The sequence below is a fragment of the Petrimonas sp. genome (genome assembly GCF_963921705.1).
Taxonomy (GTDB): domain Bacteria; phylum Bacteroidota; class Bacteroidia; order Bacteroidales; family Dysgonomonadaceae; genus Petrimonas; species Petrimonas sulfuriphila.
The window spans coordinates 2,883,360-2,941,030 of the sequence record NZ_OY997410.1; the positions used below are offsets into that span (position 1 = coordinate 2,883,360).

Below are 57,671 nucleotides of genomic sequence, written 5' to 3' on the forward strand. Positions count from 1 at the left end.
AAGAAACGGGAAAAACAGGGTGGAAACGTATGAGAAAAATACCGATAAAGGGATAGCAAAAGTCAGTTTTATAAAAAATCCCGGCAACATTATGGTTACATTGAATGTATACGCTCCCAGAAAATAACTCTACTTTTAAATACAAACACTTTACGGAAATAGGATGCGATATCGTGTTTCCGTTTAACAACCAAAGGTCAACAGATGCAACCAACCAAACCCTACCGCGATTTTTCAGAATTTCTCACGCAGAGATTTCCCTTTAAAGTTCAAAAGATTTCCATCAATGCCGGCTTTACGTGCCCCAACAGGGATGGAAGCAAGGGCCGCGGAGGATGTACCTACTGCAACAACCAAAGCTTCAGTCCGGGGTATGGCAAACCGACAAAAAGCATATCGGAACAGTTGGCTGACGGTATTAGTTTCTTTTCGCACAAGTATCCCGAAATGAAATACCTGGCATACTTTCAATCGTACACCAACACGTACGATAACGTAGAAAAACTCATCGAGATGTACGAAGAAGCGCTTGCCTATCCTGATGTTGTGGGCATCATCATAGGCACCCGGCCCGATTGCATGCCGGATGAGTTGCTGGATTATTTTGCAGAGCTCAACAAAAAAACGTTCGTTTTAATCGAATATGGAGTAGAAAGTACATTAAATAAAACGCTGGAGCGTGTAAACCGTCAACACACCTGGGAGGAATCTGTTGAAGCCATTACAAGAACAGCAGAAAGGGAAGTTCCAGTAGGTGTACATTTAATTCTGGGGTTACCGGGAGAAACAGATGAAGACATTCTAAGTCACGCCGTAGAAATCTCAAAATTACCGCTGACAACCGTAAAACTCCACCAGTTACAAATTATTAGAGGGACGGCTATGGCCAAAGAGTTCAGGTTGCTTCCAGAGTCGTTTCACCTTTTCGGACTTGAAGAGTATGTGGATTTATGCGTTGATTTCGCAGAACGGCTGAATCCCGATTTTTATATTGAACGATTTGCGTCCCAATCACCAAAATCACTGCTTATTGCACCTGATTGGGGATTGAAAAATTATGAGTTGACAGAAAAAGTAAAGAAACGATTTAAGGGAAAAAATACGTTTCAGGGAAAACTCCACTCCCATAAGAATCACTACAAGTAGTGATTTTTTTTTTAACAAAAACGCATTTACTTTGTACGTTGAATTTAAAATTTATACACAAATCAAATGCACTTTAGAAAATCGTTTTCACTACAAAAAAGCGGTATTTTATTCCTTTTTCTTTACCTTATCATTCCAATTTCTGCTATTGAAAAAGACTCCCTACGACATTACAACTTAGATACGTTGGTGGTTTCCACATTCAAGCATGAAAACAACAAACTCATGAGGCCAATGGCGGCAAGCGTGGTTACCTCACAACTTATGGAGCGGCAACAGATCAGCGAAATGAAAGGTTTTACCGGAATTATTCCCAACTTTATGATCATCGACCGCGACACACGCCTCACCTCCTCGGTTTTCATCAGAGGTGTTGGTGCGCTTATAAACACTCCCGGCGTAGCGATGTATGTTGATGGAATTCCACATTTTGAAAAATCATCGTTCGATATCAATTTGTTGGATATTGACAAAGTGGAGTTCCTGCGAGGACCACAAGGCACACTTTACGGCAGAAATGCCATGGGGGGCACCATTCTCGTACATACTCGTTCTCCTTTCCGCTATCAAGGCACCCGTCTTCAACTTCGCTACGGGAGTTACGACGAAACTTCCGTTACGCTTTCTCATCTCGGCAAAGCGAACGACAAATTCGCCCACAGCATTGCCGGAAACTACAATTATTACAGCGGTCACATCACAAATGTTCATACGGGGAAAAAGGCCAATTATCTAGGTTCAGCTTCTGTAAATACACGCTTTGAATGGCGGCCTTTACCACAAATGAATATCCGCCTAACTAATAATTTCGAGAATACTCACCAAGGTGCTTTTTCTTATGGAGATGTAAATAACAAAACACTTCTCGTTGATTCTGTAAGCACAGATCATCCCAGCTATTATAAACGAAAACTATACGATGGAGGCCTTCAGATAAACTATTACAACGATTACATCGCCATCAGATCGCAAACCTCCGTTCAGCACTTAAACGATACGTATGAAGTTGACCAGGACGGCTCACCCAAAAATCTGTATTTTGCCATTCAATCAGAAAAACAACGACTAATATCCGAAGAAATCATCTTGAAAGGACTTGACGACAATATTTACGGATGGAATTTTGGCGTGTTTGCTTTCAACCACAGTATCGATCGTGCTACCGATGTATTTATGAACTTGAGGACCCCAAAGTATAAACTCGAAAAAAGATACGATGATTATAGCCGGGGAATTGCCCTGTTTCATCAATCCACACTCAACATTACGTCTAAACTCCGTGTTGAAGCCGGTTTTCGGTATGATTATGAGAAAGCAAATTCTATTCACGAAGAACATAAAATAATCGAGAGTGAAGCACAATTAATTAACGATTTCGATTCGCCACTTACCTTTTCACAATGGACACCGAAAGCATCACTCCAATATTTACCCACTCATCAATCACAATTCTATCTTACCGTTGCAAAAGGCTATAAAACAGGCGGATTTAATACCGTTTTCGATACACCCCTGCAACGGACATTCGAACCCGAATACAGTTGGAACTATGAACTGGGAAGCAAGGGTTGGATCATACCCGAAAAACTTTTTGCAGAGGTAGCTCTGTTTTGCATCAACACCTACAATCAACAAATTAAGCAACACCTGGACCAACAAGGAATAAAAATATTTAACGCCGGTAGTTCTGTAAGCCAAGGATTTGAAGCTACACTTAACGCAACCCCTTTTAAAAACTTCGGGATAGATGTCGCATACGGCTTTACGCATGCAACGTTTACGAAATATCAATACAGTAATGATATCGATTATAGCGGTAAGTTTTTACCTTTTGTCCCGCGTAATACAGTTTCGGTAAACGCTGACTATACGATCCACACAACCAACGAATTTTCCGATGAAATAAGTTTTAACGCAAACTATACCGGTATTGGTGTAATGTTCTGGCACGAGAGCAATACCGTACAACAACCGTTCTATGGCTTACTTAATACAAGCGTAACCGCAAGAAACGGCAATGTAAGCTTTTCACTCTGGGGAAAAAACATCACCAACACTCAATATTTAGGTTACTTTTTTGAGGTAGGCGGACGAAAACGTGGAAAACAAGGCAAGCCTTTATCCGTTGGGATCAGCTTGACTTTAGACTTCTGAAGCAAAAATGAAAATAGATAAATCGTACAATCTCTTTACCTTTTTCACACTCTATATCGCCCAATCCATTCCGATGAGCTTTTTCTCTTCGGTTTTACCTATCTTAATGCGGCAAGGCGACTATTCTCTCGTGGCCATCGCGCTGCTGAAACTAATAAAGTTGCCGTGGATCATGAAATTTCTGTGGTCACCGATAATCGATAGAAAATGCGATAGCATAAACGATTACAAGCGATGGATTTTGGGTTCGGAAATAGTCTACGCCCTGCTCATTTTTGTTGTGGCTATGCTCAACCTGCAAACAAATTTCACGCTCATCATCGGGTTGATTCTTCTTGCATTTATTTCATCGGCTACTCAGGATATTGCCACAGATGCGTTGGCTGCCAGGTCTTTTGAACGCCGCGATAACAGCTTGCTCAACAGCATGCAGTCTATGGGTTCGTTTACAGGAAGCATGGTAGGCGGGGGATTCCTCCTACTGCTCTTTCAGCAAATCGGATGGGGTAAAATGCTACCGTGGGTTGCCATATTTGTATTACTGGCGCTTGTTCCACTGCAATTAAATATAAACCTAAGATTACGCGAACGGCAAAATAAAAGTAAGGCTCGCCCACAAGACATGTACCTGTTCTTTAAACAGAAAGGAATTGGCAAACACGTGTTATTCCTCTTTTTGTTTTATTCGGGAGTGATCGGCATTCTCTCCATTCTCCGGCCGTTGATGGTAGATCTGGGCTACGATATGAAAGAAATCGGGGCAATGATAGGTGTTTTCGGAACGGCTACCGGCATCTTCTGTTCGTTCCTTTCGGGGCTGTTTATCCGAAAGATCGGGCGAGAAAAATCACGACGAATCATATCGCTGCTTATCGTTGCCACGGCAAGCTATTTCCTGTGGGTGCACGCTTCGGGAAACGTCCACAGTCTCGTGGCAATAATGGCAGGAATTGCTCTCGTATGGGGCACTTACGGTATGGCTTCCACTATAGTTTATACCACATCGATGGACAATGTGCGAGAAGGCAGGGAAGGTACTGATTTTACTATGCAAATTGTTATTACGCATCTAAGTTCTATGATCGTTGCCATTATTTGTTCACGAATTGGAGATATTTTCGGATACGACGGATTATTCGCATTAGAGATTTCTCTGGCAGTAATTTCGTTCGTTTTCGTGTGGTTTTATCGTCCTCCTTTTTCAATGGATAAACTTGAAATGGAACAAATTCCAAATACTTCACATAACGAATAAAATGGATCATTTAATTTCAAAATACAATACTCCTGTACCCCGCTATACCAGTTATCCGCCTGCAAATTTCTTTCACGATAATTTTGCAGAGTCTCAATTTTGGGAAGCTATTACACACTCCAACACTCAAGAACCCAATCACCTCTCTTTCTACATCCATATCCCGTTTTGCAAACGAATGTGCTATTATTGCGGATGCAACTCTTTTCCTATGCAGCAAGAGCAAGAGGTAAGAGAATACAGGGACGCCATAAAAAGAGAAATAAATTTGGTCTGTGAAAAGATAAGCCCCGGGAGAAAAATATCGCAAATTCATTTTGGTGGAGGGTCGCCCACGGCAATACCATTATCTTACATTAAGGAAATCAACTCGTTGTTACTGCAAAAATTCGAATGCATTGACAACCCCGAGATAGCCATCGAATGTCATCCGGGATACATGGACGAGCACGATTTTGAATTGCTGGCAGATGCAGGATTCAACAGAATAAGCATTGGCATTCAGGACTTCAACAATGCAGTATTAAAAGCCTGTAACCGTAAAGCACCCCAAGTCCCTATCGATAGAATAGTTACCGCGCTGCGAAACAGAAATATTCACATCAATTTCGATTTTATTTACGGATTGCCCCTGCAAACAACGGAAAGCTTCGAAGAGACAATTCAACAAGCCATCGCACTTTCTCCCGACCGCCTTGTAACTTTTTCTTATGCTCACGTTCCGCATATATTTCCACGGCAGCAACTTCTCGAAAGAAATCCATTACCACAGGACGAACTGAAAAGTAACATCTACGAAAATGCACAAAAACTATTGCTTCACGCCGGCTATATTCAAGTAGGAATAGACCATTTTGTCAAACAAAACGACGAATTATCCATTGCCCGGCAAAACCATACACTGCATCGAAATTTTCAGGGATATTGTACCCGACGTACAACCGGACAGGTTTATGCTTTTGGCGTCACAGCCATTTCGCAACTTACCTCTGCTTATACACAAAATACCAAAAGCATAAACGAATACATAGAAACCATAAACAAAGGACATATTCCGGTAAAAAAAGGATATGCGCTTAGCCAAGAAGAACAAATCTTACGCGAAGTCATCACGGATCTTATGTGTAATAACAGGATAAACTGGCAAGAAATAGCCGACAGAGTTAAGCTATCTGTTGCAGAAGTAAAATCTGCAACGACGTACGACGAAAAAAAATTACAGGAATTTGCTGATGACGGCATCACTGAGTGGTCTGAACAGGAAATAAGAATGAAACAAAAAGGATCTCCGTTTGTAAGAAATGTAGCGGCATCGCTCGACAAGCTTTTGCTGCAATCGGATAAAACATTTTCAAAACCGATATAATGATTAGCCTAATGGAAAAAGACGTAGTAATAATAGGGGCCGGACTTACCGGATTAACTGTTGCTTTACTTCTGAAAAACAGAGGATTGTCGGTAGCAATTCTTGAAAAGAGTAATCGCGTAGGCGGACAAATACAAACATTTCATGAAAATGGCTTTGTGTTTGAGTCGGGGCCAAATACCGGGGCAAGCGCATCAGAAGAAGTGATTAATTTATTTAATGTACTGCAGCCCGATTGCGAAATAGAATTTGCCCGCAAAGAATCGGAGAGCAGATGGATATGGAAAAACGGCCGGTTTCACGCTCTGCCCACCGGTTTATGGAGCGGAATTAGCACTCCCTTGTTTACTTTTAGTGATAAGTTGCGGATACTGGGGGAACCTTTTCGAAAGAGAGGCAGCAACCCCGACGAGTCCATAGCAGCGTTGGGTGCCCGCCGTTTAGGAAAATCGTTTGTCAATTACGCTATCGACCCGTTCTTATCGGGAGTTTACGCCGGCGATGCCGAAACACTCATTACCCGTCACGCATTGCCAAAGCTCTATAGTCTGGAACAAACCTACGGTAGTTTTATCGGAGGAAGCATAAAAAAATCCTGCGAAAATAAAAGAGACTCCCGGTCTAAAACTCCAAAAGGTATTTTTTCGGTAAAAGGCGGCATGGAGAATTTACCCAAAGCCATGCAAAAACATATCGGAACAGAAAACCTGTTTCTTTCTGCAACCGGCACCTTCGTTTCACAAAATTCTAAAAACAGAGCATGGCAGATTGAATGCACACAAAACGGAAAAGAACTTAATTTTACCTGCCGCCACGTAATAACCACCGTAGGAGCTTATGCTTTGCCGCCACTCCTACCGTTTATTCCTTATAACGAAATTGAAAAGATAAGCAATCTGCGCTACGCCCCAATCGTTCAAGTGGCAGTAGGAGTAAAAGAACGTGAGGAATTAACATTCAGCGCTTTTGGCGGATTAGTATCATCTAAAGACAAAGAGGATTTCTTGGGAATTCTTTTTCCGTTCTCTTGTTTTGACAAAAGATGTCCGGAAAACGGCGCTCTTTTTTCTTTCTTTATGGGTGGAACAAAGCGAGTAGATTTAACGCAGTTATCTGACACGGAGATTGAAGAAAAAACGGTAAAAGCTTTTCATCGCATGCTGAAATTCCCGGAAAACAAAATGCCCGATTTGATTAAAATATTTCGTCATCCGAATGCTATTCCCCAATATGAAATCTCTTCGGAAGAACGATTGAAAACGATATCGGAATTGGAAAGAAAATTTCCCGGCTTGCATATAGCCGGTAACCTGAGGGACGGAGTAGGAATGGCGCATCGCATTATTCAAGGAACAAAATTGGCCAATGAGATAAATCAGAAAAGTCACATCTTATAATTCCACGTACGTTGCGAATATTTCTCACGTTGCAATGTTTCTATAGCTTCCACCTCAGCCGGAGAGAATGAGGTTAGCCCGGCAATGTTAAAATATTTCATCGATTCATCTACAAACCGCTTTACAAATTCCCGGAAAGAAAAGGGGTTCCTTTTTTCTTCTTTCAAAAAAGAACTTATGTTTTTCACCGGACTGGGTACGGAAGCCGTTGCCTTGGTTATAAGGTTTCTTTTTTCCGGACTTAGCGAACGTTTCAAATGTTCTAGATTGCTTTCGTAAAGCAATGTCCCGTGATGCAATTCACGGCCTTTTGACACATGCGACGCGGTACCCGAAACCTTGTACCCACCGGGTAACCATAAGTCTTTTCTCTTTCCGGTTTCAACGGGAATATTCAGCTGCTGAAGCACATGTATCACGGGCAAAAGAAAATCGGCGCTGAGCGGCATTTCTTTCTTATCGGATATAAAAGCGTAGTTCAGGTTTCCTGAATCGTGATAAACAGCTCCTCCACCCGATAAACGCCGGATAATGCGAATATCTTTCTCAATACAAAAGTCCATGTCCACTTCGTTCACCACCGCCTGATTATAGCCAACAATAACACTTGCATTATTTACATACAGGAAGAGATAATCTTCCCGGACGGAAAAAAGGTATTCCTCCGCAGCCAGGTTAAAAGCCGGTACGGTTGAGGGAGAAAAAATAAGTTTCGTATTCAAATTGAACTTATCCAACATTAAAGGCGATACGAAGGTCATCTATCTCCTTGTCCCCGATAGGTTTCAACGGTCCGATAGCAGAAGCCATCACGAGAGAATTGGCCGAAAATTCGGCAACTTCCAGGTAATCGAAAGTGTTGAGCAATTTATCTCCTGTAACAAAGACACTGTCGTTCTCCACCAAAATCACCCGGTTTTCACGAAACATTTTTGCTACACCGTCAATCTCGTTATAAATCAGTCCGAACGGAATCGAAGGCACGTCCTGCAGGAAGATCCAACTTTCGGGAATCGTACGTACATCAAACTTGCTTCCGCTCACAGCGTGTGCCATCAGGTTGATGGGTTGAGTGCAGATAATGGAATTGATGTGCGGATTAAGCTGATAAATCCGTTGGTGAAGCGCTACCGAACGGCTGGGTATTTTTCCTGCTTCTGCCATTCCGTTTTTGATTTGTACAATATCGCTCGGCAAAATATCCCAACGGGCAACATCACGGGGCGTTATTAAAAAGTCATCGTTACGCCACCGTACACTCACCGTTCCATACGTAGAAATCATCAAGCCCTGATCGCATGACCGGCGAATGATATTAACCATTTCGGTACGTAAAGCACGTTCATCAGACGGATATTCTACATCCATAAAATGTGAAATATTCCTCGGGATATGGTTCACATAGCTTGCCACCTGTTCGTCAGAAAGATATTTTACTTTTCCGAGTTTACCTGCATTCACGATGGTACGGCAGCAAAACTCCAAGGTTTCAAACCGCTGATAAGCGTCCATCATATCGGTCCCGCCCAGCACAACACCGTGATTTTCCATAATTACGGCCCGGAAACGTTTGTCTTGAAACACACCGGCAATTTTTTTTCCAAGGTCTTCACTCCCAGGTGTGCCATAAGGCGCAAAACCGATATCGCCACAGACATTATGCGCCTGCGGAACAATCTTGGTATCGGGGACAGTGCCGGCGATGCTGAAAGCGACCAGCGCCGGTGGATGAGCATGAATGATTGCCGTTATATCCGGACGAGATTCGTAAATCGCCCTGTGGAAAGGATATTCTGAAGATGGTTTGTGAAGGCCTACGACGGCTCCATCTTTTTTTACACACATAATGTCCTTGGTGGTCAGATTTCCTTTATCCACGCCCGACGGTGTGATCCAGATATCTCCGTTATCATCCCGGATGGAAATATTTCCACCGGAAGTGGTGGTCATTCCGCTTCGGTAAATTCGTCCGATAATTATGTTGATCTGCTCTACCGGATGCATTAAATGAATGTCTAGTTGTTTCATATGATGCCAGTTTCGGGTTATGGGGTACGGATTGAGGGATGGTTAGACAAGAGGTATGCTTCTGCTTCTACGCTCCACAAACCGTTATGCCGGTCACAGATTTCAGCTAATTTCTTAAAGAGACCGTCGGTTTCTCCCAAACTTGCAAAATCGGAAATGGGGGTAAGCGGCATTTCTATATGTGTATAAATCAATTTTTTACCTCCAGGAATATGGGGCAGGTTGTTAGTCGCTTCAGCAACAGCATTCAAGCCTCCGATATGAGTAACCAATCCGGCAGGATCCAACCCTTTGCTCATGATGTCCAATGCTTCTACCATATCGTCGTTATTTCCACCGCTGGTGCCGACAATATGCGTATAGGCGTAATGAACATTATAGAAATTCAACATGGCACTGAAGTTCGGGTTGTCAGGGCCGGCAAAAAAGTTCAGGCATCCGTCAAATCCAAGAATAGCATCCCCTTGTTCTACAACAGACTTTACGGGAGCAAACACAAAGACATCATCGAAACCTGCTCCGCCACTGATTGCTTTCAGCTCTTCCACGGGATTCTCCATCTTTCCTGTATTGATGTACTTCAGATCGATTCCGCGTGAAGCGGCGAACTCAACGGTATAGATGGATGCTGCACGGTCGAGCCGTGTCTGGTCGATATCGGTAACCACCAGTAAGGATGGCTTTACTTCTTCGCGACGGAGCACGAAATTGATCGCGGCCAGCCCCATTGGACCTACTCCGGCAAGAATAGCCATCTTTCCGCCGTCAATTATTTCCATCTTATGCCGGTAACTGCCCGGAGTGGTATGATAATTGGCGTGCATGGCTCCAATAACACACGAAAGCGGTTCGGCCAATGAAGCAGGATAATACCCTTCACCGTGATAAGCCAGGAGGCAATCTCGCTCCATCACTTCATTCGGAATCACCACATAGGTTGCGTCACCTCCAATATACGAGTAACTATAACCAGGAGCGCTCAGAATACCAACAGGCCCGTTTTCGTAATACAGGGCCGGCTGAATGGAGAATTTATCACCTGCTTTGAACTTATGCGCCCACTTGCTGCCAACTTCCAGTAATTCTCCGGCAAACTCATGACCGATGATGATGGGGTTTTCGGCTACATTATCGGGGATCCGTTTGTGTTCCGCGCCTTGCGAGGATGCCTTGTAAGACGACATACACAATGAATCAGAAACTACTTTTGCAAGTATCTCGTCGTCCTTAATGGCCGGCAATTCAAACTCTTCCAGCCTGAGATCTTTTTTGCCGTACAAACGGACTGCTCTTGTTTTCATTTTTTGCTATGATTTTATTAATTCAACATTACTTGTCCACCGGTAACAGGCAATGCCTGTCCAGTTTCGCCGCATTGCTCCATCAGATACAGTACCCCCTTGGTAACATCCCCGGGTGTGCAACCTTTTCGCATCGGCACCTGTGCCAGATAGAACGCTTTCACATCGTCAATAGTTTTGGCACCGGGTACTTTTCCTGCATTCAGGTATTGTACAAACAACCCATTTTCGGGATCACTCCAGAGCGGGCCTTCGTAGTAATTGCCAGGGCAGACCGAATTGACTTTTATCCTGAAGGGAGCCAGTTCCAGTGCAAAGGACTGCGTAAGTCCAACTCCTCCGAACTTCCCACCAGCATATGCAAAGTTAGCCTTGCTTCCGCGAAGTCCCGATTTCGAATTTATTTGAATGATATCGGCAAAATAATCGCTTGATGCATATTTCGTTTGCAGCTTCATTACTTGGCTCACTACTTTTGTACAATAGAAATAGGCATTGTAGTTGATCTTTGTGACAAAGTCGAAGTTTTCGGGTGTCATATCTTCTAGCCCACCGGCTCTCAACACACCGGCGTTGCTAATAAAGCAGTCAATTCCACCAAAATGACAGACAGTCTCCTGCACCAGGTTGTCGAGGCTTGAAATTTCGGAAACATTTGTTTTCACAAAAATTGCCCGGTTACTTTTCGCCAGGCCATTAAACTTCCCAACCGTATTCCGTCCTGCCTCTTCGTTCAAATCTGCCACTACAATATTGGCTCCTTCCCGCAGCAAACATTCGGCAATTCCCTCGCCAAAACCTTGTGCTGCACCGGTTACAACAATGGTTTTATTTTCTACCCGCCCCGAAGCATTTCCGGCAGCAACACTGCGGCGGTAATTTTCCACTTCCCAGTTATCAATAAATTCAATTTGAGCCTGTGTCATTGGGTGTGCACCGCCAAACGATTGAGAGAGAAAGGCAACTTTCATAGCATCCTCAAATACGTCGAGAATGGTATCGCATTGTCTGGCATTATCTCCCACGGATACAAGCCCGATGCCTTTTATCAACAAAACTTTTGGCAGATAACCAAACTTATTTACAAAGCCGGGAATCAATTCTTCAGCATTTTCGAGAACTCGTCCAGGTGTTTCATCGTTCAAAAACAAATAGTTAGACTTGCAGTAAACGATCGCATCGGGAGTAAAAGGTTTTGCAATGGCTACCTGGTTTTTCGGACTTTCGCAAAAGTATTCTATCAATCCGTTCCTGCGAACTTTCAGGGTTTTAAGGTTATCCTTAGAAACCAACATCCGGATTGCAGGCAACACTTCACTCACGCAGCGGCACACCTTCCTCTCGTCTTCCGGCAATGGAATGCTCACGGCCTTTTCAAGTGTTGCAAAAATTGAACCATATATAGATTTTATCTCTTCAATACTATCTGCAGCCACAAAAATCCCGTGGTTCTGCAACCAGATTACCTGTGGCTCTTCGCTGAATTTCTGGCGATATTCCTTTATTTTCTCGTCTACTTTTTTAAACAGAACATAGCCCGGATCGGTATATTCCACGTACAACACTTTTTCACCGAAAAGATTTTCCAACACTGTGGTGACATTTACTGCGCACATTAATCCATTTACGATCGTTGGATGTAAGTGAACCACAAATGCATAGTTGATCACGTTGTGCATGGAGGTTTCTACCGACGGGCGTTTACCTTTTGTGACAGTAGCCGCAGCAAGATCATTTTTGACTTGCTCTTCGCGTTCGGCAGCATTTTCGCTGTATTGCTTTCCAGACATGGGATTAAGTAGCGAGCGATCCAGTATGGCAAAGCCATCTTCAGTAATTGTTTCGAGTGATGAACCACTGGCTTTCACCCAGATCTTCTCTTCGTTCTTGTACGATGTATTTCCCCCTCCGGCGATCACAAAACGGCTGTCTTTGCCGTAGAATCGCGAAATGGATATTAAATCCTGAATTTCTTTCATCTTTATTGTTTTCCGACTGTGTTTCTGATTAACTCATCTCCCCATTTCACAAACTCACCTCTTTTTGAGCGGTCGGCGTTCCCCTGTTCATCCAAATAACCGCTCAGTCCCTGGGCAACCAAATGTTGATGAGCTGCAATAATACACGCACCCTCATAGTTGACCCGCAGTAATTTTTCCGATAACGGGGTCTGGTTGCGGGCAAAAAGTTCAATAGGTTCCATTGACGGAGAGTTGTGTTCACTGCCCAGGGTTACGATAAAACCCTGGTTGTGAAGATATGTTGCATACTTCTCCAACAGGTTCATATCGTTTCGGGTGGTAATAAATTCCACGGAATGAAACCCACGCTCGGTCAGTTGTTTTGCCACGTGTTCCAGGTCACGTTCAAAATCGGTATAATTTCCCTGGGCATCATCCGCTAAAAAGGGATAAGTAGGTATTCCTCCGGCTGCCAGAATGATTTTGCATACCGTCTGCATCGGAAGAAACGCCTCGACAGTCTCGGGAACAAAAGCCGAACCACCTGCTTTCAACAGATTAGCACGGATCTCGTTCTCTACACCTGCAAGATTTTCAGTATCCGACTTCAGTTCTTTTCCATCGAAAATTTCTTCTAGCAGGTTTTTTATGCTTGTTGGGTTATCGCCTGAATTTTCATAAACTTTCAAGCGTAAAGCCTTCGCCAAATGACGTTCCCTAACAGAACCCTTACTCAGATTATCCTTAATCCAATCCATATCGAGTACAAATCCGACATTTTTAGCAGTAAGGATTCCGTTCAGTTTTTCACACATGGCTTCCACCTGCTTATTAGCCTCTGTACGTACATTCGTCAATTGCGAAGCATAAGGCTCACTCAGCTTAAAGGGCTGTAACAATCCTTTCCCGCTGATGTAAGTTCGTCCTGGATTTCCGGGATCGTTCACCCGCAAACCTGCTTTTTGATCCTCTTCGTTCAGGCTGATAAACTCGATGCCGAAAAGCGGATAAAGTCCACGTTTGGAACAACCTTCCATCCACTCTTCGTAACCTTCGGCAGTATAAAAATCGTTGATCCCAACGACTTTAACCTTTTCAGCAACGGCCCTGCCCAGCGCATCGTCAATATCGCGGAATGCACTGAAAGAGAACGGGGTATGCAGATGGGCATTTACTTTTGGTAAATCCATGATCAAATTCCTTTTTTTGCTCTCCTGATCATTTCGGCATCAGTGAAATTCTCACCGGGCATATACCCTTTGAGGGGCTGTATGCGTTCGTGGATCATATCGATGAACCAGCCTGGCTGCGGGAAAAACGCGCCTTCAAGTTCGTGAGCCGGCGTGATCCAGTTGCGTGACCCAAGCACCGCAACGGGCGCGTCCAGGTAATCGAAGCAGAGCGAACCGATGGTTGCCGCCAGGTCGTTCAGGAACGAGCCGCGGGCAGTCGCATCGCCGGCAACAATGATCTTGCCGGTTTTCTTCACCGAGGCGACCACTTTTTCGTAATTGAACGGCACCAGTGAACGGGCATCGATCACTTCGGCGCTCATCCCATGGACCGACTCCAATTCTTTTGCCGCCTGGAGCGCGGGATAAAGCGTGTGTCCGATGGTCAGGAAGGTGATGTCCTTTCCCTCTTTCTTCACGTCGGGTTCACCGATGGGTATTTCGTAATATCCGGCAGGAACGCCTCCTTCATGGAATTGCTCGCCGATATCGTAGATGCGCTGGCTTTCAAAGAAGATCACCGGATCGGTTCCCTGAAGCGCCGCGTTCATCAGCCCCTTGGCATCGTAAGGCGTCACCGGGAAACAAACCTTGATGCCCGGGATATGTGCCACAAGCGATGTCCAGTCCTGCGAGTGCTGCGCGCCGTATTTGGAGCCCACCGAAACACGAAGCACGACCGGCATCTTCAGCACGTTGCCGCTCATTGCCTGCCATTTGGGAAGCTGGTTGAACACTTCATCGCCACAACGTCCCAGAAAATCGCAGTACATGATTTCGGGGACAACCCTTCCTCCGCACATGGCGTAACCGATGGCCGTACCTACGATAGAGGCTTCCGATATGGGTGAGTTGAACAGGCGGTGATATGGCAAGGCTTCCGTCATCCCTCCGTAAACGGCAAAGGCGCCTCCCCAGTCGCGGTTCTCCTCACCGTAGGCAACGAGCGAGGCATCCTTGTAAAACCTGTCCATGATGGCTTCGAAAATGGCGTCGCGCAACTGGAACTGCTTCATCTTGCTGAACGGCTTGCCTTCGGCATCGAACGCAAAACGTTCCTTGCCGGCTATCTTCTTCACGCGGGAGTTCTCCTCCATCGGCATCAGCACGTCGGGCCTTGCATCGGAGAAACTGTCCACGGAACCGTTCGAGAACATCATATCCCCGATCGCGTCGGGATTTTTCATGCGGGGCGAGATCTCATCGTTGATCGATTTGAGGAACATCTCGTGGATGAGCGTCCTTATGTCATTCCAGATGGCGTCAAGCTCGTCCTGGACGGCCACGCCCGCCTCCAGCAACTGTTTGCCGAACGACGCAATACAGTCCTGTCTTTCCCAGGCTTCCACTTCCTCCTTCGTGCGGTAGGAAGACGCGTCGGAGGGAGAGTGCCCGCTGTATCTGTAGGTCAGGACATCCAGCAAGACCGGCCCGTTTTTCTCATCAATTATTTTTCGCTTGCGTTTGTAAGCGTCAATTACCGCCAGCGGATTGTAACCGTCCACGCGTTCGGCGTGCATCTGTTCCTCGTTCACACCTGCACCGATACGGGCTGCGATGCCGTAACCCATGGTCTCGCCACAGGTCTGGCCGCCCATCCCGTACTGGTTGTTCATGATGTTGATGATCACCGGAAGCCCGCCCTTCATATCTCCGTCCCAAAGCTCCTTGAACTGGTCCATGGCGGCAAAAGTGATCCCTTCCCAAACAGGTCCGCAAGCCATCGATGCGTCACCTATGTTGGCAACCACCATGCCGGGTTTGCGGTTGACTTTTTTGTATAACGCGGCACCAACGGCTATGTCTCCCGATCCACCCACGATGGCATTGTTGGGATACACGCCGAAAGGCGTGAAGAAGGCGTGCATGGAACCGCCCAGTCCTCTGTTGAATCCGGTTTCCCGGGCAAAGATTTCAGCCAATGTTCCGTAAACCAGAAAACGGCGGGCAAGCTCCCTGGTTGTTCCGTTGAAATCCTTTTGAACGATTTCCAGTACCGAACCGTCAAAGAATCCCCGCATTATCTTCAACAGTTCCTCATCGGCAAGCTTATGGATGGCAGACATCCCCTTGGCCAGGATTTCACCGTGCGAACGGTGGCTCCCGAAAATAAAATCATCCACGGTAAGCGTCCAGGCCATCCCCACGGCTGCCGACTCCTGTCCGATGGACAAGTGGGCCGGCCCGGGGTGGTTGTAAGCCACACCGTTGTATTCACCTTTGGTTTTGATAAGGTTAAGCATGGTTTCAAACTCGCGGATGAGCGCCATGTCGTGATAAATGGCTTTTAGTTCCTCGTCGGTAAAATTTTCGCGTTCTTCTTTTACCGTTTTTTGATACTGATTGACAGGAATGGGCTGAAATTCCACAAAGCCCGGTTTCCGGGCTTCAGCCGGATCAATAAATTGAATTTTTGGCATACTGTTTTATTTTTTCGATCGATTTTACAATCGTCATTTTTCTTATAAATTGTTATTGGGTTTTGAGCAAGCAAGTCCGGGCAATCAAAATTCAAAAATCACTTCCTTGAATATTTCACTTACTGTAGGATGCGGAAAAACGACCTCTTTCATTTCTTCGAGCGTCATCTCCTGCTCTATTGCCAGACAGGCGCCGTAAATCATTTCACTGCTCGGGTTTCCCAGCATGTGAACACCGAGGACTTCGCCGTATTTTTCACCTGCAAGCACCTTGCATAATCCGACACCGCCCTCGTTTTCTGCGACAAAACGCCCGGCATAGGCCATGGAGAGTCTGGCTACCTTGTAGGCAATCCCTTTTGCCCTGGCACTTTCTTCGGTTTCACCCACACCTGCAATTTCAGGGTTGATGTACACGACTCCCGGAATGGCATTATAACGCATAATGTCGTCTTTTCCTGTAAGGTTGTTGACCACTACTTCGCCTTCCCGGCTGGCAGTATGCGCCAAAAGTGAAAAGCCGGTCACGTCGCCTGCCGCAAAGACATGAGGTACATTGGTACGCATCTTTTCATCGACCTTGATGCCTCCCCTGTCCAGTTCCACATTCAGATTTTCGAGTCCAAAGCCCTTGGTTACCGCGCGGCGCCCGACGCTCAACAGGATTTTATCGCCTTCAACGGTGCGTGTTTCTCCCGCCTTCTCAAAAACCACTTTATTTCCGTCCACCCGGACCACCTTGGCGTTAAGGTGAAATTCGATGCCTTTCCTGGTGAAAATATCGCGCGAAAGGGCGGAGATCTCGTAATCGTTGTTTCCCAGAATCTCGGGAAGCATCTCGATCACGGTCACCCTGGATCCTAAACTGTTGTAAAAACTGGCGAACTCCATCCCGATAACTCCTCCCCCGATGACGACTAGACTTTTGGGTTGCTCCTTGAGTTCAAGAACCTCACGGTTGGTCAGGACAACATCGCCGGCTTCCCCTAATCCGGGAATGGGCGGAACCGATGCTTCGGACCCGGTACATATCAACAGGTTGTTTCCCAGGTAATGCTCACCGTTGCAAACCACCTCGATTCCCTTGGCGCTTCTGCCCGAGATCCAGGCTTCGCCTTCAACAACCGCAACATCGCTGGCCTTCATCTTGGTTTTCACGCCGGCGACCAATTTGCGCACCACTTTATTTTTGCGGGATACAATCTTGTCGTATTCAAAACGGACATTCTCCGCAAAAACACCGTATTTGTCCCCGTGAAGGGCATTCTCATAGGTCTTCGCACTGTAAAGCATGGTCTTGGTGGGAATACAGCCTTCGTTAAGGCAAACGCCTCCCAGGCTTTTCTTCTCGAACAGCACCACCTTCAGCCCCTTGTGCCCTGCGCGTTCCGCGGCCACATAACCGGCCGGTCCACCGCCGATGATCAGTAAGTCGTACATTATTTTGTTTTTTTAGATTAATAATCGATTTCAAGATTTTCTATTTCCAGGGCAATCTGCTTCAGGAAGCGTGTGGCTTCCCCGCCGTCAAGCGCCCGGTGGTCGTACGTGAGGCTCAGGCCGATATAGGGAACAAAGGCATAAACCCCGTCGCCCAGGTCTTTCGGACGCGGAACAATCGTGTTTACCCCCAATATGGCGGATTGAGGCAGGTTAATGACGGGTGTGAAGACTTCAACCCCGTAATTCCCCAGGTTGGACACGGTGAACGAACCGGCCTCGGCGGAAAGGATATCCGGATTCACGCTGCCCGCCTTGCAGGCGTTCGCCACCTCTTTCAGCTGGTTTGAGAGCCCCACGATCGACAGGTCATCGGCATTCTTCACCACCGGCACCATCAGGCCACGTTCAGTGTCCACCGCCAGCCCGAGATGCACCTTGTTGAAAAGGCGCATGCTGTCGCCCAGAAATTGCGAATTGACGTTGGGGAACTTCTTCAGGGCCTTGATCACGGCATGGCAAACCATGTCGTTCAGCGTGATGTTTGCCGATAGCTTCCGGGCTTCCACATCCGCTTTGACCTGTTTCCGGAGCTCAAGGATCCGGCGCGCGTCGGCACCCAGGTGGTGGGTAAGCTGCGCCGAGTTTTGCAGTGAAGTGTGCATGGCTCTTGCAATGAGCTTGCGCATGTTGGAGAGTTTCTTGTCCTCATAGTCGTTGGCGTAGATAGTATTCGGCGAGGGGATTAAATCGGCGGACCGGGCTGTCCCCGCCAAGCCGGTGCCCGATTGTGGCTGCAGGTTTTCCTGCGAGGCAATCTTTTTTGCCAGGGGAGTCATTTTCGGACGATTTTCCAGGGTTGACAGGACGTCTTTTTCCAGGATGCGTCCCTGGGGCCCTGACCCGCTTATCGCTGCGGTATCGACCGCTTCCTTTGAGGCGAGGTTTTTGGCCCGGGGAGAAATGAAACGGGTTCCGGGTCCTGCGTTCCGGGATTCGAGCTTCTGCGGGGCGTTATTTTCAGGCCCGGCGCTTACGGTTTCCTGCCTTGCAGTTATCGACTCCTCGCTACCGCTATCGGACCCGGGCTCCGGACTGCCTTGCAGCAAAGCGGAATAATCCTCGCCGGGCTCACCGATAATCATCATGTTTCCCAGGACAGGCACCTCATCACCCTCCCGGTAAAAACACTCGAGAACCACTCCGTCCGAAGGGGATTCCTCCTCGAAGGAGGCTTTATCCGTTTCATAGGAAAAAAGGACTTCGCCTTTCTTTACATTATCCCCTTTTTTCTTGTTTATTGAGCCGATAATACAACTCTCGACCGACTGCCCCTGCTTGGGCATAATAACCACTATTGCCATATTTTTTTTGATTTTAGAAAGCTCTTCAATAATTGATTTCTAACACAGTATTAAGTATCCCACACTATGCTGACACAAAGTTACCCATATTAACTAAAGTATCCAAAAAAAAAATTAAATAAAATAATGCTAATAATGGTCAACTTTTGATGTTGCAAAAATAGAGGGTTTTCTTTCTTAATCAATGTAATTATTGATTTTTGTACTGTATTTTTTGTCATAAAATATCAAATAATACAGCAACAAAATCATTTTTATTATTTTTACTTACCGTTCTTATTCTTATTTTTGTGAACTGTAACTTTTTATATTATTTAGCCTCATCATGAATGAAAGCAAACTAACCTCTTTTTTAGCTATCGATCTAGGTGCAACAAGCGGACGAGCCATTTTGGGTACAATCAAAAACAACCGGTTAGAGTTGAAAGAAGTCAATCGTTTTGCAAATCCGATTATCGACATCAACGGCAGATTATACTGGGACTTATTTCATCTGTATGGTGAGATAGTGAAATCTTTAAAAGACATTCAACACCAAGGTATTGAAATAGCATCTGTTGGAATTGACACCTGGGGCGTGGATTTCGTGTCTTTCGGCAAAGACGGGGAACCCCTTCGTATGCCCTACAGCTATCGCGATTCACGCACTTTCACTGCTCCAGAAAATTTTTTCAATAAGGTTTTATCGAAAAAGGATACCTACCTGAAAACCGGAATTCAGATCATGAATTTCAATTCACTTTTTCAGCTATTTACTCAACACGAAGATAACAACCCCATCTATCCCGTAACGGACAAGTTTTTGTTTATGCCCGATGCTTTGTCTTACTTATTGACAAACAAGATGGTTACGGAATATACGATAGCGTCGACATCTCAACTGTTGAATCCTTTCACACGTTCTTTTGACGAAGAGCTGTTACAGGCGTTAAATCTATCTAAAGATAATTTTGCGCCGATTGTCTTTCCGGGAACACTAATCGGCACATTGTCAGAATCCGCGCAAAAACAAACCCACCTGGGAGCTGTTCCGGTTATTGCCGTAGCAGGACACGATACGGCGTCGGCAGTCATGGCTACTCCGGCTGAAAATGAAAACTTCGCCTATCTGAGTTCCGGCACCTGGTCGCTGATGGGAATCGAATCGAAAGAACCTGTTGTGAGTGAGGAAACTTTTTCACTGAATTTCACCAACGAAGGTGGAGCTGACGGCTCTATCCGTTTATTGAAAAACATCTGCGGCATGTGGCTTATTGAACAATGCAGAAAAGAATGGACAAAAGAAAAAGATGTCTCTTACGACGAAATAGTGCTTGAGGCTACTCAGGCTGACCCTTTTAAATGCTTCATTAATCCTGACGCATCCTGTTTTGCGAGCCCTGAATCAATGATTGATGAAATACAAAACTATTGCAAAAAAACCCAACAGTTTGTTCCACAGAGCATAGGAGAAATTGCCCGGTGTATTTACGAAAGCCTGGCTTTCCGGTATAAACAGGTACTCGGGAACCTGAAAAGCCTGGCCGATTTTCCCATTGACACCTTACATATTATCGGAGGAGGGTCACAAAACAATATGCTGAACAGATTCACTGCAAACGCTATCGGAATAGCTGTGGTTGCCGGACCGTCGGAAGCTACGGCCATTGGGAACATATTGCTTCAAGCAAAAGCTGTCGGACTAGTGGCGGACAAAAACGATATGCGAAAAATGGTTAGAAACTCCGTTGACCTTACGAGATTCGAGCCTCAGGACACCAGCCTGTGGGACAAACATTATACCGAATATTTAAATTTTTTCAAAGAGATATAAAACATAAATAATCATTTAATGAACAATAAAACAATCATGAAAGAAGAACAAATTAAAAAGGAGTTTGCAGCTGCAAAAGAACAATACGCTGCACTTGGGGTTGATGTGGAAAAAGCCATAGAAAAACTAAACAGTGTATCTATATCCATTCACTGCTGGCAAGCAGACGATGTGTTGGGCTTTGAAAATCCCGACGGAGAACTGACCGGAGGAATCCAAACAACAGGGAACTATCCGGGCAAAGCCAGAACGATTGATGAATTAAAAAAAGACATCGGGAAAGTGTTGAATCTGATTCCTGGAAAACATCGCTTAAGTTTACACGCTATCTACGGTGATTTCGGAGGTAAATTGGTAGATAGGGACCAGATTGAGCCCAAACATTTTCAAACATGGATGAATTGGGCAAAGGAAACTGGTGCTAAACTGGATTTTAATTCTACCTTTTTCTCTCATTCAAAAAGCGGCAATTATTCACTTTCAAGTTTCGACCCGGAAATTCGCAACTTCTGGAAAGAACACTTACGCCGTTGCCGCCGTATTGGAGAAGAAATGGGCCGTCAACAAGGGGATGCATGTGTTCACAATATCTGGATCCACGATGGGGAAAAAGACAAGAGCGTATCCCGCATACAACACAGGCAACTGCTGAAAGAATCTCTAGACGAGGTATTGGCAGAAAAAATCAGCACTGAATACCTGAAAGATAGTGTTGAGTGCAAACTTTTTGGTATTGGCAGCGAAAGCTATGTGGTAGGTTCTCATGAGTTTTACATGGGATATGCCGTTAAAAACAACATGTTGTTAACGCTAGATGCAGGACATTTCCATCCGACCGAAGGAATTGCAGATAAAATTTCTTCCGTGTTGCTTTTTGTTCCTGAAATTACCCTGCACGTGAGCCGCCCAGAACGTTGGGACAGCGACCATGTAGTAATCCTGAACGACGCATTGCTGGAGTTAACACAAGAAATAGTACGTTCCGGACAGATGGAAAAAATACATATCGGGTTGGATTATTTCGATGCATCCATCAATCGTATTGGCGCATATGTTGTTGGAATCCGGTCTACCCAAAAAGCTTTATTACAAGCGCTTTTAGAGCCGACTGAAAAACTGCGTGAGTACGAGAATCAAGACAATAATTTTCAGCGTTTGGCTTATCTGGAAGAGCTGAAGGCCATGCCTTGGAATGCCGTTTACAACTATTATTGCCTGCAACAAGGTGTTCCCGTTGGAAACGAATACATTAAAGAAATTGAAAGTTACGAATCGGAAGTAACCTCTAAAAGATAAGCAGAATGAACACCATTATTGGTCTGATTATTATAGCGATAGGAAGTATGGGGCAGTCAAGCTCCTACGTTCCTATCAACAAAGTTAAAAATTGGTCGTGGGAAAATTTCTGGTTGGTGCAAGGAGTTTTCGCCTGGCTTATTTTTCCAGTTTTAGGAGCATTTCTAGCAAACTCCCTTCCGGAGTTGGTACAGGTTTATTCTGCAAATTCCGGTGCAGCGCTACAATCGATTGGATACGGCGCTTTGTGGGGGATTGGTGGATTAACTTTCGGGCTTAGCATGCGGTACCTGGGAATTGCACTTGGCCAATCTGTTGCTTTGGGAACATGTGCTGGATTTGGAACGCTAATCCCTGCTGTTCTTGCCGGGGATAATCTCTTTTCACCAAAAGGGTTGGTTCTGTTACTGGCCGTTGTTGTAACCCTAGTGGGGATTGCATTGGTTGGATACGCCGGCAGTTTACGCTCTAAAAACATGTCGGAAGAAGAACGCAGGAAAGCCATAAAAGACTTTGCCCTAAAAAAAGGGTTGCTGATAGCGTTGTTTGCCGGAGTAATGAGTGCTTGTTTCAGTTTAGGCCTGAGTGCCGGAATTCCGATAAAGGAAGCCGCTATTGCAGCGGGGGCAAAAGAAATTTTCGCTCAAAACCCCGTAACACTTTTGGTGACTATTGGCGGTTTTTTCACTAATCTGGTCTATTGCCTGTACATGAATTCGAAAAACAAGACCAGCGGGGAAATTCGGAAAACATCCAAATCGGTACTTGTTAACAACCTTCTCTTCTGTGCCTTGGCCGGTTTACTCTGGTATTCTCAGTTCTTCGGATTAGGGATGGGGCAAAGTTTTTTTGAACCGGGCAGTGTGATGATGGCATTCTCCTGGAGCATCCTGATGTCCTTAAACGTTGTTTTCAGTAATGTGTGGGGTATTATTCTGAAAGAATGGAAAGGAGCCGGTAAAAAAGCCGTCACATTTCTTGTCATCGGCATGGCCGTCTTAATATTTTCTTTAATAATTCCAAATCTATTCTAATTCATTCTCTCATTTTTTCAGAAGCACAATGCAATCAATTGAGTTTGCATTGTGCTTCATTTTTTTTTGTAAATTTGTAAAAAAAAGAAAAGCTACATACCACAAAAACAGAAAAAATGAGATACAACGACTTGGGTATAGACTTTAAATACTTGTTAGTCAGCGAAAAAGACAAGGGGTTTGGATTAACAGTAAACACTGTTGGGTTCCAACCTATTGCACCCAACACGTTATACCCTTCCACAGACCATCCCAAAAGTTATTATTTTAATCCAAAAAAAGGGCGAATTTTATCTGAATATCAATTTGTTTACATCTGCAAAGGAAAAGGAGTTTTTTCATCTGCCACAACAAAAAAAACACCCATCAAGAAAGGGCAGGTAATGGTCCTTTTTCCAGGACAGTGGCACTCATATCAACCTTTAAAAGAAATCGGTTGGAATGAATATTATATTGGTTTTGAAGGCAATATAATCGACTCAATAATTGAAAAAAGTTTTCTTCCTGAACAAAATCAGGTTTTAGATGTCGGGGTAAGCGATGAACTGGTCAATCTGTTTTCAACAGCCATTAAAGTTGCCAAAGAAGATAAAAAATCGGCTCAACAGTTTCTCGCCGGAATAGTTTTTCACATTTTAGGCATGATTTTGTCACTTTCTCAAAACAAAAGTTACGATGCAAATGAATCGACACAAATAATTGAACGTGCCAAGATCATCATGAGAGAAAACATCCATAAAGACATCGATGTAAAGGAAATTGCATCAAATCTGGGAACAAGCTATTCATGGTTCAGAAAATTTTTCAAAGAATATACGGGCTATCCGCCCGCACAATATTTTCAGGAATTGAAACTCCGAAAAGCAAAAGAACTGTTGACGGAAACAAGTTTACCTATCAAGGAAATTGCCTATGAGCTCAATTTCAGCTCCATCGAATATTTTTTATCCTTTTTCAAACAACGGGTCAGGATAACTCCTTCTGAATACCGCAAATTAAACGGCAACGATAAATAATAATTAATCAATCACCTCAAATCCTGTATAAGGCACCAATGCAGCCGGTATAATTATTCCTTCTGGGGTTTGGTTGTTTTCCAGAAGTGCGGCAACGATACGTGGCAAAGCCAGTGCGCTCCCGTTGAGGGTATGGCACAATTGCGTTTTTCGATCCTCATTGCGGTATCGGCATTTCAGCCGATTTGCCTGGTAACTCTCGAAATTAGACACGGAACTCACTTCCAACCACCTCTGTTGTGCCGCGGAATAGACTTCAAAGTCGAACGTAAGCGCCGATGTGAATCCCATATCACCACCACAAAGACGTAAAATGCGCCAGGGGAGTTCTAACTTTTCCACTAAAGTTTGCACATAACAGACCATCTCATCCAACCGCTGATACGAATTTTCAGGCTTGTCAATACACACAATTTCTACTTTATCAAACTGATGCAAACGGTTCAATCCACGCACATCTTTTCCGTAGGATCCTGCCTCTCGGCGAAAACAAGCAGAATAAGCCGTATTCTTTACCGGCAGATCCTTTTCATCCAAAATCACGTCTCGGTAAAGATTGGTAACCGGCACCTCAGCCGTTGGTATCAGGTACAAATCGTCTAATCCTACATGATACATTTGTCCTTCCTTATCGGGTAACTGCCCAGTCGCAAAGCCAGATGCCGCATTTACGACATAAGGCGGCTGAATTTCAACAAATCCGGCATCACGGGCATTGTCAAGAAAGAAATTAATGAGTGCGCGCTGCAGGCGACTACCTTTGGCTTTGTAAACAGGAAACCCGGCACCGGTAATCTTCACCCCCCATTCAAAGTCTATCAGGTCATATTTTTTTGCCAGCTCCCAATGAGGAAGAGCGTCAGTAGAGAGTTGCGGAATGTTTCCTCCCGAACGCTCTACAAGATTATCTTCGGCAGATTTACCTTCAGGCACCGAATCGTGCGGTAAATTAGGAATAATAACCAACAAATTTTGAATAGCTGCTTCAGCTTCTCTCAGCCCGGCTTCATTAAGTTTGGAAAGCTCCTTCAGTTCGGAAACTTGTTGCTTGGCAATTTCCGCTTCAGCCTTCTTGCCTTCTTTCATCAGCCCTCCGATCGACTTCGACAGGAGGTTGATCTCCGACAACTGACTATCCAGAAGAGTTTGAGAACTACGACGTGTTTCGTCTAACGCCACAATTTGATTAATTATATCTTCAGCGGCGAATCTTTTTTTGGCAAGTTTGCGAATGACTTCTTCGCGATCTTCGTTTATTACTTTGAGTGTAAGCATAAAAAAACAGTTTCAACTATTTTGACTGAGAATATGCAAAGGTAGCAAAAATTCTCGCGCCGAAACAGTTGTAACACAAAATATATTTACCGGTAAAGCGGCAATCAGAACAATTGGAAATGAACAAAATCCCTCATTTGACGGTCTCTCCTTTTCTTTCTCTGGTAGTTTCGCATCACAATATATGAAACTGCCGAAAAGGCTGCCACCACCAAGATATCCTTAAATACACTATTTTTCATTATCGTAGTTTTTTAGTTATAACCGTTTTATCTGCTTTTGTGTTTAAACAAAATCAATTTTCCCGCTATGAAGTTACATAAAAATACCTTTTCGTCAAAAAATAAGGGTGAAAATTATCCTGAAAATAGTTTTATTCAAGCTATTTCATCGTTTTTAACTCAATTTGCAAAACACGTTCAGTCGCTGGTGTAATTTTAAACCGGTTATCCGCCCGATGCCCCACAACCCAAACCACCTCCTCACCCGAAAGCAAAAGCCATGTTTCTTCCTTTTCTTTCAGGTTAAATTTCTGATCAGTGAAAAAATCACTCAACTTCTTTTTGCCTTTCATTCCAAAGGGAATAAACCTGTCGCCGGCTTGCCATTTCCGCAACTTGAGGGGGAACTGCAGCTTAGCGACATCGGCATATAACATACGACTCTTTTTATCGATTAGTTTCGGTACACCTGTTAATTTAATAGCTAAATTTACCGGAGTGGATATTTCTTGCGATACCGCATCGATAAAATAGATTGGGTCATCGGACTCCGTTTTTTTTATTTTATCGATTAGGAAACACGTACGATCTTTTATCAACCGATGTGTAGGTGAAAAAAACTGCTTCCCCGGCGAAGCATCCAATCCAGCCTTCACATCATCGATCACGGCAGGATGAAACCCTAAAGGTGACAGGATCTCAAACAAAACCGATAAGGGGGAAGCGGATAGTTTTAGCGCCTCAATATCTATTCTGTTATTTTTCAAAACAACTTCAATATCCGCATGAACTGCTTTTTTATATATTTTCTCTGCTTCGGCCAAGTTTTCAGCAGTACGGAAAATGGTTTCGTTGACTGACGGATTGATTTTCTGCAACATCGGCAAAACATTTAACCGTATGTGATTCCGGGTATAAATATCTTCGAGATTGGTACTGTCAGTCCTGAAAGGGATTTGACGTTCCACCAGGTAATTTTCGATTTCGACCCGGGAGACACAAAGCATCGGACGGATAACTTTTCCGTTTTGGGGCGAAATTCCGCTCAATCCACTTATTCCCGTACCGCGGATTAAATTCATCAGTACCGTTTCCACCGAATCATCCTTGTGATGAGCTACGGCAATTGCATCGGCATTAAATTGTTTCCTCACTATTTCAAACCAGGCGTAACGCAATTCACGTGCTGCCATCTCGATGGAAATTTTTTTATCGGCGGCATATTGCCGGGTATCGAAGTCGATGGTTGTAAATTCAATATCACTCTCCTTACACCATTTCTTTACAAAGCGGGCATCCTCCTCCGATTCTTCTCCCCGAAGATGGAAATTACAATGTGCGGCAATACACCGGTAACCCAATAAAGTCATTATATCCAGTAAAGCCATGGAGTCAGCGCCCCCACTAAGCCCCGTAATCAACACATTATCGTTCTCCAACAAACGTTTTTGGGCAATATAGGATTTTATTTTCTGAAGCATCGGCTCAAGATATACGAACAGGTATTTTTTGTAAATGCAAAAATACGATATGTTTTTCAAAAATTGCGGGAAATGATTTCTTTCTTCAAAATCAAGGTAAATAGCCAAGAAAAATGTATTTTTGCATAAAATTAAAGACAATAAAGATCGTATGTTAGATAAAATTCACTCCCTTCTTTCTGAAATAGATCAATTTTCAGCATCGGATGCCGATGAACTGGAAGCATTACGCATCAAATACTTAAGCAAAAAGGGCATCATTTCTGTGCTGATGGACGATTTCAGAAACGTTGCCCCCGAACAAAAACGCGAAGTGGGTATGAAGCTGAACGAGCTGAAACAGAAAGCCCAGGAAAAAATTCTTTCGTTGAAAGAGATGTTTAACGGCAACAAAGAAAAAAACGTGGATATCGACCTGACCCGGACGGCTTATCCGGTTGCTCTCGGAGCACGTCATCCGATATCGATTGTGAAAGAAGAAATTTGTGATATTTTTAAACGTCTGGGATTTTCCATCGCCGAAGGGCCGGAAGTGGAAGACGACTGGCATGTTTTTTCTTCACTTAACTTCGCAGAAGACCATCCTGCACGAGATATGCAGGACACATTCTTTATCGAAAGCAACCCGGATATTGTTTTACGCACACACACTTCATCTGTCCAGACTCGCGTAATGGAGAAAACGCAACCGCCCATCCGCATTATTTGTCCGGGGAGAGTTTATAGGAACGAAGCTATCTCGTACAGGGCACATTGTTTTTTCCATCAGGTGGAAGCATTATACGTAGACAAAGATGTATCGTTTGCCGATTTGAAACAGGCGTTGCTTTTCTTTGCCAAAGAAATGTTTGGTAACGAAACAAAAATCCGGCTTCGTCCTTCTTATTTCCCGTTTACAGAACCCAGTGCAGAAATGGATATCTCCTGTAACCTATGTGGAGGTGAAGGTTGCCCATTCTGCAAATATACCGGTTGGGTGGAAATCCTGGGATGCGGCATGGTTGACCCCAATGTATTGGATAATTGCGGAATAGATAGTAGGGTCTACACCGGATACGCTCTTGGAATGGGTATTGAGCGTATTACAAACCTGAAATACCAGGTAAAAGACCTGCGGATGTTTTCGGAAAACGATTTGAGTTTCCTTAAGCAATTTCAGGCAGCACATTAGACTTTAAAATTCAATACGGCCGCTATTCGTAGTGTCGGGAAACTATTCAACTAAACAATTGAATATCATAAAACAATAAATGATATGATAAAAATAAAACGTCTTGTATTGTCCGCTTTAATTGTTTTACTCCCTGCAGTTAGCATGCAGGCTCAGCAAACCGTGAGAATGAATGCCATCAAAGCCAACGACTACGGGGTAATCTATTCATTGCCGAAAACATCTCTGGTGGTAACGCTGAAAGTAAAAAAAACGGTTTACAATCGCGGTGAGTTTTATCAGTTCGCACAACGATACTTGAGTATTGATCCTATCACCGAAAGCAGAACCGAATTTACACTTGAAGATGTAATGGTAACGAACCGAGGAGTCGCCGACAAGGATAATTCGTTTATGGTAATCTTCAGGCCTAACTCAATCGCGCCTTACGTTCATCTCACACAAGACGGACTGATTTCTACCATAAACACAGACCCTGAATCAGAAAAAACACCTTCTTTCGACGTTCCTGAGCCATCTCCCGCTCCGCTAAACTCGAGAAGGTTTTTGTCGGAAGAAACGCTGATGGCGGGTTCAACAGCCAAGCAGGCAGAATTGGTCTCGAAACAGATTTTTGAGCTACGGCGAAGCCGAAACGATATCCTGATCGGCGAAGCCGATAATATGCCGCCCGACGGTGAAGCCTACAAAGTAGTTATGGAGCAAATAAACAATCAGGAAAAAGCATTGACTGAAATGTTTTCGGGAAGTACACAAACTGAATATTTCACCAAAGAAATTGTGGTTATCCCCACAGAAAAAGATATTGATAAAAGGATTATTGGCAGGTTTTCCGAAAAACTTGGTCCTGTGGATGCTGATAATCTTGCCGGGGCTCCCATTTACCTGACACTGAGAAGTAAAACACAGAAAGTAGAGACCATTCTTTCCGACAAAGATAAAGAACGCCTCGCAAAAAAACTCTCCGAAGGAGTAGTGTATAATGTTCCAGGAAAAGCGCAACTCACACTGGAGTTCAGGAACAAAACGTTGAAAAATATGGAAACAGATATCGTTCAGTTTGGCACAAAGGATGTACTTGCCAAAAAAATGTTCGACAATATGAAACAACCCATTAAGGTAGTTTTCTATCCCGATCTGGGTGCCATAAAACAGATTATTCAGTAATCAGACACCCTATTCATCCTGCCGGCGTCAAGGACATTGCCGGAAAAAGGTATTTTGTTCAGACCTGACGCATGGATATAAAGGTGGAAAACCAGAGACTGCAGGGTAAGAATTTTTATTGGCAGTCCCAACAAATAATTTAGATATGAGAAAAAATATTTTTCTTCCCGTTGCTATTTTGTTTTTCTTACTTTTGTGCACATTGTTTTCCTGCAAAAAGACCGCACAAATTTCCACAAAAATAGTTTTTGACAGTATCGTGATTAAAGACCAGATACCCCTACTCGAAACGAACGACACAACATTGCCTTTTGCCGATGTTAAAATAAGCTTTACTTATCCGGTAAAGTTTGGCAACAAGGAAGACCTTGCCCGTTTGCAACAAATCTTTATCGGTACATTTTTCAACAGCCTCCACCTCGACACCCTTTCTCCGCAAGAAGCTGTTAAGGCATATGTTTCCGGTTACAAAGAGGAATATAAGTCGCTGTCAAACACCTATTATTCCGAAAAGAGCCGACTTCCAAAAGGTGAGATACCTATGTGGTACTGGTATTATATGTACAACACCAATAAAGTGATGTTTCAAAACGATTCACTGCTGAGTTACGCTATAGAATATAGTGATTATACCGGTGGTGCACACGGCTCGTACAGAATTACTTATACGAACATCGATCTGGGTGAATTGGTTACTGTTTCGGAAGAGGACATCTTTGTGTCCAATTATAAAAAGCCACTCGCAGAAATCATAATTAACAGATTGATGGATCAATACAATGTCAGCGTTCCTGATTCCTTAATCAGCTTAGGTTTTTTTAATCTGGACGAAGTTTTTCCGAACAACAACTTTTGGCTGGACCATGAAGGGATTCACTACTCATTTAATCAATACGAGATTGCACCCTACTCAATGGGCGTAATTAATGTTGACATTCCCTACGGGGATTTGTCGGCTATCCTCAAACCGGAAAACGTTACACAAAAATTCTTTTTAAACTCAGGTCATCGCTGACCCGAGTTTTTTGAAAGATTCAGTTAATTGGCGACAAACTCCATATAAAGAACAAGATCTACATCTTTTGCAATCGCCTTGGAATCAGGATCGTAAGCTACGTTATAATCCAACCGGTTGATACTGTTTTTAGCCGTAAAGCCGATAATATCCTTACCGTCTCTGCCCACAATTTTTCCACCGTATTTAACCTCAAACGTAACGGGTTTTGTTACATCTTTGACGGTAAGCAAACCGTTTAATTTGTATTTCTTGTCGCCGGTTTTCTCGATGTCTGTACTTTTAAAACTCATTTTTGGATACTTTTCCACATCGAAAAAATCCGCACTACGCAAATGCTTATCACGCGGCTCAATCCGGGTATCAATACTTTCCGCATCAACCGTAAACTCAATATTGGCATTCTCCAGGCTGTTTAAATTCCCTTCTATAAATCCTTCGAAAGAATTAAAACTGCCGTTGACAAAAGATATTCCGTTATGTTTCACTTTAAAATTGACGGAAGAATGTGCTTTATCCACCAAATATCTCGTTTGGGCCATTAAGCCGAACATAAAAAACAATACTAAAAATGTTAAACCTGTTTTTTTCATCGTTTTATTCCTTTTTTAATTTAATTCCACCTTTTAACCCACCTACCACAGGTTTTGTTCAGAAATTGATGTAATTTTGCGTAAACAAATCCATACAAAGTTTGTTTATCCATGGAGGGGGAATTGGGCTCTCTTCTTTATTAAGAACCGATCACAGCGATCGATAATCAATATTTATCATGCAGGAATTAGATCAAGATCAGATATTAACCGACTTAACAACACAAGATTACAAATACGGATTCGTCACGGACGTTGAAACATATACAATTGAAAAAGGGCTGAATGAAGACGTTGTCCGGTTAATTTCTTCGAAAAAAAATGAGCCGGAATGGTTACTGGAATTCCGGTTAAAAGCATATCGTCATTGGCTGACAATGAAACTGCCCGACTGGGCGCAGTTAAATATCCCGGAAATAGATTTTCAGGAAATTATTTACTACGCAGATCCGACTCAAAAAAAGACTCCAAAATCGTTGGAGGAAGTAGATCCGGAGTTGTTGAAAACATTTGAACGATTAGGTATTCCGCTCAACGAACAAAAACAGCTGACCGGCGTGGCCGTAGATGCCGTTATGGATAGTGTCTCCATAAAAACGACTTTCAAGGAGGTCCTTGCTGAAAAAGGAATTATATTCAGCTCCTTCAGTGAAGCCGTGAAAAACCACCCCGACCTGGTGAAAAAATACCTGGCTACCGTGGTTCCTTACAAGGACAACTTCTATGCAGCATTAAACTCTGCCGTTTTCAGCGACGGCTCTTTCGTGTATGTCCCGAAAGGAGTTCGTTGCCCGATGGAATTATCTACCTATTTCCGTATAAATGCGCAAAACACAGGCCAGTTTGAACGTACGCTTATTGTTGCTGACGACAATTCATACGTAAGTTATCTGGAAGGATGCACGGCCCCCATGCGTGACGAAAATCAGCTGCATGCGGCAGTGGTGGAGATCATTGCCCTTGAGAATGCCGAAGTAAAATATTCGACGGTACAAAACTGGTATCCGGGTGATAAAAACGGTAAGGGCGGAGTTTATAACTTCGTTACGAAACGCGGTATCTGCAAAGGCAATAATTCAAAGATTTCCTGGACACAGGTTGAAACTGGTTCAGCAATTACCTGGAAATATCCCTCGTGTATCATGGCAGGAGACAACTCCGTAGGGGAGTTTTATTCAGTTGCCGTTACCAACAACTTCCAACAGGCCGACACAGGAACAAAAATGATCCACCTGGGCAAAAATACCCGCAGCCGCATCGTCTCCAAAGGAATTTCAGCGGGAAGCAGTCAAAACAGCTACCGGGGATTGGTGAAGGTTTCTAAAAAAGCGATCAACGCAAGAAACCACTCACAATGCGACAGTTTGTTACTTACCGATCATTGCGGAGCCCACACTTTTCCTTATACCGACATCCAAAACCCCTCAGCGATTTTGGAACACGAAGCCACTACTTCAAAAATCAGTGAAGATCAGATTTTTTACTGCAATCAGCGCGGTTTAGGAGAAGAAGAAGCCATAGGATTAATCGTGAACGGATATGTGAAAGAAGTAGTAAATAAACTTCCTATGGAGTTTGCCGTGGAAGCGCAAAAGCTGCTGCAGATCAGTTTGGAAGGCAGTGTAGGTTAATCTCCGGGTATGTATGGGTTGTGGATTGAAGACAAGTTAATTAGCTGTATAACTATTTAAAGCCGACACTGAAATGCAAAATGCTATTACAAAATTAACAACCGTTCTCATAGCACTTATCACGGTTCTATGTTTCACAAGCTGTGGAACTTCCTATTACGGGGCAGCGGAGAACAATTACTACGACAATTATTACGACTACAATCCGGCATGGGCGCCCGATTATTACTTTGGAACGCGCTATTACTATTTTCCCGACATTGAAACGTACTACGATCTGGGCACACGCAATTTCGTATATCTCAATAACGGACGTTGGCTTTTCGTACCAACGCTTCCGCCCATTTACGCTGCATTCAACCTGAATAATGCATTTATTGTAATCGTCAACCGCAGTGTGTACACCCCCTGGATGCATCATCACTATTACAATTCGCACTATCCACGCTATTATTACATTGATTATTACGACTTCAGCAATATCCCGTACGTAAGGGGATACAACGAAAACGGGCGCAGGGCAGTATATTGGCGAGAAGCAGAACGAAACCGCGCACGCGAGTGGGGCGACAGAAGTATCCGCGAAGGGCGTAAATTCAAATACTCAACCGACGACCGGCGTGTGCAGCAAGAAGTTACCCGCCGGGTAGCACAACGTACTGCCGTTTCGCCTGAAGAACTCAGACAAATTGGCAACGCTGACGAAGGAAGAATGGTCACATCCCGGTCGGGTACCACGCAAACGCCTTCCCGACAGGCGGCACCCGATACTCAGCGCACGAGTACCAGACGTTCCGAAGAAACGAATTACTACGGCGGAGAAATCGGACAACCGGTGAAAGTTCAGCCACAAATGCGCGGGAACACAAGTGGGCGTAGTTCTTCAACAAGGAGTGAAGGAACGTCAACACGAAACAGAGAGAAAACAACTTCAGGAAGGAGTTCTGATTCCCGCCGATAACTATTTCACGGTCGCAATAAAACAAGATCGTTAAAATAAACACATAAAATATATTTATTTTACCTCTGTTATTAGCTGTTTAAACAAAAAAATCTGAAAAATTCTTACCGGAAAGCCAGTAAAAAACCTAAAAATACACATGAGCATCCTTACCATTTCCGTTCTTGTACTGCTGAGCATCGTACTGATTGTAATCCTTACATCCGTCACAAAGCTCAACGCATTTGCATCGTTGTTCATGGTGTCTTTACTGCTTGCGGTTATCGCACTACCAGGTAAAGACATCGTGGAAATTCTTAAACAGGGCTTCGGCAACACCGTATCATCCATCGGATTTCTTATCATTTTTGGAGCAATCATTGCTGTGGTATTGGAAAAAACCGGTGGTGCAGCCAGCATCGCCAATTATATTTTATCGAAGACAGGACACCGGAACGCTGCCTCGGCAATGGGAATCACGGGGTTCATTGTAGGATTGCCCATTTTTTGTGATTCTGGATATATCATTATGAGCGGACTGGCAAAGTCATTCAGTTCCAAAGCCAAAGTCGCGCTGCCTTTTATTGCATTTGTACTGGCGACTTCGCTCTATTCAGTTCATTGCCTCACTCCCACCCATCCCGGTGCTTTGGCCGCCTCCGGGATTCTGGGTGCCAACCTGGGTATGCTGATCGTCTTGGGAGCACTGTTTGCTATTCCTGCAGCTTTGGCCGCCTTTTTGTGGATTAAATGGCAAACCCGAAACGACATTTACACAGAAACCGAAAATTCTCATCATGAAATCCGGAGCAATGAACAACTTCCTCCGGTTCACCTTTCCTTGTTACCTATCGTTACACCGCTTTTGCTTATAGCAACCGGCTCGTTGCTAACCGTACTGGATATTTCCAATGTCAACTTTATACTAAAAGGATTGGCTTTTCTCGGACAACCTATCGTTTCACTGATGATTGGGGTATTGCTATCGTTGTTTCTACTAAAAAACAGGGCAATAAAAAATATCAATATAGTCCTAGAATCTGCCATTGAAAAAGCTGGACCGATACTGATCGTTACCGGTGCAGGAGGAATGTTCGGGCTGGTGATCAAGGAAACCGGGGTGGGCGCTTATGCGGGCGAGTTTTTGCTGCAAACGGGATTGGGACTTGCCGTTCCGTTTCTCATAGCATCAATTTTAAAAACGGCGCAAGGTTCTTCTACCGTGGCAATTATCACGGCTGCATCTTTCGTTGTACCAATGCTACCCGCTTTGGGACTTGACTCTGAACCAGGAAAACTTTTGGCAATGATCTCGATGGGTGCAGGTTCGATGATGGTATCACATGCCAATGATTCTTACTTCTGGGTGGTTTCCCGGTTCTCGGGAATCGGCTCAAATACAGCGCTGAAGGTATACTCATCAGCCACCGTTGTGATGGGAATTGTAACGTTTCTTTGCGTGTGGCTGACTTCGCTCTTCATGTTGTAACCGGAAAAGATGAAAAAAATTGCCGAACTGATATTTTTTGCCGGAGTGAACGGTGTCTTGCCTGAGAAGCTGATGCAATCACAGGTGAAACTCTCCGGAGATCTATTGCAAGTCGCAGAAAAGAGATTCCCGTTATCCCGTTTCAGGCACATTTATGTTTTAGCTGCCGGTAAAGCAGCCGCCTCAATGTCTAGGGGGGTGGAAAAAGTTTTAGGCGACAAAATAACAAACGGTCACGTTGTCACCAAGTATGGACACGGAATGAACCTGAACTACCTGACACTTACCGAAGCTGGTCATCCTATACCCGATGCGGAGGGGGTAAAAGGTACTCAAAAAATAGTTAATATCGCCCGAAAAGCAACCGAAGATGACCTGGTTATCTGCCTGATATCCGGAGGAGCATCGGCTTTAATGGCCGATTTCCCGGAAGGTGTAACTCTCGATGATTTAAAACGCACCAATGAATTGCTGACCAAATGCGGCGCGAATATTACCGAAATTAATACGGTACGTAAGCATTTATCAAAAATTAAAGGAGGTCAACTCGCCCGGATACTCTTTCCGGCAACAACGGTGTGCCTGATATTATCGGATGTGGTCGGTGATAGGCTGGACGTGATTGCGTCTGGGCCAACTGTGGGTGATTCAAGTAGTTTTGCGGATGCACTGACTATTATTGATAAGTATTCGCTACAAAACCGGCTTCCCTCGTCTGTGTTGCATTATTTACTCGAAGGTGCAGACGGTTCAATTGCAGATACTCCCAAACCGGACAATCCGGTTTTTCAAAATGTGCACAACTACATTATCGGTAGTAATGGTATCGCTCTCGAAAGCTCCGCAAAAAAGGCGATGGAACTGGGCTTTGAAACGCATACAGTAACCGACAGTATACAGGAGGATGTCACCGAAACCGCCAATTTTATTCTGAAAACAATCGATAATCAGAAGCCCACCGGTAACAAACCCGTTTGCCTGCTATTCGGCGGAGAGCCCACAGTAAAAGTTTCGGGGAAGGGACTAGGTGGGCGTAACCAACACCTGGCCTTGTATTTAGCAACAAAAATCTGTTGTAAAAAAAACATCACTATTCTTTGTGCGGGCACCGACGGTACAGACGGGCCTACAGACGCAGCAGGGGCAGTTGTGGATTACGAAACCGCGACCAAGGCTGTAGAGAAGGGTATCGACCCGAACCATTACCTCACCAATTGCGACTCCTATCGTTTTTTTCAACAAGTTGGAGGGCATATCATCACCGGAAATACAGGTACAAACGTGATGGATATAATTGTGGCAATTGTTCAATAATTTTGTTTAAATTTGTACGACAAGCCCATAAAATTGAATCGACAGGGAATCAACTGATTCCAAAATTCATCAATGGTTAAGTTCCCCAATGATGAGAATCTCCCTTTATGATTACCCCGGGATTCAATATATTCAAATATATACAAGCACATTGGATACTCCGGACAAAATGTGTTACCTGACTTCTCTGACTACACAAAAATAAGCTTTTAGGCTTAACCCTGTGTCCCGGCTAAGTTAGTAATTCCACTGATAAACTTTAGTTTGAAGAGATACACTAAACTATTATTTATTAAAACCTTTTGAGGAAAGAAATTCCCAAATACGTTCCAGGTATGTATAGCTCCCTGTTCCTGGAGATGCTTTAAGCTGGAAACAGTGGTCACGAGTAGCTAAGGTATGAAGTTCGCTTTGAATTCCCATCTGTTGCATCTTTTCCCAAGTCTTTACTGAGTTCATAGCAGCCCATCCGTCAGCATCTCCGTGTACAAATAGCATAGGAGCCGTTTTTAAATCGAAAGAGAATTCTGGAACGAGAACGGCACTATCTTCATTGCCTTTATCTATATTGGGTTGCTCCGAGCCATCGGTTAGCGCATATGCAGGATAAATACCAATTCCCCATTGTACATTACAAGGAAATTTATCAATTTCGTCAATAGGCAAATAAGACTGATGCAAAGACGAAGTAACCCCCATCAAAGTTAAATGCCCACCTGCAGAACTACCCATAATACCTATTCGTTCTGGATCAAGCCCGCGTTTAGACGCTTCGCTTCGTACGATTTTGATGGCACGCTGCAAGTCTTGCCAAGCTGTGGTATGTTTAGATAACCCTGTAGTAGGTCTAGGTGTACGATACTTTAAGGTTACTACTGTCATTCCCATTTCATTTAGATAGCGACGGGCAGGAGCCACTTCAAAACCATCTGGGTCGTTGCCTTCATAACTTCCGCCCGAGTAGATAATTTGTATCGCTTTTATCTTTAGGTTTTTTGGTGTATGCCATTCTAAATAAGGTGTGCATTGATTCGGTTGAATATCTGGTGTTTTTCCCTCTGGCCAAATATTCATCTTAAAATAATCGGTACGACTATCATCGGAAGCATATCGCTTCATCAATTCTTCTTCCCCAGCTAGCTTACCCATATATCCCATTTGGCGCATAAATTCAACTCCTCTTTCTAGTCCAAAAGCGCCATGTCCCTTATCCGCATATAGATGTAATTCGGCAGGAATATTCATTCGTCTGAGTTGGCGGTAAACCAATGTCGAGGTCTGTGAAGCATAAATATCAGTTCCTCCGTGATGAAGACTCATCGGACAGGTACGTTCATCAAATTTAAAAACATTACTCAAATTCACATCCGTTCCATATCCTTGTCGGCTAGCAGGTATACCTGTTTCTGCATCGGTAGTACCATAGGCTGGAGCATTAATAATCGCCCAATTAATGTTGCAAGGTAGTTCGTCAATTGGGTCCACTTTTTCATAAGCCGATGTTTGTGAACTAGTCGCTAGCAATAAAGCTAAATGTGAACCTGCTGACATGGATATAACTCCTATTTTTTCTGGATCAAATCCACGTTTTTTAGCTTCACTCCGTACTTTACGTACGGCACGTTGTCCATCTTCCCATGCAGTTTGATAAATAGGAAGCCCCACAGGCCTAGGCGTCCTATACACAAAGTTTATACATTGAAACCCTAATTGAGTAAATGTTTTATTCCATAGTTTAATGAGTTCTACATCACAACAGGACTCGTAAGAACCGCCAGAAATAAGAATCATACATCCTCCATTACGTACTTCCTTAGGGGGGGCATCAAACCATTCCAGGTAAGCTACCCGATTCTTGTCTGCATTAAAATCTTTTTTCCCAGCCTCGTCTACCATGGCTGCAATCTGATGATCTTGCCTATGTGGCATTTTATCCTTTGGCCAAATAGGAACTCTTTCACTAGCAAATAAACTTATACTAATAAACAAAGTTAATAAGCATGCCATTTTTCTCATAGCTGAATATTATTTAAGATAAAGTAACGTATACAAAAGTACGTAAATTCGTTGAAGCTACAAGGCTTTAAGTTTCAAAAAGGAGTAAGCTAAAATAAAGAAATTCAAAAAAAACTTTTTACTTTTGTCATACCACTACGGTTTTATGCTAGCAGAGATTTATTTTTTCTTATGGCAGTCTCATTGAATAAGCATCGTCATCGATAGTTTTGATACATAATTATCCTTCTGGTAACTTAACTCCAAGTAGTGCAGATTTGAACATAACCAAAAAATCAGTGATGCATGTAAACTTATGGATATTAATTCACTAACCCATTTAATAATAAATAACAGAAAGTAGAATAGTTTTGCAGCTAATGTGAAGTATAGCACTTCATCACACCTCCATTAAAAAAATCAGGAAAGATTAAAGTATGTATTTCATAGTAGTTAATATAGCGAAAACTGGAAACTAAATGTTTCAACTGTATTTCAATCAAAAATTAAGGGAGTTACAATATTAACTGTAACTCCCTCATTTTTAAGTCGGGGTGGCGGGATTCGAACTCGCGACCCCCTGCTCCCAAAGCAGGTACACTAACCGGACTGTGCTACACCCCGAGTCGTTCTTTTCAAAACGTGGGTGCAAAAGTACGATTTTATCCCGATAATATCAAAACTTTTCAGCTTTTTTTAATCGATAAGCGGTTTCAACGTTAGAAATGTGTAAATTTGCAATTCAAACATGGCAAACGAGCAAAATATATGTATAGAAACAGGACTTGTGGCGAATTACGAATCGCCGACATAAATAAGGAGGTCACCCTTTCGGGCTGGGTGCACAAAATTCGTAAAATGGGAGGTATGACTTTTATTGACTTACGCGACCGATACGGAGTCACTCAATTATCGTTTAACCAGGAGATAGACCGCGAGCTTTGCGAACAGGCAAATAAACTGGCACGTGAATATGTAATTCAGGTGACGGGAAAAGTAGCAGAAAGATCAAGCAAGAATCAAAACATACCTACCGGAGATATTGAAATAGTAGCAACGGCTGTGACTGTTTTAAACGCAGCACAAACGCCTCCTTTCACCATCGAAACAGAAACTGATGGGGGTGATGATTTACGCATGAAATACCGCTACCTCGATTTACGACGCAGCATAGTTAGAAAAAACCTTGAACTCCGTCACAAAATGGCGTTCGAGGCACGAAAGTATCTCGATGAAAGAGACTTTCTGGAAGTAGAAACTCCCGTGCTTATCGGTTCTACTCCGGAAGGTGCACGCGATTTCATTGTACCATCGCGTATGAACCAGGGAGAGTTTTACGCGCTGCCACAATCGCCGCAGCTCTTTAAGCAGCTACTGATGGTTTCGGGATTCGATCGTTATTTCCAGATCGTGAAATGCTTTCGGGATGAGGACCTGCGCGCCGACCGCCAACCGGAATTTACACAAATCGATTGTGAAATGTCGTTCGTTGAGCAGGAAGACGTGCTGAATATGTTTGAGGGACTGACGAAACATCTTTTTAAAACGCAGAAAGGAATTGAGCTTCCCGATTTTCCGCGGATGAGCTACGCCGATGCCATGCGGCAATACGGATCGGACAAGCCCGATATCCGTTTCGACATGAAGTTTGTGGAAATAAAGGATTTGACAACCGGCCGGGGTTTTGGTGTCTTCGACTCATCGGAATACGTCGGTGCCATTTGTGCTCAGGGATGCGCTGCATACACCCGCAAACAACTCGACGAGTTGACGGATTTTGTGAAGCGACCGCAGATCGGAGCCAAAGGGTTAATCTATGTTCGTTACAACGAAGATGCAACCTTAAAATCATCGGTAGATAAATTCTTCTTCGAAAGCGATTTGAAATTGTGGGCGGAACGTTGCAACGCCAAACCCGGAGACCTGCTTCTTGTGTTAAGTGGAGAAACCGAGAAAACACAGAAGCAGCTCTCTGAACTTCGTCTCGAAATGGGTGCCCGCCTAGGATTACGAGACAAAAACAATTACAAATGCCTTTGGGTAGTAGATTTTCCTTTGCTGGAAAAAGACGAAGAGTTGAACCGGTTTTTCGCCAAGCATCATCCCTTTACCTCCCCCAAACCGGAAGATATCGCACTGCTTGATTCAGATCCGGGAGCTGTTCGCGCCAACGCTTACGATTTAGTAATCAATGGCGTGGAAGTTGGTGGCGGATCTATCCGTATCCATGACAGCGCGCTGCAAAAGAAAATGTTTTCGGTTCTTGGTTTTACCGAAGAACGCGCCCAGGAACAATTCGGATTTCTGATGAACGCCTTCAAGTACGGGGCGCCGCCACACGGAGGGATAGCCTTCGGCCTGGACAGGCTGGTTTCACTCTTTGCCGGGCTCGATAGTATTCGCGACTGCATCGCTTTCCCGAAAAACAATTCCGGACGCGACGTTATGATCGATGCCCCCTCGCGCATTGAAAAAGAGCAGCTGGATGAACTGGGCTTGATTATCGTAGAAAAAGAAAAATAAGTTTTGGCGAACAATAATATTAAAAAAGCTGCCAAAAAAATTTTGGCAGCTTTTTTAATATCAGATCGAAAACCCTTCACTGTATGTTTTCGTGAGGTATTTTGTCGCTTCGGGGTCATCTACAAATGTTTGAGTTTGCGGATCCCATTTAACCGGACGTTTCAGTTCAATGGCAATATTGCCTAGATTGCACGTAGTACACGTGCTGTGCCCAATCTCTACCGGGACAATGGGATCAATATTTGACTTTACGGCATCGATAAAGTTCTGATTATGTGGAACTCTCGTTTCATATCTTCCTCCCTGAGTTTCTGCCTTAGGAGGCATCAGACTTTCATCGGAAGCATGATAGAATTGTCTCGAAACTTCAATCCAGCCTTTATCTCCCCAGAACTTAATTCCCAATGTTTTTTCCTCGTCAAACGGCTCGTTGGTCACAACTACTCCATTATCGTATTTGAACGTGAGAAATTCCGTGCCCGCGTAACCGGCGGGAATGATTTCAACTGGACCGCTCTTATCCATCCCGATACCCCATTGAGCGATATCGAAGTTGTGCGCTCCCCAGTCGGTAGTGTATCCTCCGCCTAATCCCTTGTTGTAACGCCATTCAGCCCAATAACTTTCATTCTGCTCCGGATCAAGCGAGATGGGTGGATTCAACCGGGAATTGTAATGAAAATACTCCAACGGGCCTAGCCACATTTTCCAATTCAAATCGGCAGGTACAGGTTCTTCCGGCAGATCATACGGATGTGGTCCAGGGCCTACATAAGCATTCACTTTCTCAACTTTCCCGATCTTCCCTTCCTGAACCATTTTCACAGCATGTTGAAAATTCGGATCCGAACGTTGCTGGCTGCCTACACCAAGAATTACATTATTTTCGCGTACGGCCTTGACCAGTTCCTGACCCTCTTTTATCGTAAATGTTAACGGTTTTTCCAGATAAATGTGTTTCTTTGCTTTACAAGCATCAATGGCAATAAAAGCGTGCCAATGATCGGGTGTGGCAATCACAACGGCATCAATATCATCGCGAGCCAGAAGATCTTTGTAATTTTCATAAACATCCACTGAAACAGTTTTTTGCTGCGATCCATAATGATCGTTCAACCGTTTTAGAAAACGTTCCCGCTTAATACCGTATACATCACTTCCTGCTACAACCTCCACTCCTGAAATAGTCAGAAATGCACCCAACAGGCCTATACCCTGCTGACCTAAACCGATGAACCCTAAACGAGTGATACCATCGTCAATCTTCTCATTTCCCGATTTTTTGTTTGAGTTGCAGGAAGCCAAAAACTGGGGAAGCACCGTTACACCAACCACTCCAACGGCTGCTGATTTAATAAATTTTCTCCTTGTTAATTGATTACTCATGACTTTAGATAAATAAATATAAGTTAATTTAACACCCGACACCAGTCTTTCGACTTGTCTGGATTTTATTCAAAATGGTATGTAAACATGGATCAGCAGGAAAAATGATGAGGGTATTCCTTAAAGAACACCCTCACGCCATAAATTGCTTCTTTTAAAGGATATAACCTTCAGTATAGGTTTTATTAAACAACCTGTTTTTATCCGCTTCCGGATCATCTACAAATTTTTCTGTGGCAGGATCCCATTTTATCGGGCGCTTCATGTCGTAAGCGATGTTTCCGAGCGTACATACTGTACAACTGCGATGTCCGATTTCAACCGGCACAACCGGATCGGTTTTCGTTTTTACAGCATTGATGAAATTTTCCAAATGCGGGACTTTCGTTTCATATGCACCTCCTGTTTCTTCAACTTTAGGAGGTAACAAACTGTCATCCGAAGCTAAGTAGTGCCCCCTCGATACTTCAATCCAACCTTTATCACCCCAAAACTTCACACCTTTTGTTTGTTTTTCGTCGAAGGGTTCTTCAGTCATTACAGCGCCATCAGCATATTTGTACGTGAGAAATTTTGTATCTTGATATCCTGCGGGAATAATTTCCACCGGACCACTATTGTCCATGCCTAATCCCCATTGTGCAATATCAAACATATGGGCACCCCAGTCGGTAGTGAATCCACCCCCTAGCTCTTTGTACCAGCGCCATGCTCCCCAGAACTGTTCTTTTTGCTCGGGATCAAGCGAGATAGGCGGGTTAAGTTGCGAGTTGTAGTGCACAAATTCAGAGGGGCCCAACCACAATGGCCAGTTCAAGTCGGCCGGAACGGACTCTTCGGGAAGATCATACGGTGTTGGGGGAGCGCCTACGTAAGCATTTACTTTTTCTATTTTTCCAATTTTTCCTTCTTGTACCATTTTTACAGCGTGCTGGAAATTAGGATCTGAACGCTGTTGGCTGCCAACAGCAAGAATTACTCCGTTGTTTCTTACTGCTTTTACCAATTCCTGGCCTTCCTTTATAGTAAATGTTAACGGTTTTTCGAGATAGACGTTTTTCTTGGCATTACATGCTGCTATGGCAATAAACGCGTGCCAGTGATCGGGCGTAGCAATCACAACCGCATCGATATCCTCTCGTGCGATCAAGTCCTTATAGTTCTCATACACCTCTACGGCTACAGATTTCTGCTGTGTGACATTGTGATCGTTTACGCGCTTCAGAAATCGTTCCCGCTTGATACCGTACACGTCGCATCCGGCCACAACTTCTACTTCCGGCATCCCCATAAATCCGTTCAGCAAATACATGGCTTGCTGCCCTAAACCAATAAATCCCAGACGGATAATTCCATCGGCAACTTCACCGGCTTTCTTGTTCTGACAAGACGTTACGAACTGTGGGAATACGGCTACACCAACAGCACCGATAGCCGCCGTTTTCAAAAATTTTCTTCTTGTTAATTGATTACTCATGACTTTTAGATAAATTTTTAAGTATAATTTTTTAAGTATAACTTTTTTCTTTAAACTTTACAAATATAACGGATAAATTCAAATATAAGTCCATTTATTGTGGAAAAAATGCTTTAATAATGCTCCAGCTTTTTCCGGTTTAACACCTTTAATTCCTTTTTGTATAAAGAAATAACACCATCATTGATCATCTCTCCAATGGTGCGTGCAAGGGACGGACGCTGAACACCAAAATATTCGGCTAATTGCGTCTGAGTTCTTTTTAAAATAAAACTGTCCTGATCGGGAGAGGTGTTCTCGAGGATATATAAGGACAACTTCGCACGCAGACTCTTGATAGAAAGCATTTTGACCTTCCCTGATAAAAAGACCGTCATATTGGAATTCAGCCTCAAAAAGTTTCTCAGCAACGTTTCATTCAACATCATTTTTTTGAGAAAAACAGATTTTGGAATCATATAAACAACTGCCTTCTCCATGGTAATGGCATCGACAGGAAACCTGTGCTGGTCGGAAAAAATAAATGCAGGTGCTAATGGACGAACGGCCTCAATAAATTCAATTTCAACCAAATTACCCTCAGCTGTAATCATTTCAGTGCGCACAATCCCTTCCGTCAATAAGTACAGAAAAGTGATAGTGTCTCCCTGTCTAACCACGTATTCTCCTTTCTGAAAAGTCCGGATTTCACATACTGTATCGGATATAAAATCCTCAAGAGTTTTATCGTCGATTCCGGAAAACAGTGGACAATCAGCAAGAATTGGGTTGTACATGTATTTTTTTTAAAAACAAAAATAATTAAATCCATACAAACAATCAAAAAAACACGTTTATTTACTCAAGCAGTTAAGTTCCGCAGGTTATTCTTCCAAATGGTTGCATATGCACCCTGAAAATCCAACAAACTATTTAAAATTACCTAAAAAAATCTCGTGTAACCTGGGTTACAAAAGTTCATGATTCTCCGGACTACCTTTGTGTCACTAAACAATAAAAATTAAAAGTATTATGGATAAAATGTTTTGTTTTCAGTGTCAGGAAGCAGCAAAGAACGAAGGCTGCACCGTAAAGGGAGTATGTGGAAAAACCGCAGATGTGGCCAACCTTCAGGATTTGCTGTTGTTCTTGTGCAAAGGAATTTCACATTATACCGTTCCGTTGAGAAAATATGGGATTGAAATTCCGCAGATCAACAAATTTATTACCGATAGCTTGTTTATGACCATCACAAATGCCAATTTCGACAAAAACCGGTTTACCACACGCCTGTTAATGGCTTTCGAAATGCGGAATGCGGCAAAGGAACGCCTGACCAACGCAGGAGAGAACATTGACGGGATTACCTTTGATGGCGCCCACTGGATAGGAGAAACTGAAGCCGAAATAACTGAAAAAGCATTTGAAGTGGGTGTACTGACTACAAAAAATGAAGATGTCCGTTCACTCCGCGAACTCACCATTTACGGACTTAAAGGAATGGCAGCTTATGCTGAGCACGCTTTTAATCTAGGTCATGAAGAAAACGAGATCTTCGCCTTTATACAGCGTGCACTGGTAGCAACAACCGACGACTCTCTTTCAGTTGACGAGTTGACCGCACTGGTTCTCGAAACCGGGAAATACGGTGTACAGGTAATGGCATTGCTGGATAGAGCAAACACATCGAGTTACGGAAATCCGGAAATCACAAAAGTAAACCTTGGCGTACGTAACAATCCGGGAATCCTCATCAGCGGACACGACTTAAAGGATATGGAAGAGTTGCTGAAACAAACCGAAGGAACAGGAGTAGATGTTTACACGCACAGTGAAATGCTTCCGGCAAACTATTATCCGGCATTTAAGAAATACAGCCACTTCGTGGGCAATTACGGGAGTTCATGGTGGCATCAAACCGAAGATTTTGAGAATTTTAACGGAATTATCCTGTTTACGACCAACTGCATTGTCCCTCCCCGAAAATCATCTACGTATACCGACAGGGTGTATACGACAGGGGCATCGGGATTCGAAGGATTCAAGCATATCGGGGACCGAAAGGAGGGACAACCAAAAGACTTTTCTGCAATAATCGAACATGCCAAAAAATGTGCTGCTCCCAAAGAAATCGAAACGGGTGAGATTGTAGGCGGATTCGCACACAATCAGGTCATTGCTCTTGCTGATAAAGTGGTTGAAGCGGTGAAGTCCGGCGCCATCCGCAAATTCTTTGTGATGGGAGGATGCGACGGGAGAATGAACGGAAGAAACTATTATACCGAGTTCGCTCAAAAACTGCCCGGAGATACAGTTATCTTAACCGCCGGTTGTGCCAAATACCGGTACAACAAGTTACCGTTGGGTGATATCAATGGCATTCCCCGTGTACTTGACGCCGGACAGTGCAACGACAGCTACTCACTCGTGAAAATCGCTCTCGCATTAAAAGAAGCCCTAGGTTTAAACGACTTGAACGATTTGCCCATCGCTTATAACATTGCCTGGTATGAACAAAAGGCGGTAATTGTTTTGCTGGCCCTGCTCTATTTGGGAGTAAAGAACATCCACCTTGGACCGACCCTCCCTGCATTCCTTTCACCCAACGTGGTGAATGTACTGGTAAACAACTTTGGAATTACGGGAATTACAAGCGTGGACGAAGATATGAAACTTCTCCTCGAAACGGTGGAGTGCAAATAACCCGGATACTCAAAAAGCCAAAGGTGTCAAAAAAATTCTAAACTGTAACTCAAGTTACAATTTAGTTTCAATCTAAATAATATCTTTGCAGTATCAATCATCAATAAAAAACAATTATGGCAACTTTTGAACCTGCAAAAATTTTCTCGATGGAAAATTCAATTGAATACTCTTCGGGAGGCGTCGTCAGCAAACAAGTTATAAAAAAGCAATCGGGAAACGTCACATTGTTTTCTTTCGATAAAGACCAGGGACTGACGGAACACACCTCGCCCTATGATGCGATGGTATACCTGCTGGACGGTGAGGCAGAAATCCGCATAGACGGCAATCCTCACCATTTGAAAAAAGGTGAGTGCATCATTATGCCTGCCGGGTTCTCTCATGCACTCTATGCTATTGAGCCGTTTAAAATGGTGTTGACAATGATTAAGCAATAAATTTATGAGTGAAGTAATCAACAATTCGTCGCAGCGCAAAGAACTGTTGCGACACCTTCTCCTCCGTTTACACGAAGGAGAAAACCCCGAAGTGCTGCGACAAAGACTTATCGAAGTGCTCCGCAACATCCCATACAACGAAGTGGTGGAAGTTGAACAGGAACTCATCAACAGCAACGCACTTACCGAGGAAGAAATTCTCGATTTTTGCGATTTGCATACGGCTGTACTCGACGGTAGCATCGATTTGGGTGGTGCCAAACCCGTTCCCGCAGGGCATCCGGTGGACACATTCAAAAAAGAAAATCAGTCATTAAAAAGAGAAGTAATTAAAATCGCCGGCCTGTTTGATAACGTAACTGACCTTAGCGAAAAACAACTGCCGGGATTTATACTGCAGCTTCGTACAATATTCAATAACTTATCCGATGTGGATAAACACTACAAACGGAAGGAATACCTGCTTTTCCCCTTTTTGGAGAAACACCTTATCACAGGCCCTCCAAAGGTGATGTGGGGTAAACACGACGAAATCAGGGATTTGTTGAAAAGTTCTTTTGAAGCGCTGGAATCACCCGTTTCAACGGTGGAAGAAATGAAATCCCTTGTTCAGCTCGTACTTGTTCCGGCCGTTGAGATGTTGGACGGAATGATTATGAAAGAAGAGGAAATTTTGTTCCCAATGGCAATGGACACATTAACCGAAGAAGAATGGTACAAGGTCTATCAGGAAACGCCTAATTTAGGTTACTGCCTTTTTGACCCGGAAGACGAATGGCAACCGTCCGGCACAAAGGTTGAAAAACAGGAATACGTGACCGCCGATGCTATACGCCTTTCCTCCGGAGCATTTAATCTCGCTGAGCTAGAAGCCCTTTTCTTACATCTTCCCATCGACATTACATTTGTGGACAAAATCGATAAGGTACGTTTCTTTTCACACAGTCCCAACAGGGTTTTCGAGCGAAACCGTTCTATTATCGGACGTGATGTACGGATGTGCCATCCGCCGGGAAGTGTGCACGTGGTAGAGCAAATACTTTCCGATTTCAAAAGCGGGAAAGAAAACAAAGCCGTTTTTTGGATGTCGAACTTCATGGGGCGGTTCATCTATATCGAATACTCGGCTGTACGCGGAAAAGAAGGGGAGTATCTGGGTGTTGTGGAAGTAACGCAAGATATCACACAAATGAGAAAACTGGAAGGCGACCAGCGACTGCTTTCGTATGAACACAAATAAACCCGACATCACTCCCGGCACCAAAGTTGCCGATTTATTAAAAGAATTTCCGCAACTGGAAGAGCTTTTGAAGCATTTCTCTCCTGCTTTTGCCGCATTAAAAAATCCGGTATTGCGAAAAACGGTAGCAAAAGTAACCTCGTTGCAGCAAGCGGCAAAAGTGGGAGGTGTGAGTATAGTGGAGATGGTTAATACGCTCAGAAAGGAAGCAGGACTATTGCCGCTTGAGAACAGTTTCTGTCCAAACAGTGAAGATATTCATATCCCTTTCTCAGAAAAAATGCTCCCGGCAACCATTACGCACACGTTGGATGTCCGCCCCATCATCGAATCCGGAAATCACCCTAAGGATCAAATACTTGATCTCGCCAATAAGTTGAATCAAGGAGATTGTCTGGAATTTATCTCTTCGTTTCCTCCCACCCCACTGATCGATTTGCTACAAAAGAAAGGCTACAGCGTCACGATGCTTGCGCCTGATGAAGGCGTTGTAAGAACCTTCGTGAAAATGAAGTAATCTGCGTTTTTTGATGATAATCAAACGTAAATAGAAAAAACGTTGCCAATTAATTTTGTATTTTTGTCAAATTCAAACGTGTTTTTCTAAAAATATCATCATGACTACAAGAAGAGAATTTATCAAAAAAGCAGCCATTGGCACAACACTGGTTTCTATAGGGGGTGTTTTACCTGGATTTAGCGCCAGAAGCTACAAAAACATAGTCGGGGCCAACGAGAAAATAAAAATGGGCGCTATTGGTGTAAACTCACGTGGTAACGCCTTGTCGGGAGGTTTTGCACGGGAAAAAGGATGCGAAATAGCTTACGTTTGCGACGTAGACAGACGTGCCATGGAAAAATGTATCACCAACGTAAAAAAAATTGCAGGCAATACCCCTCAGGGAGAAAAAGACCTAAGAAAGTTACTTGAAATAAAGGATTTAGATGCCGTGATCATTGCTACACCCGAACATTGGCATGCGCCAGCTGCTCTGATGGCTATGAAAGCCGGCAAAAATGTCTATCTGGAAAAACCCACCAGTCACAATCCGGCAGAGGATGAAATCCTCATGCAGGCAGTGAAAAAATATAACATAGTTACTGCAACAGGTATGCAACGCAGATCGTGGCCTAATGTAATCAAAGCGGTACAGGAAATAAAAGAGGGAATCATTGGCAAAGTCTACTTCGGTAAAGCCTGGTACGCAAATAACAGGCCATCAATTGGAACAGGAAACGTTACGGCTGTACCGGAATGGCTTGACTGGGAACTGTGGCAAGGTCCGGCACCAAGGGTAACCAGCTACAAAGACAACTATCTCCACTATAACTGGCATTGGTTCTACAATTGGGGTACCGGCGAAGCTGGAAATAATGGTGTGCATTTTCTTGATATTCTCCGTTGGGGAATGGACTTGACCTATCCTACCCATGTTGATTCCTCAGGAGGCAGATACCTTTATAGTGATGACTGGGAATTTCCAGATACACAAATCGTCAACCTCGAATTTGGAGGCAACAAGCTAATCACATGGGAAGGCCGGAGTTGCAACGGTCGGAATATTGAAGACTCTTCGGTAGGCTGCGCATTCTACGGCGAATCCGGCACCCTGGTGATCGGAGGAGGAAATGCTTACAAGGTGTACGACCTGAAGAATAAGCTTGTAAAAGAGGTAACCAGTGAAATGAGTTTCAAGGCCGGGGATACTACAAACCCCACCCAACAATTGGACTCGTTCCATTTTTCCAACTTTTTGGACGGTATCAGAAAAGGGTCTACGCTTAATGCCGATATTAACGTAGGATGTATCAGCACAACCCTGGCACATTTAGGGAATATAGCCCAACGCACAAGAACTACATTCGAGACAAATCCCACCAACGCCCACATTATCAATAACCGTGCAGCCAGCAAACTGTGGAGCAGGAAATATCAAAAAGGTTGGGAAATGAAACTTTAAATTCATTCTTATAAATTCTCTCATTCTTTCATTCTTTCATTCCGCCAGATTTTTGTAAGGTTAACACACAAAAATCCTGGCGGATTTTTTTTAATTCCGGCTGTCTGCATTCGGACGCCTGAAATATACTTTGTTCTATCTTTATAAGATCTGACGCAATGAGAACAATTATCCAAGGTTTTAAGCAACTAATGGAACATGTCTTCTCTTTCTTGCGCTTTTTGAAAGAAGCTTTGCGCAATTTTCTGATATTATATGGTTTATCCTGGCGAACTTTGAAAAAAATGAAAAAACGGAAATCCCAGTAGATTTCTATGATTGTTTACGGATAATAAAACGTACAATAATAAAACCTATAAATATTAGAAAAATGATTGCTAAAACCTATTTTTCAGGATTTCAGGATGCTCATGAAACCTACAATGCCATTTCCGAAGCCAGTGACGGAAAAATTTACTACGTCCTCTGTTCTACCCGGCACGACGTTGGAGCTCAGATGTATTGCTACGATCCGGCTTCAGACAAGACTCAGTTTCTGGCGGATCTCTCAGAAGCCCTGGGGGAGAAGAAACTGAATTATATTTCTCAGGGAAAGAGTCATACCGAATTCTTTGAACACGACAACAAACTCTTTTTTGCCACACATGTTGGATATTACGAAATGATCGATGGTGCACAGCAACTTCCTGTAAATGCACCTGATGGATATAAACTTTATCCGGGTGGACATTTTCTCTATTACGATATAACCACCGGAGAGATTCAGGATCTAGCATTGGCACCCGATGGGGAAGGAATTCTTACCATGACAATGGATAAAGAAAGAGAACGTTTGTATGGTATAACCTGGCCCAAGGGATATTTTATCGATTACGATATAAAAAAGAATACACTAAAAAATCTGGGTCTTATCAATGGACTGGGCGAGTTCGGAAAAAGAGGGGAAGATTACAGGGTGTTGTGCCGTTCCATCCTTGTAAACCCTGATGACGGACATGTTTTTTATTCTACGGCTGAAGGTGATATCTACGAATATGATCCTTTCACAGATCAGGTTCCACAGAAAATGGAGGAGGTAAGCATGAGACTTGATTACTTTGGGAAATACGATGTAAAGGATGCCGGCAGCATGGGATATAACTGGAGGAAAATCTTCTGGTACGGGCCAGAAAACAAAGCTTACGGTGTACATGGGAACTCAGGATATCTTTTCAACTTCGATCCTAAGAGCCGGAAGATTGAGATCGTCGAAAGAATCACGTCTGAACCTTCTCGTAAAAGCGGAATGTTCGATCAGTTTAGCTATGGATACCTGGGATTTAAAATTAAGAACGATACCATTTTTTATCTTACCGGTGCTCCTATATATAAGGATGGAAAACGAATAGCCGGATTGGAAAAAATAAGCATGGGCGCTCCTAAAGGATTAGAATATCTGCACGTTGTTACGTATAATATTCCGGAGCAAAAATATAAGGATCTGGGCCCGGTTTTTTATGAGAATGGCAATTTCCCCACCTATGTAAATTCTATTGCTATCGGTGATGATAATGATATCTATACCGTTGCCAGATTTGATCATAATGGAAAAAAGATAGATGATCTGGTAAAAATCTTTCTTGACACCTGAACGGCACCTTAGCCGGCTGGCCCGACAATAACAGCTATTAAAGAGTGACCTGCCGGCTTCGGTTTTTAATTCACGTGTTGAAATCATCCATATCGTTGGCACGAATGATTATTAATATGTTCTAAGAATAAATGTCATGACAGTTCATAAACGATTGAAATGTTTGCTGATGGTGTTGTCCATTACCTGGGCACCGTATATGATGATGGCTAAAAATCAGATTCCTCCAGCCAATAATTCAATTGCAATATCTGTCTTCGATCTGGATGCTACCCCTTCCGTTGGGACAGCTCTGGCATATGATGAAATGAAAAACAGCTGGGATTTGGGCCTTCGTGCTCGAGGAGTAGTGATCCTGGGATCGGGGGAACCGATTGTCTTATGTGCAATTGACTGGATTGGCATCGCCAATGAAAGTCATGTGGCTTTCAGAAAAGCATTGGCTGAAGCAGCAGGAACCACTCCCAACAGAGTCGCATTACACTCGCTTCATCAGCATGATGCTCCCCGTTCCGATTTTGGAGCTGAGAAGTTGTTAATTGAAGCAAATCTTGATCCCGAACGATATGAAGGCACCTACGACCGTCAGCTGATGGTTAAATTGGCTGATGCTGTGAAAGAATCACTAAAGAACCCCCACCCTATTACACATATTGGTCTGGGAGAGGCTGAAGTGTATCAAGTTGCTTCCAATCGCCGCATTTTCGGAAGTGATTCCCTTGTCAAAGCTACCCGTTTTTCGGCATGTGGGGATCGTAATCTCAGAGACGAGCCAGAAGGGCTGATCGATCCCAAAGTGTCCCTGATCAGTTTTTGGGAGAGAGAAAAACCGGTAGCTATACTGAGTTTTTATGCAACCCATCCTCAAAGTTATTATCGGACCGGTATTGCCAACCCCGATTTTCCGGGAATAGCCCGTTTTCTCAGACAGCTGGAGGTGCCTGATGTTTTGCATCTGCATTTTAACGGAGCAGGTGGCAATATTGCCGCTGGAAAATACAACGACGGCTCGAAGATAAACAGATGGATTCTCGCTCAACGTCTGGCGGATGGCATGAGAAGGGCCTGGAGCGCCACAGAGAAAGAAGCCGTCGCGGCAGTTTCAGTAGAGTGGTTGGTTCAACCGGTACGTTTGCGTCCTTCTGACAAGAGTCTTGAAGAGGTTAACAAATGGGAAAAAACCAAGGAGAAAGAGGCTCTGCCAGGAATTGTCTCCCGGGTTGCATATATTCAACGATACAGGGATGGCGGAGAAACTGACATCACGTGTTTAAAAATCGGAAAAGCCAGAATAATCGGACTACCCGGAGAGTGTTTTGTAGAATTTCAGCTGTTTGCAAAAAAAATCCGTCCCGATTTGTTTGTAGCAGTTGCTGCCTACGGAGATTACGGCCCGGGCTATATAGCCCCCCGGGAAGCTTATAAACAGGGAGGTTATGAAGTAGAGGTATCGGGTATCTCCCCCGAAGCAAGTGATACTCTGATGCAAGCAATCGAAAGTTTACTAACCCAGAAGTAACCCAGAATTCACAAAAGGAATCAATCATATAATCATCGGCTCCATCACAATCAATCACGATTAGCGTTTTAGGATCGTTTTCATTCTTTTGTACTGCCTGAGTATAAAAATCCTGTCTCCGGAAAATAGTTAAATATTACTAAATTACTTTTTTCTATTAAGATCCTACTTCTAAGTACTTATTTATGCCTATATTTGCATTGTAAAAGCGCATAAAAACGCAATAACTGTTTTTTAGTTATACTTAAATGTATGCGTTGTAGCTGCACCAAACCTAATTGAAATCAAAGACGACAGGATATGCTAAAGGAAGAACGATTTAAGATTATCATGAAACAGATCAATTTGCACAATAAAGTGCTTTCTGTTGATCTGAGCAAATTGTTAAACGTATCAGAAGACACCATCAGAAGAGACTTGAAAGAACTGGCTGATGGCGGACACATTGTCAGGGTTCACGGCGGTGCCATCAGTAAATCCCTGGTCAGGCCTTTTATTGCTGACGTCAATGTTTATTCGATAGAAGAAAAGAGGATTATTGCTGCAAAAGCTGTAAAACTGATTGAAAACAACATGACCTTGCTTTTTGAGGGAGGGACCACTATTTTTGAACTGACGAAGGTTATTCCTGAAAATCTCAACCTCACCATTTTTACCATAAGTCCGCAGATAGCAATCTCTCTTTCGGAGTACAAAAACATAAAAGTATTTACTATTGGGGGGGAATTAAAAAAAGATCATAACATTCATGTAGGTGCTCACACCATTAATGAGTTGCATCGAATAAGATTTGATCTTTGTTTTATGGGAGTAAATGCGATCTCCGTTGAACGGGGAATGACAGATATCGATATGGAGGTTGTTGAGGTGAACAAGGCCATGTTTGAGGTATCGGAAAAGAATGTACTGCTTACAATTGCTGAAAAACTGAATTTATCGCAACGCCATCAGGTATCAGATTTGTCCGACATCGATTTCTTGATCACCGAACTGGATTGTAATAATCCTTTTCTCGACGGATTCCGGAATCAATACAGCCACATAAATATCCATTAGTTTACCACATCAATTTAATAACTAAAAGATTATAACATGACAACAAAAAAAATCAACAGAAGAGGCTTTATTAAAAGCTCATCGATGATAGGTATGGGAGCAGCCCTTGGGCTGTCAGGCTTGCCCTACTCAATGCAATCGCAGACGCGCAGGTCGGCAATTCTTGGTGGAAAACGCTCGTTCAACGGTACCTGGCACGGATGGCCTGTAGTTGGAACTCCAGAAGAAGAAGAGTTGTTAAAAGTATTACGAAGTGGAAAATGGTGTCGTCTGGGCAGTCCCACAGCACCACGGTTTGAAGACGAATACCGGAAAATGACCGGTTCTGGACATGCCCTTGCCACCTCTAGTGGTACCACGGCCTTAACGACGATGCTCGGAGCATTGGATATCGGCCCCGGCGATGAGGTGATCTTGCCACCCTATACTTTTATTGCCACCTACAACGTGATTGTACAAAACTATGCGCTGCCCATTTTTGTGGATACGGATATAGAAAGTTTCCAGATTGATGCCTCAAAGATTGAGTCGGCGATCACTTCTCAAACCCGTGCATTAATGCCGGTACATATTGGCGGATCGCCATTTGATGTGGATACCGTGATGAAGGTTGCCTCCAAGCATAATCTCCCTGTCATTGAGGATGCCTGCCAAGCACATTTTGCCGAATGGAAAGGGAAAAAAGTCGGTAATTTCGGACTGGGAGGGGCTTTCAGTTTCCAGGCTTCCAAAAACCTCAATTCCGGGGAAGGAGGAGCGATCATCACCAACGATAAGGGTTTCTACAACAAATGCTACAGTTTTCACCACCAGGGACAGGGTTCCGATGCGGCAAGCCTTGAACCCGGCTCGGGCACCCGTGGTTCAAACCTGAGAATGACGGAGTTCCAGGCAGCAATCCTTCTGGCGCAGATGACGCGCATCCCTGAACAAATAAAACAACGATCAGAAAATGCTGCATATCTCTCAGGGTTACTTTCCGAGATTCCCGGGATCAAGCCCGCCAAGCTCTATGAAGGGACCACCCGCAGCGCTTTCCATCTCTATATGTTCCGTTACAACAAGGAAGCCTTCGCCGGTATGGATCGCTCCACATTTGTCCGGGCATTAAATGCGGAAGGCATTCCCTGTTCGACAGGTTATACTTCCCTGACCAAAGAGGCCTATGTACATAATCTGGCAAAGAACAAGCACTACCTGAAAATTTACGGGGAGAGGGGAATGAAACAATGGCTCGAACAGATTGCCTGCCCCGTGAACGATAAGTTATGCGAAGAAGAAGCGTTATGGTTTACCCAAACCATGCTGCTTGGTGACAGAAAGAACATGGATATGATTGCCGACGCTATCAGGAAGATATCCCGTGAAGCGAAAGCAATCAGCAAGTTGTAATTTTCCTGTACTTCATTTCAAATTATAAAGAGTTTCAGGTTCAAGAATAAATCACTTCAAACCGTATATTTATGAGAATAAAAACAGTCTTTATTTCTCAACTGATCGTTTTGTTTCTATACCCCTGTTTTTCTCAGGATTCCTACCGGGTGGGTTTTTCCTCTACAAGTCTTGAGCCGGACGATCAGTTTGTCTCACTTACCCTTGCCGGCTATGCTGCTCCTTGGGAAGGCCGATTCACACTGCACTGGAAAGAAAAGGGAACAATGCCCGCTTATTTGGGAATTACCGGTGGAGAAAGCCACCTCTTTTTTGTGGATGGCCAATCGCTGTACCGCAGCAGTAGCAAAAACACTTCTCGATGGGAGAAAATCGGCGATGCAACCGGTATTCGACAAATAGCCGCGGGAACGAACACAATCTATGGTGTTGATTCGGAGGGCCAGCTGAAAAAAAGTGATTTATCCCGGAAAAAGCTCAGGTGGAAAAACCTGGGCCACTGGGATCAACCGGTCCATGCCATTGCTGTTGCAGGAAATAAACTATATCTGGCAGACAAAGAGGGATTATTTCATGTCGCAGACCTTAAAGCCAGGAAACTGAAATGGGAAAAGGCCTCTTTTTTCCCCCTTGAAGATGTAATTTCTCTGGCTGGTGATACTGACAGATTGCTTGCTCTTACCCGGGAAGGGGTGCTTTATCAACAGGGTGGCACCTATCAGCAGGGTAAATGGATCAAGATCGGTTATAAAAACGGTGTAACTGTCCATGAGGATATCAAGGCCCTGGCCCTTGCCGGACACCAATTCTATGGGATAGACAGCTCCAACAGGTTATTTCAGGGAGAACACCGAAGCAGGCAGGAGCTCTCGGCAAGAGCACTCTCCATTGCCACTGCCGATAAAACCGTAATAGTTGTCGCTCTGGACCTGACCGGTATCAATGACTCCTTTACCAACATGGTCAAGAATGAGCTCTATAAAAAACGGGCTCTCCCTCACTCGGCTGTATTTATCAACTCTTCCCATACACACTTTGCCCCGGTCACTCAAAACTGGCCTACCTGGCAGGAGAGCAACCGGATTGCTGACTCCACCTATCTCTATACAGTGGTACGTGAGGCAATTGTAAAGGCGGTGGAAGAATCGATAGACAATGCTAAGCCAGCCGAACTATTCATTGGCAGAGGCAGTGCACAGCTCGGCTACAACAGGAGCCTCAGGGATCATCCGGAGATCTATGATAATGCCGTCGATGTACTTCGCTTCCGTTATCTGCATGATCAAAGCGAAGGATGTCTCTTTATTGCTGCGTGCCATCCAGTATTCAGTTCACCGGAGGATCGTTTTACACTTTCTGCCAACTTCCCGGGGGTAGCGAGAAAAGTGATCGAAGAAAAAAGCGGCATCACCCGTACTCTCTTTTTACAGGGTACCGCCGGGGACATCAATCCGACAGACAATTCAGAATATACGACGGGTGAAAAGTTGGGCAACGAAGTGATGGCTGTGCTGAATCGTCCAATGGAAAAGATCGGTGGGCCTCTCACCTTTTTTCTCGACAGCGTTGTTTTTGATGTACCGGTGAAAAGCAGGGATGAGATCCTGGCCTATACAGGGGATGAAAAAATCAATGCCAACGCCATGCTTGCCGAAAGGAACCAGACCTGGGGTGAGATCATGCTGGATTACCTGAAACGGGGAACGAAGCAATTTCCGATGCCGGTCTATGTGCATACACTGAATGTCGGGAACTGGAAACTGGTGGGCTTCTCGCGGGAAACAACTACACCCTACAGTTTGCATGTAAAGAAGATGTGGCCAGGCCAAATGGTCTCTGTAACCGGTTAT

At 43.8% G+C, this 57,671-nt stretch carries 44 protein-coding genes and 1 tRNA gene (2 of these 45 cut by a window edge); 28 read left to right on the plus strand and 17 right to left on the minus strand.

Annotation, left to right across the window (positions count from 1 at the left end):
- The 6 genes from AACM02_RS12155 to hemG all read left to right on the plus strand — a co-directional run.
- Window positions 1-127, plus strand: partial view of a hypothetical protein gene (locus AACM02_RS12155; protein ID WP_321716249.1) — the final stretch only. Its footprint begins 314 nt before the window's first position; 127 of the gene's 441 nt are visible here — the last part of the coding sequence; its start codon lies beyond the left edge, outside the window; the stop codon is at window positions 125-127.
- A gap of 77 nt (window positions 128-204) precedes the next feature.
- Entirely contained in the window at window positions 205-1,146 is a 942-nt protein-coding gene (locus tag AACM02_RS12160) for a TIGR01212 family radical SAM protein (RefSeq protein WP_339117119.1), read from the plus strand.
- Between the two features lie 66 nt (window positions 1,147-1,212).
- A complete protein-coding gene (locus AACM02_RS12165) occupies window positions 1,213-3,300 on the plus strand; it encodes a TonB-dependent receptor domain-containing protein (protein WP_339117120.1) in 2,088 nt (695 codons plus the stop codon).
- A 7-nt stretch (window positions 3,301-3,307) separates the two neighbouring features.
- Complete coding sequence (locus AACM02_RS12170) at window positions 3,308-4,555, plus strand: MFS transporter (RefSeq protein ID WP_339117121.1); 1,248 nt, start codon at window positions 3,308-3,310, stop codon at window positions 4,553-4,555.
- Window position 4,556: 1 nt separating this feature from the next.
- Window positions 4,557-5,921, plus strand: coding sequence for an oxygen-independent coproporphyrinogen III oxidase (gene hemN, locus AACM02_RS12175; protein ID WP_339117122.1), 1,365 nt, complete (start codon window positions 4,557-4,559; stop codon window positions 5,919-5,921).
- Window positions 5,922-5,932: 11 nt separating this feature from the next.
- Window positions 5,933-7,318 carry a protoporphyrinogen oxidase gene (hemG, locus tag AACM02_RS12180; RefSeq protein ID WP_339117123.1) on the plus strand — a complete coding sequence of 462 codons (1,386 nt, stop codon included), beginning with the start codon at window positions 5,933-5,935 and terminating at the stop codon, window positions 7,316-7,318.
- On the opposite strand, the gene AACM02_RS12185 is transcribed toward hemG, so the two are convergent.
- From AACM02_RS12185 to AACM02_RS12220, 8 genes are all read right to left on the minus strand, one after another.
- Complete coding sequence (locus tag AACM02_RS12185; protein WP_332456090.1) at window positions 7,306-8,079, minus strand: biotin/lipoate A/B protein ligase family protein; 774 nt, start codon at window positions 8,077-8,079, stop codon at window positions 7,306-7,308. The genes hemG and AACM02_RS12185 overlap by 13 nt on opposite strands.
- Entirely contained in the window at window positions 8,048-9,346 is a 1,299-nt protein-coding gene (locus AACM02_RS12190) for a class II aldolase/adducin family protein (protein WP_332456091.1), read from the minus strand. The genes AACM02_RS12185 and AACM02_RS12190 overlap by 32 nt, the downstream gene beginning before the upstream one ends.
- 17 nt (window positions 9,347-9,363) lie before the next feature.
- A complete protein-coding gene (locus AACM02_RS12195; protein WP_339117124.1) occupies window positions 9,364-10,647 on the minus strand; it encodes a zinc-binding dehydrogenase in 1,284 nt (427 codons plus the stop codon).
- Between the two features lie 17 nt (window positions 10,648-10,664).
- Complete coding sequence (locus tag AACM02_RS12200; protein ID WP_339117125.1) at window positions 10,665-12,626, minus strand: SDR family NAD(P)-dependent oxidoreductase; 1,962 nt, start codon at window positions 12,624-12,626, stop codon at window positions 10,665-10,667.
- A gap of 2 nt (window positions 12,627-12,628) precedes the next feature.
- Window positions 12,629-13,798, minus strand: coding sequence for a PHP domain-containing protein (locus AACM02_RS12205; protein ID WP_339117126.1), 1,170 nt, complete (start codon window positions 13,796-13,798; stop codon window positions 12,629-12,631).
- A gap of 2 nt (window positions 13,799-13,800) precedes the next feature.
- A complete protein-coding gene (locus tag AACM02_RS12210; protein WP_339117127.1) occupies window positions 13,801-16,260 on the minus strand; it encodes a thiamine pyrophosphate-dependent enzyme in 2,460 nt (819 codons plus the stop codon).
- A gap of 84 nt (window positions 16,261-16,344) precedes the next feature.
- Window positions 16,345-17,703 carry a dihydrolipoyl dehydrogenase gene (lpdA, locus tag AACM02_RS12215; RefSeq protein WP_339117458.1) on the minus strand — a complete coding sequence of 453 codons (1,359 nt, stop codon included), beginning with the start codon at window positions 17,701-17,703 and terminating at the stop codon, window positions 16,345-16,347.
- 14 nt (window positions 17,704-17,717) lie between these two features.
- Window positions 17,718-19,064, minus strand: a complete 1,347-nt coding sequence (locus tag AACM02_RS12220; RefSeq protein ID WP_339117128.1) for a dihydrolipoamide acetyltransferase family protein — start codon at window positions 19,062-19,064, stop codon at window positions 17,718-17,720.
- A gap of 325 nt (window positions 19,065-19,389) precedes the next feature.
- Here AACM02_RS12220 and rhaB point away from each other — a divergent pair, with 325 nt between their 5' ends.
- The 4 genes from rhaB to AACM02_RS12240 all read left to right on the plus strand — a co-directional run bounded on the left by rhaB (window position 19,390) and on the right by AACM02_RS12240 (window position 24,223).
- Entirely contained in the window at window positions 19,390-20,877 is a 1,488-nt protein-coding gene (rhaB, locus tag AACM02_RS12225; protein WP_332456095.1) for a rhamnulokinase, read from the plus strand.
- A gap of 36 nt (window positions 20,878-20,913) precedes the next feature.
- Window positions 20,914-22,173 carry an L-rhamnose isomerase gene (locus AACM02_RS12230; protein ID WP_332456195.1) on the plus strand — a complete coding sequence of 420 codons (1,260 nt, stop codon included), beginning with the start codon at window positions 20,914-20,916 and terminating at the stop codon, window positions 22,171-22,173.
- A 5-nt stretch (window positions 22,174-22,178) separates the two neighbouring features.
- Window positions 22,179-23,207, plus strand: coding sequence for an L-rhamnose/proton symporter RhaT (gene rhaT, locus AACM02_RS12235; protein ID WP_332456096.1), 1,029 nt, complete (start codon window positions 22,179-22,181; stop codon window positions 23,205-23,207).
- A gap of 116 nt (window positions 23,208-23,323) precedes the next feature.
- Entirely contained in the window at window positions 23,324-24,223 is a 900-nt protein-coding gene (locus AACM02_RS12240) for an AraC family transcriptional regulator (protein ID WP_339117129.1), read from the plus strand.
- Window positions 24,224-24,226: 3 nt separating this feature from the next.
- Here the strand turns inward: AACM02_RS12240 and serS are convergent, their stop codons facing one another.
- From serS to tilS, 3 genes are all read right to left on the minus strand, one after another.
- The gene (gene serS / locus AACM02_RS12245; protein ID WP_339117130.1) at window positions 24,227-25,498 is read right to left on the minus strand and encodes a serine--tRNA ligase; all 1,272 of its coding nucleotides are present in this window, start codon (window positions 25,496-25,498) and stop codon (window positions 24,227-24,229) included.
- 104 nt (window positions 25,499-25,602) lie between these two features.
- Window positions 25,603-25,740, minus strand: coding sequence for a hypothetical protein (locus AACM02_RS12250; RefSeq protein WP_214063574.1), 138 nt, complete (start codon window positions 25,738-25,740; stop codon window positions 25,603-25,605).
- Window positions 25,741-25,880: 140 nt separating this feature from the next.
- Window positions 25,881-27,200, minus strand: a complete 1,320-nt coding sequence (tilS, locus tag AACM02_RS12255) for a tRNA lysidine(34) synthetase TilS (protein WP_332456099.1) — start codon at window positions 27,198-27,200, stop codon at window positions 25,881-25,883.
- 151 nt (window positions 27,201-27,351) lie between these two features.
- Here tilS and pheS point away from each other — a divergent pair, with 151 nt between their 5' ends.
- The 3 genes from pheS (at window position 27,352) to AACM02_RS12270 (ending at window position 30,553) form a co-directional block, all read left to right on the plus strand.
- On the plus strand, window positions 27,352-28,371 hold the full coding sequence (pheS, locus tag AACM02_RS12260; RefSeq protein ID WP_214063572.1) for a phenylalanine--tRNA ligase subunit alpha: 1,020 nt from the start codon (window positions 27,352-27,354) through the stop codon (window positions 28,369-28,371).
- An 84-nt stretch (window positions 28,372-28,455) separates the two neighbouring features.
- A complete protein-coding gene (locus AACM02_RS12265; RefSeq protein ID WP_339117131.1) occupies window positions 28,456-29,538 on the plus strand; it encodes a DUF4831 family protein in 1,083 nt (360 codons plus the stop codon).
- A 145-nt stretch (window positions 29,539-29,683) separates the two neighbouring features.
- Window positions 29,684-30,553, plus strand: a complete 870-nt coding sequence (locus AACM02_RS12270) for a DUF3298 and DUF4163 domain-containing protein (RefSeq protein WP_214063570.1) — start codon at window positions 29,684-29,686, stop codon at window positions 30,551-30,553.
- A gap of 23 nt (window positions 30,554-30,576) precedes the next feature.
- Here the strand turns inward: AACM02_RS12270 and AACM02_RS12275 are convergent, their stop codons facing one another.
- Window positions 30,577-31,146 carry a YceI family protein gene (locus AACM02_RS12275; protein WP_339117132.1) on the minus strand — a complete coding sequence of 190 codons (570 nt, stop codon included), beginning with the start codon at window positions 31,144-31,146 and terminating at the stop codon, window positions 30,577-30,579.
- A 179-nt stretch (window positions 31,147-31,325) separates the two neighbouring features.
- On the opposite strand from AACM02_RS12275, the gene sufB reads away from it, so the two are divergent.
- The 4 genes from sufB (at window position 31,326) to AACM02_RS12295 (ending at window position 36,520) form a co-directional block, all read left to right on the plus strand.
- Complete coding sequence (gene sufB, locus AACM02_RS12280) at window positions 31,326-32,777, plus strand: Fe-S cluster assembly protein SufB (RefSeq protein WP_339117133.1); 1,452 nt, start codon at window positions 31,326-31,328, stop codon at window positions 32,775-32,777.
- A 73-nt stretch (window positions 32,778-32,850) separates the two neighbouring features.
- Window positions 32,851-33,738, plus strand: a complete 888-nt coding sequence (locus AACM02_RS12285) for a hypothetical protein (RefSeq protein ID WP_339117134.1) — start codon at window positions 32,851-32,853, stop codon at window positions 33,736-33,738.
- Between the two features lie 139 nt (window positions 33,739-33,877).
- Window positions 33,878-35,206, plus strand: coding sequence for a GntP family permease (locus tag AACM02_RS12290; RefSeq protein ID WP_339117135.1), 1,329 nt, complete (start codon window positions 33,878-33,880; stop codon window positions 35,204-35,206).
- A 9-nt stretch (window positions 35,207-35,215) separates the two neighbouring features.
- The gene (locus AACM02_RS12295) at window positions 35,216-36,520 is read left to right on the plus strand and encodes a glycerate kinase (protein WP_339117136.1); all 1,305 of its coding nucleotides are present in this window, start codon (window positions 35,216-35,218) and stop codon (window positions 36,518-36,520) included.
- 285 nt (window positions 36,521-36,805) lie between these two features.
- On the opposite strand, the gene AACM02_RS12300 is transcribed toward AACM02_RS12295, so the two are convergent.
- Both AACM02_RS12300 and AACM02_RS12305 read right to left on the minus strand, forming a co-directional pair.
- Window positions 36,806-38,536, minus strand: a complete 1,731-nt coding sequence (locus AACM02_RS12300) for an alpha/beta hydrolase (RefSeq protein WP_339117137.1) — start codon at window positions 38,534-38,536, stop codon at window positions 36,806-36,808.
- A gap of 528 nt (window positions 38,537-39,064) precedes the next feature.
- Window positions 39,065-39,139: transfer RNA gene (locus AACM02_RS12305), tRNA-Pro, on the minus strand.
- A 144-nt stretch (window positions 39,140-39,283) separates the two neighbouring features.
- On the opposite strand from AACM02_RS12305, the gene aspS reads away from it, so the two are divergent.
- A complete protein-coding gene (gene aspS, locus AACM02_RS12310) occupies window positions 39,284-41,038 on the plus strand; it encodes an aspartate--tRNA ligase (protein WP_339117138.1) in 1,755 nt (584 codons plus the stop codon).
- Window positions 41,039-41,098: 60 nt separating this feature from the next.
- On the opposite strand, the gene AACM02_RS12315 is transcribed toward aspS, so the two are convergent.
- From AACM02_RS12315 to AACM02_RS12325, 3 genes are all read right to left on the minus strand, one after another.
- The gene (locus AACM02_RS12315; protein WP_214062664.1) at window positions 41,099-42,424 is read right to left on the minus strand and encodes a Gfo/Idh/MocA family protein; all 1,326 of its coding nucleotides are present in this window, start codon (window positions 42,422-42,424) and stop codon (window positions 41,099-41,101) included.
- 154 nt (window positions 42,425-42,578) lie between these two features.
- Window positions 42,579-43,901: a Gfo/Idh/MocA family oxidoreductase gene (locus tag AACM02_RS12320; RefSeq protein WP_214062665.1), complete on the minus strand. Its 1,323-nt coding sequence runs from the start codon at window positions 43,899-43,901 to the stop codon at window positions 42,579-42,581.
- A 113-nt stretch (window positions 43,902-44,014) separates the two neighbouring features.
- Window positions 44,015-44,677: a Crp/Fnr family transcriptional regulator gene (locus tag AACM02_RS12325; protein WP_214062669.1), complete on the minus strand. Its 663-nt coding sequence runs from the start codon at window positions 44,675-44,677 to the stop codon at window positions 44,015-44,017.
- A 244-nt stretch (window positions 44,678-44,921) separates the two neighbouring features.
- Here AACM02_RS12325 and hcp point away from each other — a divergent pair, with 244 nt between their 5' ends.
- The 10 genes from hcp to AACM02_RS12375 all read left to right on the plus strand — a co-directional run.
- Entirely contained in the window at window positions 44,922-46,583 is a 1,662-nt protein-coding gene (gene hcp, locus AACM02_RS12330; RefSeq protein ID WP_339117459.1) for a hydroxylamine reductase, read from the plus strand.
- A 149-nt stretch (window positions 46,584-46,732) separates the two neighbouring features.
- Complete coding sequence (locus AACM02_RS12335; RefSeq protein WP_332456108.1) at window positions 46,733-47,023, plus strand: cupin domain-containing protein; 291 nt, start codon at window positions 46,733-46,735, stop codon at window positions 47,021-47,023.
- Between the two features lie 4 nt (window positions 47,024-47,027).
- On the plus strand, window positions 47,028-48,263 hold the full coding sequence (locus AACM02_RS12340) for a DUF438 domain-containing protein (protein WP_339117139.1): 1,236 nt from the start codon (window positions 47,028-47,030) through the stop codon (window positions 48,261-48,263).
- Window positions 48,250-48,780 carry a DUF1858 domain-containing protein gene (locus tag AACM02_RS12345; RefSeq protein WP_339117140.1) on the plus strand — a complete coding sequence of 177 codons (531 nt, stop codon included), beginning with the start codon at window positions 48,250-48,252 and terminating at the stop codon, window positions 48,778-48,780. The genes AACM02_RS12340 and AACM02_RS12345 overlap by 14 nt, the downstream gene beginning before the upstream one ends.
- A 100-nt stretch (window positions 48,781-48,880) precedes the next feature.
- On the plus strand, window positions 48,881-50,224 hold the full coding sequence (locus AACM02_RS12350; protein ID WP_286845814.1) for a Gfo/Idh/MocA family protein: 1,344 nt from the start codon (window positions 48,881-48,883) through the stop codon (window positions 50,222-50,224).
- Window positions 50,225-50,594: 370 nt separating this feature from the next.
- The gene (locus tag AACM02_RS12355) at window positions 50,595-51,854 is read left to right on the plus strand and encodes a hypothetical protein (RefSeq protein WP_339117141.1); all 1,260 of its coding nucleotides are present in this window, start codon (window positions 50,595-50,597) and stop codon (window positions 51,852-51,854) included.
- A 136-nt stretch (window positions 51,855-51,990) separates the two neighbouring features.
- Window positions 51,991-53,373 (plus strand): hypothetical protein, encoded by a 1,383-nt coding sequence (locus AACM02_RS12360; RefSeq protein ID WP_286845816.1) that lies wholly within the window; start codon window positions 51,991-51,993, stop codon window positions 53,371-53,373.
- Window positions 53,374-53,673: 300 nt separating this feature from the next.
- Window positions 53,674-54,429 (plus strand): DeoR/GlpR family DNA-binding transcription regulator, encoded by a 756-nt coding sequence (locus AACM02_RS12365; RefSeq protein WP_286845817.1) that lies wholly within the window; start codon window positions 53,674-53,676, stop codon window positions 54,427-54,429.
- Between the two features lie 36 nt (window positions 54,430-54,465).
- On the plus strand, window positions 54,466-55,821 hold the full coding sequence (locus tag AACM02_RS12370) for a DegT/DnrJ/EryC1/StrS aminotransferase family protein (RefSeq protein ID WP_286850747.1): 1,356 nt from the start codon (window positions 54,466-54,468) through the stop codon (window positions 55,819-55,821).
- A 71-nt stretch (window positions 55,822-55,892) separates the two neighbouring features.
- Window positions 55,893-57,671, plus strand: the 5' portion of a protein-coding gene (locus AACM02_RS12375) for a hypothetical protein (RefSeq protein WP_286850749.1). Its footprint extends 156 nt past the window's final position; only the first 1,779 of its 1,935 coding nucleotides appear in the window; it begins with the start codon at window positions 55,893-55,895; its stop codon lies off the right edge, out of view.

Bases quoted from the DNA above. Each gene is read 5' to 3' on its own strand.
- AACM02_RS12275 (WP_339117132.1), bottom strand. From the start codon at position 31,146: ATGAAAAAAACAGGTTTAACATTTTTAGTATTGTTTTTTATGTTCGGC.
- AACM02_RS12315 (WP_214062664.1), bottom strand. From the start codon at position 42,424: ATGAGTAATCAATTAACAAGGAGAAAATTTATTAAATCAGCAGCCGTT.
- AACM02_RS12250 (WP_214063574.1), bottom strand. From the start codon at position 25,740: ATGAAAAATAGTGTATTTAAGGATATCTTGGTGGTGGCAGCCTTTTCG.
- aspS (WP_339117138.1), top strand. From the start codon at position 39,284: ATGTATAGAAACAGGACTTGTGGCGAATTACGAATCGCCGACATAAAT.
- AACM02_RS12210 (WP_339117127.1), bottom strand. From the start codon at position 16,260: ATGCCAAAAATTCAATTTATTGATCCGGCTGAAGCCCGGAAACCGGGC.
- AACM02_RS12220 (WP_339117128.1), bottom strand. From the start codon at position 19,064: ATGGCAATAGTGGTTATTATGCCCAAGCAGGGGCAGTCGGTCGAGAGT.
- AACM02_RS12320 (WP_214062665.1), bottom strand. From the start codon at position 43,901: ATGAGTAATCAATTAACAAGAAGAAAATTTTTGAAAACGGCGGCTATC.
- AACM02_RS12265 (WP_339117131.1), top strand. From the start codon at position 28,456: ATGATAAAAATAAAACGTCTTGTATTGTCCGCTTTAATTGTTTTACTC.
- AACM02_RS12190 (WP_332456091.1), bottom strand. From the start codon at position 9,346: ATGAAACAACTAGACATTCATTTAATGCATCCGGTAGAGCAGATCAAC.
- rhaT (WP_332456096.1), top strand. From the start codon at position 22,179: ATGAACACCATTATTGGTCTGATTATTATAGCGATAGGAAGTATGGGG.
- AACM02_RS12230 (WP_332456195.1), top strand. From the start codon at position 20,914: ATGAAAGAAGAACAAATTAAAAAGGAGTTTGCAGCTGCAAAAGAACAA.
- sufB (WP_339117133.1), top strand. From the start codon at position 31,326: ATGCAGGAATTAGATCAAGATCAGATATTAACCGACTTAACAACACAA.
- AACM02_RS12160 (WP_339117119.1), top strand. From the start codon at position 205: ATGCAACCAACCAAACCCTACCGCGATTTTTCAGAATTTCTCACGCAG.
- hemG (WP_339117123.1), top strand. From the start codon at position 5,933: ATGGAAAAAGACGTAGTAATAATAGGGGCCGGACTTACCGGATTAACT.
- pheS (WP_214063572.1), top strand. From the start codon at position 27,352: ATGTTAGATAAAATTCACTCCCTTCTTTCTGAAATAGATCAATTTTCA.
- AACM02_RS12270 (WP_214063570.1), top strand. From the start codon at position 29,684: ATGAGAAAAAATATTTTTCTTCCCGTTGCTATTTTGTTTTTCTTACTT.
- AACM02_RS12370 (WP_286850747.1), top strand. From the start codon at position 54,466: ATGACAACAAAAAAAATCAACAGAAGAGGCTTTATTAAAAGCTCATCG.
- serS (WP_339117130.1), bottom strand. From the start codon at position 25,498: ATGCTTACACTCAAAGTAATAAACGAAGATCGCGAAGAAGTCATTCGC.
- AACM02_RS12285 (WP_339117134.1), top strand. From the start codon at position 32,851: ATGCAAAATGCTATTACAAAATTAACAACCGTTCTCATAGCACTTATC.
- AACM02_RS12365 (WP_286845817.1), top strand. From the start codon at position 53,674: ATGCTAAAGGAAGAACGATTTAAGATTATCATGAAACAGATCAATTTG.
- AACM02_RS12205 (WP_339117126.1), bottom strand. From the start codon at position 13,798: ATGGATTTACCAAAAGTAAATGCCCATCTGCATACCCCGTTCTCTTTC.
- AACM02_RS12340 (WP_339117139.1), top strand. From the start codon at position 47,028: ATGAGTGAAGTAATCAACAATTCGTCGCAGCGCAAAGAACTGTTGCGA.
- AACM02_RS12295 (WP_339117136.1), top strand. From the start codon at position 35,216: ATGAAAAAAATTGCCGAACTGATATTTTTTGCCGGAGTGAACGGTGTC.
- rhaB (WP_332456095.1), top strand. From the start codon at position 19,390: ATGAATGAAAGCAAACTAACCTCTTTTTTAGCTATCGATCTAGGTGCA.
- hemN (WP_339117122.1), top strand. From the start codon at position 4,557: ATGGATCATTTAATTTCAAAATACAATACTCCTGTACCCCGCTATACC.
- AACM02_RS12290 (WP_339117135.1), top strand. From the start codon at position 33,878: ATGAGCATCCTTACCATTTCCGTTCTTGTACTGCTGAGCATCGTACTG.
- AACM02_RS12325 (WP_214062669.1), bottom strand. From the start codon at position 44,677: ATGTACAACCCAATTCTTGCTGATTGTCCACTGTTTTCCGGAATCGAC.
- tilS (WP_332456099.1), bottom strand. From the start codon at position 27,200: ATGCTTCAGAAAATAAAATCCTATATTGCCCAAAAACGTTTGTTGGAG.
- AACM02_RS12170 (WP_339117121.1), top strand. From the start codon at position 3,308: ATGAAAATAGATAAATCGTACAATCTCTTTACCTTTTTCACACTCTAT.
- AACM02_RS12165 (WP_339117120.1), top strand. From the start codon at position 1,213: ATGCACTTTAGAAAATCGTTTTCACTACAAAAAAGCGGTATTTTATTC.
- AACM02_RS12360 (WP_286845816.1), top strand. From the start codon at position 51,991: ATGACAGTTCATAAACGATTGAAATGTTTGCTGATGGTGTTGTCCATT.
- AACM02_RS12335 (WP_332456108.1), top strand. From the start codon at position 46,733: ATGGAAAATTCAATTGAATACTCTTCGGGAGGCGTCGTCAGCAAACAA.
- AACM02_RS12200 (WP_339117125.1), bottom strand. From the start codon at position 12,626: ATGAAAGAAATTCAGGATTTAATATCCATTTCGCGATTCTACGGCAAA.
- AACM02_RS12355 (WP_339117141.1), top strand. From the start codon at position 50,595: ATGATTGCTAAAACCTATTTTTCAGGATTTCAGGATGCTCATGAAACC.
- AACM02_RS12350 (WP_286845814.1), top strand. From the start codon at position 48,881: ATGACTACAAGAAGAGAATTTATCAAAAAAGCAGCCATTGGCACAACA.
- AACM02_RS12240 (WP_339117129.1), top strand. From the start codon at position 23,324: ATGAGATACAACGACTTGGGTATAGACTTTAAATACTTGTTAGTCAGC.
- hcp (WP_339117459.1), top strand. From the start codon at position 44,922: ATGTTTTGTTTTCAGTGTCAGGAAGCAGCAAAGAACGAAGGCTGCACC.
- AACM02_RS12300 (WP_339117137.1), bottom strand. From the start codon at position 38,536: ATGAGAAAAATGGCATGCTTATTAACTTTGTTTATTAGTATAAGTTTA.
- AACM02_RS12185 (WP_332456090.1), bottom strand. From the start codon at position 8,079: ATGACCTTCGTATCGCCTTTAATGTTGGATAAGTTCAATTTGAATACG.
- AACM02_RS12195 (WP_339117124.1), bottom strand. From the start codon at position 10,647: ATGAAAACAAGAGCAGTCCGTTTGTACGGCAAAAAAGATCTCAGGCTG.
- AACM02_RS12345 (WP_339117140.1), top strand. From the start codon at position 48,250: ATGAACACAAATAAACCCGACATCACTCCCGGCACCAAAGTTGCCGAT.